The organism is Streptomyces canus 299MFChir4.1 (assembly GCF_000383615.1).
Taxonomy (GTDB): Bacteria; Actinomycetota; Actinomycetes; order Streptomycetales; family Streptomycetaceae; genus Streptomyces; species Streptomyces canus_C.
Genome location: NZ_KB911598.1, coordinates 8,448 through 66,118 on the forward strand (window position 1 = coordinate 8,448; position 57,671 = coordinate 66,118).

The 57,671-nt window shown below is 69.6% G+C and carries 41 protein-coding genes and 5 pseudogenes (1 of these 46 only partly in view); 26 read left to right on the forward strand and 20 right to left on the reverse strand.

What is annotated here, in order from left to right:
• Nucleotides 1-507: 507 nt before the first annotated feature.
• The 3 genes and pseudogenes from H293_RS55260 to H293_RS0129865 form a co-directional block, all read left to right on the forward strand.
• Nucleotides 508-774 carry a hypothetical protein gene (locus H293_RS55260; RefSeq protein ID WP_033415796.1) on the forward strand — a complete coding sequence of 89 codons (267 nt, stop codon included), beginning with the start codon at nucleotides 508-510 and terminating at the stop codon, nucleotides 772-774.
• 344 nt (nucleotides 775-1,118) lie between these two features.
• Nucleotides 1,119-1,691 (forward strand): dihydrofolate reductase family protein, encoded by a 573-nt coding sequence (locus H293_RS0129860; protein ID WP_028808308.1) that lies wholly within the window; start codon nucleotides 1,119-1,121, stop codon nucleotides 1,689-1,691.
• Nucleotides 1,673-2,467 (forward strand): annotated as a pseudogene (locus H293_RS0129865) (LysR family transcriptional regulator); the annotation flags it as partial. The gene H293_RS0129860 and the pseudogene H293_RS0129865, both read left to right, overlap by 19 nt.
• Before the next feature lie 61 nt (nucleotides 2,468-2,528).
• Here the strand turns inward: H293_RS0129865 and H293_RS0129870 are convergent.
• Nucleotides 2,529-4,664, reverse strand: a complete 2,136-nt coding sequence (locus tag H293_RS0129870) for a SpoIIE family protein phosphatase (RefSeq protein ID WP_020121496.1) — start codon at nucleotides 4,662-4,664, stop codon at nucleotides 2,529-2,531.
• A 281-nt stretch (nucleotides 4,665-4,945) separates the two neighbouring features.
• A complete protein-coding gene (locus H293_RS0129875) occupies nucleotides 4,946-5,326 on the reverse strand; it encodes a winged helix-turn-helix transcriptional regulator (RefSeq protein ID WP_028808309.1) in 381 nt (126 codons plus the stop codon).
• Nucleotides 5,327-5,538: 212 nt separating this feature from the next.
• On the opposite strand from H293_RS0129875, the gene H293_RS0129880 reads away from it, so the two are divergent.
• Entirely contained in the window at nucleotides 5,539-5,826 is a 288-nt protein-coding gene (locus H293_RS0129880; protein WP_020121498.1) for a putative quinol monooxygenase, read from the forward strand.
• 162 nt (nucleotides 5,827-5,988) lie between these two features.
• Here the strand turns inward: H293_RS0129880 and H293_RS0129885 are convergent, their stop codons facing one another.
• Nucleotides 5,989-7,701, reverse strand: a complete 1,713-nt coding sequence (locus H293_RS0129885) for a SulP family inorganic anion transporter (protein WP_020121499.1) — start codon at nucleotides 7,699-7,701, stop codon at nucleotides 5,989-5,991.
• Nucleotides 7,702-8,011: 310 nt separating this feature from the next.
• On the opposite strand from H293_RS0129885, the pseudogene H293_RS54315 reads away from it, so the two are divergent.
• From H293_RS54315 to H293_RS0129900, 3 genes and pseudogenes are all read left to right on the forward strand, one after another.
• A pseudogene (locus tag H293_RS54315) lies at nucleotides 8,012-8,516 on the forward strand (universal stress protein); the annotation flags it as partial.
• Nucleotides 8,517-8,539: 23 nt separating this feature from the next.
• A pseudogene (locus H293_RS60325) lies at nucleotides 8,540-8,770 on the forward strand (universal stress protein); the annotation flags it as partial.
• 133 nt (nucleotides 8,771-8,903) lie between these two features.
• Nucleotides 8,904-9,401 (forward strand): flavodoxin domain-containing protein, encoded by a 498-nt coding sequence (locus H293_RS0129900; protein WP_020121501.1) that lies wholly within the window; start codon nucleotides 8,904-8,906, stop codon nucleotides 9,399-9,401.
• A 388-nt stretch (nucleotides 9,402-9,789) separates the two neighbouring features.
• Here the strand turns inward: H293_RS0129900 and H293_RS0129905 are convergent, their stop codons facing one another.
• Both H293_RS0129905 and H293_RS0129910 read right to left on the reverse strand, forming a co-directional pair.
• Nucleotides 9,790-10,623 carry a PIG-L family deacetylase gene (locus H293_RS0129905; protein WP_028808311.1) on the reverse strand — a complete coding sequence of 278 codons (834 nt, stop codon included), beginning with the start codon at nucleotides 10,621-10,623 and terminating at the stop codon, nucleotides 9,790-9,792.
• Between the two features lie 267 nt (nucleotides 10,624-10,890).
• Nucleotides 10,891-12,576: a ribonuclease J gene (locus H293_RS0129910; protein ID WP_020121503.1), complete on the reverse strand. Its 1,686-nt coding sequence runs from the start codon at nucleotides 12,574-12,576 to the stop codon at nucleotides 10,891-10,893.
• An 81-nt stretch (nucleotides 12,577-12,657) separates the two neighbouring features.
• Between H293_RS0129910 and H293_RS0129915 the strand changes: the two genes are divergently transcribed.
• From H293_RS0129915 to H293_RS59285, 4 genes are all read left to right on the forward strand, one after another.
• A complete protein-coding gene (locus H293_RS0129915; RefSeq protein ID WP_020121504.1) occupies nucleotides 12,658-13,146 on the forward strand; it encodes a GNAT family N-acetyltransferase in 489 nt (162 codons plus the stop codon).
• 367 nt (nucleotides 13,147-13,513) lie between these two features.
• Nucleotides 13,514-14,137 (forward strand): RNA polymerase sigma factor, encoded by a 624-nt coding sequence (locus tag H293_RS0129920; protein ID WP_020121505.1) that lies wholly within the window; start codon nucleotides 13,514-13,516, stop codon nucleotides 14,135-14,137.
• Nucleotides 14,134-14,805: a hypothetical protein gene (locus H293_RS0129925; protein WP_020121506.1), complete on the forward strand. Its 672-nt coding sequence runs from the start codon at nucleotides 14,134-14,136 to the stop codon at nucleotides 14,803-14,805. Before H293_RS0129920 ends, H293_RS0129925 begins: the two co-directional genes overlap by 4 nt.
• Before the next feature lie 110 nt (nucleotides 14,806-14,915).
• Nucleotides 14,916-15,089, forward strand: a complete 174-nt coding sequence (locus H293_RS59285; RefSeq protein ID WP_020121507.1) for a hypothetical protein — start codon at nucleotides 14,916-14,918, stop codon at nucleotides 15,087-15,089.
• A 52-nt stretch (nucleotides 15,090-15,141) separates the two neighbouring features.
• Here the strand turns inward: H293_RS59285 and H293_RS0129935 are convergent, their stop codons facing one another.
• Nucleotides 15,142-16,608: an APC family permease gene (locus H293_RS0129935; RefSeq protein ID WP_020121508.1), complete on the reverse strand. Its 1,467-nt coding sequence runs from the start codon at nucleotides 16,606-16,608 to the stop codon at nucleotides 15,142-15,144.
• A 77-nt stretch (nucleotides 16,609-16,685) separates the two neighbouring features.
• Complete coding sequence (locus H293_RS0129940) at nucleotides 16,686-17,420, reverse strand: FadR/GntR family transcriptional regulator (protein ID WP_020121509.1); 735 nt, start codon at nucleotides 17,418-17,420, stop codon at nucleotides 16,686-16,688.
• 720 nt (nucleotides 17,421-18,140) lie between these two features.
• On the opposite strand from H293_RS0129940, the gene H293_RS0129945 reads away from it, so the two are divergent.
• The gene (locus tag H293_RS0129945) at nucleotides 18,141-19,595 is read left to right on the forward strand and encodes an amino acid permease (RefSeq protein ID WP_020121510.1); all 1,455 of its coding nucleotides are present in this window, start codon (nucleotides 18,141-18,143) and stop codon (nucleotides 19,593-19,595) included.
• Nucleotides 19,596-19,853: 258 nt separating this feature from the next.
• On the opposite strand, the gene H293_RS60330 is transcribed toward H293_RS0129945, so the two are convergent.
• The 7 genes and pseudogenes from H293_RS60330 to H293_RS0129975 all read right to left on the reverse strand — a co-directional run bounded on the left by H293_RS60330 (nucleotide 19,854) and on the right by H293_RS0129975 (nucleotide 26,341).
• A complete protein-coding gene (locus H293_RS60330) occupies nucleotides 19,854-20,099 on the reverse strand; it encodes a hypothetical protein (RefSeq protein WP_020121511.1) in 246 nt (81 codons plus the stop codon).
• A gap of 484 nt (nucleotides 20,100-20,583) precedes the next feature.
• Nucleotides 20,584-21,480, reverse strand: coding sequence for an NAD-dependent protein deacetylase (locus H293_RS0129955; RefSeq protein ID WP_020121512.1), 897 nt, complete (start codon nucleotides 21,478-21,480; stop codon nucleotides 20,584-20,586).
• A gap of 48 nt (nucleotides 21,481-21,528) precedes the next feature.
• Entirely contained in the window at nucleotides 21,529-22,176 is a 648-nt protein-coding gene (locus H293_RS0129960; protein WP_020121513.1) for an HAD family hydrolase, read from the reverse strand.
• A 188-nt stretch (nucleotides 22,177-22,364) separates the two neighbouring features.
• Entirely contained in the window at nucleotides 22,365-23,561 is a 1,197-nt protein-coding gene (locus H293_RS0129965; protein ID WP_028808313.1) for an MFS transporter, read from the reverse strand.
• Between the two features lie 408 nt (nucleotides 23,562-23,969).
• Nucleotides 23,970-24,197 (reverse strand): helix-turn-helix domain-containing protein, encoded by a 228-nt coding sequence (locus tag H293_RS60340; RefSeq protein ID WP_310591934.1) that lies wholly within the window; start codon nucleotides 24,195-24,197, stop codon nucleotides 23,970-23,972.
• Nucleotides 24,198-24,600: 403 nt separating this feature from the next.
• A pseudogene (locus H293_RS61470) lies at nucleotides 24,601-24,921 on the reverse strand (DJ-1/PfpI family protein); the annotation flags it as partial.
• Between the two features lie 202 nt (nucleotides 24,922-25,123).
• On the reverse strand, nucleotides 25,124-26,341 hold the full coding sequence (locus tag H293_RS0129975) for a metallophosphoesterase (RefSeq protein WP_020121516.1): 1,218 nt from the start codon (nucleotides 26,339-26,341) through the stop codon (nucleotides 25,124-25,126).
• 269 nt (nucleotides 26,342-26,610) lie between these two features.
• On the opposite strand from H293_RS0129975, the gene H293_RS61715 reads away from it, so the two are divergent.
• On the forward strand, nucleotides 26,611-26,934 hold the full coding sequence (locus H293_RS61715; RefSeq protein WP_158694449.1) for a transposase: 324 nt from the start codon (nucleotides 26,611-26,613) through the stop codon (nucleotides 26,932-26,934).
• A gap of 89 nt (nucleotides 26,935-27,023) precedes the next feature.
• Here the strand turns inward: H293_RS61715 and H293_RS0129980 are convergent, their stop codons facing one another.
• Both H293_RS0129980 and H293_RS0129985 read right to left on the reverse strand, forming a co-directional pair.
• Nucleotides 27,024-27,845 (reverse strand): MerR family transcriptional regulator, encoded by an 822-nt coding sequence (locus tag H293_RS0129980; RefSeq protein WP_020121517.1) that lies wholly within the window; start codon nucleotides 27,843-27,845, stop codon nucleotides 27,024-27,026.
• Between the two features lie 137 nt (nucleotides 27,846-27,982).
• Nucleotides 27,983-28,300: a WapI family immunity protein gene (locus tag H293_RS0129985; protein ID WP_020121518.1), complete on the reverse strand. Its 318-nt coding sequence runs from the start codon at nucleotides 28,298-28,300 to the stop codon at nucleotides 27,983-27,985.
• Nucleotides 28,301-29,399: 1,099 nt separating this feature from the next.
• On the opposite strand from H293_RS0129985, the gene H293_RS0129990 reads away from it, so the two are divergent.
• The 12 genes and pseudogenes from H293_RS0129990 to H293_RS0130045 all read left to right on the forward strand — a co-directional run bounded on the left by H293_RS0129990 (nucleotide 29,400) and on the right by H293_RS0130045 (nucleotide 48,509).
• Nucleotides 29,400-30,797, forward strand: a complete 1,398-nt coding sequence (locus H293_RS0129990) for an arabinofuranosidase catalytic domain-containing protein (RefSeq protein ID WP_033415798.1) — start codon at nucleotides 29,400-29,402, stop codon at nucleotides 30,795-30,797.
• A gap of 187 nt (nucleotides 30,798-30,984) precedes the next feature.
• Nucleotides 30,985-33,435, forward strand: a complete 2,451-nt coding sequence (locus tag H293_RS0129995; protein WP_259294551.1) for an RICIN domain-containing protein — start codon at nucleotides 30,985-30,987, stop codon at nucleotides 33,433-33,435.
• Between the two features lie 84 nt (nucleotides 33,436-33,519).
• Nucleotides 33,520-34,653: an SGNH/GDSL hydrolase family protein gene (locus H293_RS0130000; protein WP_020121521.1), complete on the forward strand. Its 1,134-nt coding sequence runs from the start codon at nucleotides 33,520-33,522 to the stop codon at nucleotides 34,651-34,653.
• 51 nt (nucleotides 34,654-34,704) lie between these two features.
• A pseudogene (locus tag H293_RS0130005) lies at nucleotides 34,705-36,177 on the forward strand (glycoside hydrolase family 10 protein); the annotation flags it as partial.
• A gap of 353 nt (nucleotides 36,178-36,530) precedes the next feature.
• Nucleotides 36,531-37,973: an arabinofuranosidase catalytic domain-containing protein gene (locus tag H293_RS0130010; protein WP_020121523.1), complete on the forward strand. Its 1,443-nt coding sequence runs from the start codon at nucleotides 36,531-36,533 to the stop codon at nucleotides 37,971-37,973.
• A gap of 53 nt (nucleotides 37,974-38,026) precedes the next feature.
• A complete protein-coding gene (locus H293_RS0130015) occupies nucleotides 38,027-39,628 on the forward strand; it encodes a glycoside hydrolase family 27 protein (protein ID WP_020121524.1) in 1,602 nt (533 codons plus the stop codon).
• A gap of 29 nt (nucleotides 39,629-39,657) precedes the next feature.
• Nucleotides 39,658-41,490, forward strand: coding sequence for an RICIN domain-containing protein (locus H293_RS0130020; protein WP_020121525.1), 1,833 nt, complete (start codon nucleotides 39,658-39,660; stop codon nucleotides 41,488-41,490).
• Between the two features lie 63 nt (nucleotides 41,491-41,553).
• The gene (locus H293_RS0130025) at nucleotides 41,554-43,962 is read left to right on the forward strand and encodes a ricin-type beta-trefoil lectin domain protein (RefSeq protein WP_020121526.1); all 2,409 of its coding nucleotides are present in this window, start codon (nucleotides 41,554-41,556) and stop codon (nucleotides 43,960-43,962) included.
• Nucleotides 43,963-44,019: 57 nt separating this feature from the next.
• On the forward strand, nucleotides 44,020-46,002 hold the full coding sequence (locus tag H293_RS0130030) for an alpha-L-fucosidase (protein ID WP_020121527.1): 1,983 nt from the start codon (nucleotides 44,020-44,022) through the stop codon (nucleotides 46,000-46,002).
• A gap of 71 nt (nucleotides 46,003-46,073) precedes the next feature.
• Nucleotides 46,074-47,387 (forward strand): RICIN domain-containing protein, encoded by a 1,314-nt coding sequence (locus tag H293_RS0130035; RefSeq protein ID WP_020121528.1) that lies wholly within the window; start codon nucleotides 46,074-46,076, stop codon nucleotides 47,385-47,387.
• A 63-nt stretch (nucleotides 47,388-47,450) separates the two neighbouring features.
• The gene (locus H293_RS0130040) at nucleotides 47,451-47,855 is read left to right on the forward strand and encodes a PaaI family thioesterase (RefSeq protein ID WP_020121529.1); all 405 of its coding nucleotides are present in this window, start codon (nucleotides 47,451-47,453) and stop codon (nucleotides 47,853-47,855) included.
• Nucleotides 47,856-47,858: 3 nt separating this feature from the next.
• On the forward strand, nucleotides 47,859-48,509 hold the full coding sequence (locus tag H293_RS0130045) for a TetR/AcrR family transcriptional regulator (protein ID WP_028808315.1): 651 nt from the start codon (nucleotides 47,859-47,861) through the stop codon (nucleotides 48,507-48,509).
• 35 nt (nucleotides 48,510-48,544) lie between these two features.
• Here the strand turns inward: H293_RS0130045 and H293_RS0130050 are convergent, their stop codons facing one another.
• The 4 genes from H293_RS0130050 to H293_RS0130065 form a co-directional block, all read right to left on the reverse strand.
• Nucleotides 48,545-50,302, reverse strand: a complete 1,758-nt coding sequence (locus tag H293_RS0130050; protein ID WP_020121531.1) for a cellulase family glycosylhydrolase — start codon at nucleotides 50,300-50,302, stop codon at nucleotides 48,545-48,547.
• 99 nt (nucleotides 50,303-50,401) lie between these two features.
• Nucleotides 50,402-51,910: a glycoside hydrolase family 43 protein gene (locus H293_RS0130055; RefSeq protein ID WP_020121532.1), complete on the reverse strand. Its 1,509-nt coding sequence runs from the start codon at nucleotides 51,908-51,910 to the stop codon at nucleotides 50,402-50,404.
• Nucleotides 51,911-51,928: 18 nt separating this feature from the next.
• Entirely contained in the window at nucleotides 51,929-54,064 is a 2,136-nt protein-coding gene (locus tag H293_RS0130060; protein ID WP_020121533.1) for an alpha-galactosidase, read from the reverse strand.
• Between the two features lie 601 nt (nucleotides 54,065-54,665).
• Nucleotides 54,666-55,202: a cysteine hydrolase family protein gene (locus H293_RS0130065; RefSeq protein WP_020121534.1), complete on the reverse strand. Its 537-nt coding sequence runs from the start codon at nucleotides 55,200-55,202 to the stop codon at nucleotides 54,666-54,668.
• Between the two features lie 434 nt (nucleotides 55,203-55,636).
• On the opposite strand from H293_RS0130065, the gene H293_RS0130070 reads away from it, so the two are divergent.
• Nucleotides 55,637-57,671, forward strand: the 5' portion of a protein-coding gene (locus H293_RS0130070; RefSeq protein ID WP_020121535.1) for a M4 family metallopeptidase. 233 nt of this gene lie beyond the right edge of the window; only the first 2,035 of its 2,268 coding nucleotides appear in the window; the start codon lies at nucleotides 55,637-55,639; the stop codon falls past the right edge of the window.

Genomic DNA, 57,671 nt, shown 5'->3' on the forward strand with positions numbered 1-57,671 from the left:
AGGATCAGACGAAGGCCGCCCCCACGTCCGGTGAATCCCCAGGTGAGCGACCCAGTTCGAGACACCGTTCGAGACCGGAAGAAAAAGAACAAGCTGAGTGAGTGTTCTTGAACTCTGATCGTGAGGGGCGTACGCCTGGATGATCTGGTTCGTGGCGGACGGTGGGACGGCTCGGCGGTACTGCCGGGAGTGCGGTGATCCGCTGCCGGTGACGATGGCCGCAGGGGCTGTGGTCTGCTCGGGTCGGTGCAGGGCACGGCGGTGGCGAAGGCTGCGGCGGACCCGGCGGCGAGTGACCGCGATGCAGCGGGGCGAGCTCGCGGAGTGCCCGGTGTGCGGACGTTCGTGGACGGTGGGGGTGGAACGCTCGGCGTCGGCGGTGTACTGCTCGGATCGCTGGCGGGCCCGAGCCTGTCGGCAACGGCAGGCGTCGCGGAACGGCGTTGCCGGTTGTCGTTCTCGGCCACGTGTGAGCGACCGGGCCGGACCCACAAGGCGGTGACCATCATGACCGACCGGATCGGGAACGTCACCAAGCGGCGTTACGAACAACTCGTCACCCAGGCCAAGGACCTGATCGCGCAAGTCGCCCGCGCCCAGTTCTCCTTGGGCGACATGGCGCTGGAGATCGAGCCCATGGGGGCGGTGGGCGGGTCGATGCCGAACGGCACGCAGGACCTGTTCACCGTGACGGAGTCGCTGCAGATGTTCGCCGACGACATCGGGGTGGAGCGCCGGACGGTGAAGGACTGGGGATACACCTCCAACCGGTGAAGAAACCCGCCCCCGCCCGGGTGAAGAAGCCGAAGCCCGCCGACGCGTCAGGAGGGTCCCCGTTTCACGTCCCATCGACAGCCCCTCACGGGGAACCGACGGGATGCGGCTCGTGGGGTGACGGAATGCACGGGGCGGGTCAGTCGGACGGACGGTCGCCGCGTGTTCGACGGCGCTCGCGCGGGCAGCCGTCTGGATCTCGCCCCGCCTGGACGACGATGGCGACTCAAGAGGCAAGCAGGCTCACGTGAGCTGTTGCCGCTGCGATGCCCGATGAGTAATGCCGTCATGCCGGGTCTACAGCACAGTTGAACCAGGCTGGAGCGAGACCACAGGAGGTCGAAGTGTCCGCATCAGTGCTCGACATGTCGATGTCACTCGACGGATATATCGCCGATCCAAACGATTTTCTGGGCGGCGACGATGGCGAACGACTGCACAAGTGGGCCGGCCCGGAGGACGAGTCCGGCTCGCTGTCCGGGCCGGCCGCGCAATTCCAGGACGAATGGAACAGAGCCGGCGCGGTGCTCGCGGGACGACGCACTGCCGAACTCATGGATCACTGGGGCGGTGATCACGGTGGTCTCCCGATCTTCGTGCCCAGTCACCGCCCGCCCGGCCCCGCCGCCCGTTGGGGCTATCCGTTGGTTACCTACGTGACCGACGGGATCGAAAGCGCGATGGCACAGGCCAAGGCCGCCGCCGGGGACAAGGACGTGCAGGTGCGTGGCGCGTACACGGCGCAACGGGCGCTTGAGGCGGGGGTGCTGGATGAGGTGCAGATCCATCAGATCCCGGTGCTGCTCGGTGGTGGCCGTCGCCTGTTCGACGTCTTGCCGTCGCAGATCGAGTTGGAGATCATCCAGGTGATCGACACGCCGGAGGCCACTCACATCCGCTACCGCGTCCGTCGCTGAGTCGGTCGACCAGCACCTTCTTGGTTGCGATCAGGCAGTTGGAGGCCGAGGTCGGGGCACCGCTGTTCACCCGCTCTCCTGTCGGTGTCACGCTCACACCGGTGGGCACGGTGCTGCTCGACGACGCGCGGGCGTTGCTCGGCCATGCCGACCGCGTCCAGGTGCGCGTGAGGGCCGCGGCCGGCGTCGCGACGCTCACCGTCGGCATCCTGGGGGACGGTACCGACCCGGGAATGACCAGACTGGCCGCCGCCTACCGTCGGCGCCACCCCGGCATCGAGATCCGCGTCCGCGACACCGATCTGACCGACCCGACGTGCGGGCTGAGTGCCGGACTGGTCGACGTCGCCTTGACGCGTGCGCCGTTCGACGAGACCGCCCTGACGGTGCGTGCGCTGCGGACCGATCAGGTCGGCGTGGTTCTGCGCGCCGACGATCCGCTGGCCCGCCACGACCGGCTGCGGCTGGCCGAGTTGGGCGACCGCCCTTGGTTTCAGTTCCCCCGGGGAACGGACCCCCTCTGGCAGTCGTACTGGAACGCCGGCAGGCCACGCGAAGGCCCCGTGGTGCGCGCCGTCCACGAATGTCTGCAGGCGGTGTTGTGGAACGGCACGGTCGGCCTGGCCCCGCTCGGGCACGACCTTCCCGCGGAGCTGGCCGTCGTACCGCTGATCGACATGACGCCGAGCCGAGTGGTGGCGGTGTGGAACGAGGGTGACACCAACCCGTTGATACGGTCTTTCGTCGAGATCGCGACGGCCGCGTACTGCCGCTGAGTACGGCAACCGGGGCGGAGGTCCCGCATTCGTGCCCTGCGTCCGCACCACCAGCCGGTTCTCAGAGCGCTTCACGCGGACCCCGGCGGCGGACCTCTGCGCGGTGGGAAGCGAGGGGTTGGGCGCAGGCGATGAGCAGGGCTACGTCGTCGTGGTCGTCGGAGTGTCTGAGGTCGGCGAGGAGTCGGTCGCAGGTTTCCTCCAGCGGAGACGCGGGTGCGTCGAGGAGACGGAGGAGGGTGTCGAGGCGTTCGTCGATGGAGTGCCGGCGGGTTTCGACCAGTCCGTCGGTGTAGAGGACCAGTTGGTCGCCGGGAGCGAAGGTGAAAGTGGTCGTTTCGAAGGGGACGCCCCCGACGCCGAGGGGCGCGCCGGTGGGCACGTCGAGGAGTTGCGGGTGCCCGCCCCGGCGCAGGAGAGCGGGGGGCAGGTGACCGGCGTTGGCGATACGGCACTCGCGGCGGTGGGGGTCGTAGACCGCGTAGACGCAGGTGGCGATGTACTGCTCAAGGCCGGAGGTGATCGAGTCGAGTTGTTCGAGGACCTGGGCGGGGTCGAGGCTGAGGCCGGCGAAGGCGGTCGTGGCCGTGCGCAGACGTCCCATGGCGGCGGCGGCCTCGATGCCGCTGCCCATGACGTCCCCTACGGCGAGCGCCGTTCTGTCGTCGCTGAGCGGGAGGACGTCGTACCAGTCGCCGCCGATCTCGTAGGCGGCCTGTGCCGGCAGGTAGCGGGATGCGACCTGCAGGCCGGGCAGGTCGGGAGGGGCGGTCGGGAGCAGGCTGCGCTGGAGGGTCTCGGCCGCGTTGCGCATGTGCTGGTGTGCGCGGGCGTTGTCGATGCACACCGCGGCGCGGGAGGCCAGTTCGGCGGCGATGGCGAGGTCGTCCTCGTCGAAGGGGCGTGGGTCCCGGGCGCGGGTCAGCCCCAGGAAGCCGAGGGTGATGCCGCGGGCGATGAGGGGGACGGCCAGGTAGGAGTGCACGCCGGCGCGGGCCAGCAGCACGGCCGCGTGATCGTCGCGAGCGATGTGCGACAGGTCGCTTCCCCCGGTGTGGGGGACCAGGATGGGCCGGCCGGTGCGTACGCACCGGGTGGCCAGGCGGTCGGGGTCGTACGCGGTGATCAGGCCGGGCTGGTCCGCGGCCGTCGCGGCGTCGGTGGTGTAGGCGGCCTTGACGGCGAGGGCGCGGAAGAGGGCGGGGCCGTCGCGGGTGGCGGGGCGGTGTTCGTCGAGGACGGAGTCCAGCACGTCCACGGCGGCCACGTCGGCGAACTCGGGGACGACGACGTCCGCCAGCTCCCGGGCCGTCTGGTCGGCCTCCAGAGTGGTGCCGATGCGGGCGGCCCCGTCAGCGATCAGCGCCAGACGACGCCGCGTCTCCGTGGCCTCCCGCGCCGAGCGATAGCGGTCGGTGACGTCCACCACCAGCTCGGCCACCCCGAGCACATGCCCCCAGGTGTCCTCCAGTCGGTACACCGAGATCGCCCAGGCGTGCTGTTCCGGATCGGCCGGGGTGCGGCCCACGATGGGGGACCGATCGAGCAGCGGCACCCCGGTGTGCAGGACCTGCCGCATCGCGGTCTCGGCCTCCTCGAATTCCGGGGCGCTCATGACCGCACGGTAGTGGCGGCCGAGGTGCTCTTCCTCGGGAATGCCGTGGATGCGCTCGAGAGCGGGGTTGACGGCCACGTACGTGAGGTCGGTGTCGAGGATCGCGATGCCGATGGGGGACTGGGAGACCAGCCGGGTGGACAGCGCGAGGTCCCGCTCCACCTGGCGCAGCCTGGGTGAGTCGGTGCCGAGCCCGAGGGCGTAGAAGTCGCCGTGGTCGTCCATGAGCCGCATGTTGCGCAGTTCCACCAGCCGCGTGCTGCCGTTTTTGCAGCGGATGGGGAACGTGCCGCCCCAGCGCCTTCCACTCTCCATGACCTCGGCGAACGTCTTGATCACCCAGTCCCACTGCCCCGTGTGGACCAGCAGGTGTGCGGCGTACTGACCGAGCGCCTCCTGGGCGGTGTAGCCGTACAGCTCCTCGGCCTGCGGACTCCACAGAACGACCCGCCCCTCGGCGTCCAGCAGCACCGCGGCCACCCCGAGGAGGTCCATCAGCCCGCTGGGCTGCGGCGACTCGTCCTCGGGACGGCGGGCCTCCGCCCGGCCCTGGTCCATGGAGGACCGATCGGCTTCGTCCATCGCCGGCTCTCCTTCCGCCGGCCGACGTCACGGGGGAGTCCGTCGGCCTCGGAACGCGCCTGCCGGCGTCTGCAGGCGCTGCGACTTCCATGGTCCCCCCGACCACCCGACACCACACCCCATCCAGGTGAGTGGTCTTGTGCGGTCCTCTCTTGCCCACCGGCCCGACGAACTGCTCTGCTCATCTGGGCGGCGTCCCGGCGTACGTCGGCTGTCCCCGGCCCGTGCGCCACGCACGTCTGGCTGCCCCGTACGACGACCAGGCGTCCGTCAGCCGCTTGTCAGGTGTCGAAGCGGCGGCGGGCGGCCTCGATGTGACCGAGGTACTGGTGGGTCCACCCGCACATGCCGTCGACCGTGGCTCGCAGCGCTTGGCCCGGTTCGGTGAGGGTGTATTCGACCCGCGGCGGCACGGTGGGGTGCACCTTGCGCTGGACCAGGCCGTAGCGCTCCAGCATGCGCAGGTTCTGGGTGAGCATCTTGTGGCTGACGCCCTCGACCTCGTTGCGCAACTCGCTGAAGCGCAGGGTGCGTTCTCCGAGAGCCTCGATGATCAGGAACGCCCACTTGTTGGCGACGTCCGAGAAGATCTCGCGCGCCAGAGAGTCGGCGCGCCTGAGGTCCGAGTCTTCGGGCGAGCCCGTGCACTGCTTGGTCACCATCTGGTTCCCCAGTCCACCGAAAAGTGCGTTCTTCCAGGTCAACGGTCACTCTCCTACGGTTTGCGAGTATCCACAAGAGAGCGTGCGCGTCTTGGTTGCGCGGAAGTGAACTCGCACGGGTCCTCATGCCAAGTGGTCGGCGCCGATGAGTCCGGCCACGGTCCACGGTCATAAGGGGCGACAGCGCGTTCGGGCCCCACAGGAGGCAGCACATGGTGATCGTCGCAGGACACATCGTTGTCGACCCCGAGCAGCGTGATTCCTACCTCGCCGGCTGTGTGAGCGTCGTCGAACTGGCCCGCCGCACTTCGGGTTGCATCGACTTCGCCATTACCGCGGACCTCGTGGACGCGGGGCGCATCAACGTCTTCGAGCGGTGGGAGTCGCAGGCCGCCGTCGAGGCGTTCCGGGGCGAGGGGGCCAGCGACGAGCAGGGCGCCGCGATGCTCGCCGCAGCCGTGGCCGAGTACGACGTCGTGGAGGTGCGTTCACTGACCTGAGCGGAGCGCGATTCTCTCGCCGCGCGACTGTGACGTGCTGCTCTCCGTCGCCTCGATCTACTGGCAAACACCACCCGGTCCGCCGCAGGGGCGCGCGGCACCGAGACCACCTCCTGCCGATCCTGTCCCGCGCAGCCGTCCTCGGTGAGCGTCGACGGCGCTCTACTGCTCGCGGCACCACCTCCGGTACGCCGCCAGCGCCGTCGGCAGCGTGGGAAAGATCCGCTCGCGGCCGACGGTGTCCGTCAGGCCGTACGCCGTCAGCTCGTCCAGCAAGTCCTGCTTGACGCGGGCGAGGGCGAAAACGATGCCGCGGTGGGTGAGTTCGCGGCGGAGTTCGTCGACCGCGTCGAGAGCGGTGATGTCGACTTCCACGTTGGCCTCGGTGTTGAGGACGAACCAGCGCACCGGTTCGGTCTGTTCGTCGACGGCGGCCAGGGCCCGGTGGCGGAAGTTCTCGGCGTTGGCGAAGAACAGCGGGGAGTCGTAGCGGTAGACGAGCAGGCCGGGGATGGTGCGGGCCTGCGGGTAGTCGTCGACGTCGTGCATGCCGGCCACACCGGGCACCAGGCCCTCGACGGCGTCGTGCGGGCGGGCCACCCGCGTGAGCAGTTCGGCCACGGACAGGCCGACGGCGACCAGCACGCCGTACAGGATGTCCAGGGCGAGGACGCCGGCCAGGCAGCCGAGCGCCAGCAGGAGTTCCCGGCAGCGGAAGAACGCAAGGCGCCGGAATCCCGCCAGGTCGATCATGCGGACGGCCGCGTAGACCACGAGCGCGCCCAGGACCGCGGTGGGGGTGCGCGAGAGCAGTGGGCTCAGGAAGAGCAGGACCGAGAGCACGACTGCGCCCGCCATCAAGGAGTACGTCTGGCTGCGCGCGCCCGCCGAGGAGGCCAGCGCGGTACGGCTGGCGCTGCTGCTGACCGGGAAGCCGTGCAGGGTTCCCGCGCCGAGGTTGGCCGCGCCCAGTGCGAGGAACTCCTGGTTGGCGTCGAGTCCGGTGCCCTCGTCGTCGCGCTTGGCGAAGGCCCGCGCGGTGAGGACGAAGTCCGTGTAGCCGACCAGGAGGACGCCCAGGGCGGGGAGCACCAGGTGTGGCAGCTCGGCCAGATCCGGCAAAGCCACGGCGGGCAGGCCCGACGGGACCTCGCCGATCACCTTGATGCCGTACCGGTCGTCGAGGTCGAAGACGGAGACGGCCGCCGTGCCGAACACCACGACGAGCAGGGGACCGGGGACGGCGGGCAAGAAGTGGGCCACCGTGAAGAGGACCCCGAGCGCCGCCACGGCGAACAACACCGTGGCCACGTGGATCTGCGACAGGTGCCGTACGAAGGACCACAGTTGAGGAAAGAAGGCCGAGCCTGTCGTATGGACACCGGTCAGCTTGGGAAGCTGGTCGGCGATCATGATGAGTGCCACGCCCGCCAGATACCCGATCAGCACCGGCCGGGACAGCAGATCCGCGACGAAGCCGAGCCGCACGGCCCAGGCCACCACGCACAACAGGCCGACCGTGATCGCGAGGGCGGCCGCCAGCGTCGCGTAGTGCGTCGGATCTCCGGCGGCGAGCGGGCCGACCACCGTCGCTGTCATCAGCGCGGTCGTCGACTCGGGGCCGACGGAGAGCAGGCGGGAGGAGCCCAGCAGCGCGTACAGTCCGAGCGCGGGCAGGATCGCCCACAGCCCGGCGACCGGGGGCAGTCCGGCCACGCCCGCGTACGCCATCACCTGCGGTACGAGATACGCGGCCACCGTCACCCCGGCCAGGGCGTCGCCCCTCAGCCACGAGCGCCGATAGCCGAGCAGTGCGTCGAGCCCGGGCAGCAGACGGCGCCACCGCGCAGGAGGGCCGACCGAGCTCTGGGACATCATCCTCCTTGGCGCTGAAGTTCACATGATCCTCCGCGCCCGGGACGATCGCGAGATGCCGAAAGGCCCTGCCGTACATCGTCTGCCGCATCGCGGGTCGCCGCGCTGTGGCTTTCTCCGTTCGCCGATGGGGCCTGTCGGCCCCGGACGGGGGACCTGTGGTCTCTGCACGGTGCCGTTCCCCTGCGACCACTCTGGGATCAGAACGCCGACTGTGGAGGTGGACGCCATGTCCCGCACCGTCGCGGTGGGCCTCGACGGTTCGTCCGAGAGCCGTGCCCCTGCCGAGTGGGCGGCCCGAGAGGCGAAGCTTTTCCTCGCGCGATCGGGCGAGCAGGCCGCCGACGAGCACGAGAAGGACTCCGCGGCCATCGCGTCCGCCGCCACCGCATACCGGCCCGCGGTGCTCGGCCTCGACACCGGCCGCCCCGATGACGACGTGATCGCCTTCGCCTTCGAGGAGGCCGGCCGCCGCAGCACGACGCTGAAGGTCGTGCACGGCTGGAACCTGCCGCCCGTACTACACCTACGGCCTGCTCGGGGATCCCGGGCTCCACGCCGAAGTGGGTCGACAGGAGGCCGCCGAGCCGTCCGAGGTGCTGCGTCCGTGGCGGCAGAAGTACCCGGACGTGGAGGTCGCCGAGGTGTCGCGCTGCGGCAGCCCCGCCGACCAGGTCATCGACGCCTGCCGTGCGGCGTCACTCGTCGTCGGCCGAAGGATCCGACGCAGCCCGATCGGGGCCCACATCGGAGCCGTCACGCATGCGGTGCCGCACCACGCCACCGCACCCGTCGCCGTCGTCGCGCACGGCTGAACGTTCCCGGAGGAGCGGAGATCATGAGCACATCGGTCGATCGAGTCCTCGTCGATCCCGTCGTCGTGGGCGTGGACGGTTCCGAACCGAGCCCGCGCGCCGCCGACTGGGCGACTGACGAGGCCGTGCTGCGCGGGGTGCCCCTGCGGGTGGTGTACGCCTCGCTGTGGGAGCGGTACGAGGGCACCTCGCTCGCCCGGGATGTGGGCGAGCAGTCCGAGCGGGTGCTGGCCGAGGACATGGTCGACGTGTCCGTCGTCGGCGTCGTCGGCGTGGTCGACAGGCTCACGTACCGAGTGGACGACGCGCGCCTGCACACCCAGGAGCAGGCGCTGCACGGCGTGGCCGACGACTGGCTGCGCCGCAGGTGAGAGGAGGTGTCCCGCCATGACCGGCACCGTGTTGGTCACCTACGGAACCACGAACGGATCGACGGCGCGGATCGCCGAGACGATCGCCGACGTCCTGTGCAAGGACGGGCTGACGGCCGAGGCCGTTCCGGCTCAGTCCGTGACGACCCTCGCGTCGTACGACGCAGTGGTCGTCGGCGGCGGCCTGTACGCCGGACGCTGGCAGAAGCACGCCCGCCGGTTCCTCCGTCGGCACAGCCGTGCCCTGGCCGAACGCCCACTATGGCTGTTCAGCAGCGGCCCGCTCGACGCCTCGGCCTCCGAGCGGGACATCCCGCCTGTGCCCGGTGTGAAGAAGGCCATGGCTGAACTCGACGCCAGGGAGCACGTCACCTTTGGGGGCTGCCTGGAGGAGGGCGCGAAGGGATGGGTCGCACGAATGATCCTCCGCAACGGAAAGGGCGGGGATTTCCGTGACTTCACCGCGATCGAGACGTGGGCGGCACATGTCGCCGACGAGCTGACGCGCACGTAGGCGACGGTTACGGGGCGCGAGGCATCCCACCACGGGGACCGGATCACGTCAGTTCCGTCGGCGTCGAGCGTGCCCTTCGGGCAGGAGCCGAACTGCTGATGCCCGGCCCCTGGCATGCCGAGACCGTGCTCGACCTGGTGCTCGACGCGGAAAGCCGCGACCTCATGGACCCCGACGCCAACGAGGATCTGGTGCGCTGGACCCGGCTCGTGCCGGAGGCCGACACCGCCGTCGAGGGCGTGCCTGAGTACCCTTTCGGGCCGCGCAGAAGGGACGCAAGGCTCCCGTACGCGACTTGGCACAGGGCCGTTCAGGAGCGTGGCCTGTGTGGACTTCGCACGGGCCACGCCACCGCCGGTTCGTCGCGGGCCGCGGTCAGCCGGCCGGGTCAGCGCAGGCCGGCGAAGAGATCGTTCTCGGGGACGTCCGCACCGGTGGTGTCCTGGACACGGGCGAAGGTCTCCACGCCCATCAACTCGCCGAACCTCTCCTTGCCCATCTTGAGGAAGAAGATGTTCTCACTCTGACTGGCATGGGCGGCCAACGAGTCGAACTTCTGACCGCTGAACGCGGTGGTGTCCACCCACGTGGTGATCTCCTCGTCGGGGAGGCCGATCTGGGCCACAGCGGCGGCCTCTGCAGGATCCGGCTCCGGCATGTCCGGATGAAACTCGCGCATGATCTCCCCGAACCGCTGCACCCCTGAGCGGGGCATCGTGGTCCAGTACACCTTCGGCGACAGCTCGGTCATCTCCAGCGCCGCCATCGTGATGCGGTGGGCCTGGATGTGGTCGGGGTGGCCGTAGAAGCCGTTCTCGTCGTAGGTGACGACCACATCAGGTCGGTAGTGCCGCATGAGTTCCGCGAGTCGGGCCGCGCCTTCCTCCACGGGGGTCTGCCAGAAGGAACCGGGGGCGTCGTTGCTCGCCCAGCCCGCCATCCCCGAGTCGGCGTAGTCCAGCATCTCCAGATCGCTGATCTTCAGGACCTCACAGCTCGCCTCAAGTTCCTGACGGCGCATCGAGGCGACTGCCGCCGGGTCGTGCCCGGGATCACCTGGCTTGACACCCCCCGGCCCGTCACCGCAACCACCGTCGGTACAGGTCACGAGAACGGTACGAATACCTTCCGCCGCGTACCGCGCGAGGACCCCTCCTGTTCCGGTGGCCTCGTCGTCGGGGTGGGCGTGCACTGCCATGAGCGTCAAGGGCCGGCCAGTCATCTAACAGTCCTCCTGCATGAATATGTCCTGGTCAAGATGTATGGGTCCGAGAACGTGCCCGTGCGGCGCCGGTCCCTTGGTCGATGCAACCGTGCCGGGCGGTCCGGCTGTTCCCGGTGCCGTCGTACGACCTTCCCGGCGCTGGTCGTGCCACGTGCGCAGACAGGCCAGGACACCGCCGTGCGCTGCACACGGTCGGTGTCCTGGAAAACCGGTCTACGGCGACACGCCCACGGACCAGCCCGGCTCGTGCTGCCGGGCCGGGCCTCAGGCGTCGATGATGACCGGGATGATGAGGGGCCTGCGGCGGTGGGTGCGGAACGCCCAGTTCGCCACGGCGCGGGCGAGGAGCTGCTCGAGCTGGCGCGCGTCCCCGACGCCTTCCTCGGCCGCGGTGGCCAGGGTCTTCTCGATGACGGGGACGACCGGCTCGAAGGTGGCGTCGTCGTGGACGAAGCCGCGGGCCAGGAAGTCGGGTGCCTCGGCGAGGGCGCCGGTGTCCGCGTCGACGATCGCCACCACCGTGACCACGCCTTCCTCCGCGAGGGTGAGGCGGTCCTTGAGGGACGCCTCGGTGGCGCCGCCGACCTCCATGCCGTCCACGTAGACGTTGCCGGCGGGGACCTTGCCGGTGATGGACGCGCGGCCGTCGACGAGGTCGACGACGACGCCGTCCTCGGCGATGACGACATGGTCGGGATCGACACCGGTACGGATGGCGAGGTCGGCGTTGGCCCGCAGGTGGCGCCATTCGCCGTGCACGGGCATGACGTTGCGCGGTTTGACGATGTTGTAGCAGTAGACGAGTTCGCCGGCGCTGGCGTGCCCGGAGACGTGCACCTTGGCGTTGCCCTTGTGGACCACGTGGGCGCCCCACCGGGTGAGTCCGTTGATCACCCGGTAGATGGCGTTCTCGTTGCCGGGGATGAGGGAGCTGGCGAGCAGGACCGTGTCGCCCTTGCCGATGCGGATCTGGTGGTCGCGGTTGGCCATCCGTGACAGCGCGGCCATCGGTTCGCCCTGAGAGCCGGTGCACACGAGAGTGATCTTGTGGTCCGGGAGCTTCTCCAGCTCCTTCGTGCTCACGACCAGACCGGACGGGACCTTCAGGTAGCCCAGGTCACGGGCGATGCCCATGTTGCGGACCATCGAGCGGCCGACGAAGGCGACCTTGCGGCCGTGCTGGTGGGCGGCGTCCAGGACCTGCTGGATGCGGTGCACATGGCTGGCGAAGCTGGAGACGATGACCCGGCGTGGCGCGGTGCGCATCACCTGCTCGATCGCCGGGTTCAGCTCACGCTCCGAGGTGGTGAAGCCGGGTACCTCGGCGTTGGTGGAGTCGGTGAGGAAAAGGTCCACGCCCTCCTCGCCGAGCCGGGCGAAGGCGCGCAGGTCGGTGATGCGGTCGTCGAGAGGGAACTGGTCCATCTTGAAGTCGCCGGTGTGCAGCACCATCCCGGCGCCGGTGCGGATCGCGACCGCGAGGCTGTCCGGGATGGAGTGGTTGACCGCGACGAACTCCAGGTCGAAGGGCCCGAAGCCGCGCCGGTCGCCCTCCCGGACCCGTACCGTGCGCGGCCGGATGCCGTGTTCCTTGAGCTTGGCCTCCAGGAAGGCCAGCGTCAGCTTGGAGCCGACGACGGGAATGTCGGACCGCTCACGCAGCAGGTACGGCACACCGCCGATGTGATCCTCGTGGCCGTGGGTCAGTACCACGGCCACGATGTCGTCCAGCCGGTCCCGGATCGAGGTGAAGTCCGGCAGGATCACGTCGACGCCCGGCTGGTTCTCCTCGGGGAACAGCACACCGCAGTCGACGACGAGCAGTTTGCCCGCGTACTCGAAGACGGTCATGTTGCGGCCGATCTCACCCAGGCCGCCCAGGGCGATGACCCGCAGCCCCCCTTCGGGAAGAGGCGGAGCGGCGTTCAGTTCGGGGTGCGGATGACTCATGGCTTGACGGTACCCGGAGAGCGCAACGAGATGATCCATTGCCCCTGTGATCTGACCGCCCCGGTGCGAGATACTGCCCGGATGAGTTCACGCACTTCCGCGGTCAGCCGGCCGGTCACCATACGGAGGGCCGTCGCGCGGGATGCGAAGCGGCTCACGCGGCTCGTGCGTGGCTCAGGCGCCTACCAGGGGAAATACGCGGCCGCGGTGGCGGGCTACCGGGTCGGTCCTGATTACATCGAAGCCCACCGCACGTTCGTAGCCGTGGGCGCCGACGAACATGAAGGCCGGGTGCTCGGGTTCTACTCGCTCGTCCTCGCTCCACCGGAGCTCGATCTGCTGTTCGTCGCCGACGAGGCGCAAGGACGTGGGATCGGGCGGCTGCTCGTTGAGCACATGCGGTCCGAGGCCCGTGCGGCCGGGCTCGATCGTGTCAAGGTCGTGTCGCACCGTCCCGCCGAGGACTTCTACCACCGCGTCGGTGCCGTGCGGACCGGGACCGCGCTCGCGAACCCGCCCGCCGTGCCGTGGGACCGTCCCGAATTCGAGTTTCGCCTTCCTCCCGTGTGACGCGGTGTGCCGGTTCGCGTGGGTGGTGCGGGCGCCGGGTTGATGACGGCGTGCGAGGGGTGGCGGGTGGGGTGTGATGCAGAACACGGTGAGTGTGCGCATGCGTGTTCGGCGCGTACTTCGTGTGGGTTGGGCCTGGTCAGGGCGCTACGGAGGGTGACTAGCGGCGCTTGTTGAAGGCTGCACAGTGCCTGTTCGGGGGCACGTGGGGAGGCTTTTTCAAACGGGCGTGAGTGTTCCGCCGGGCAAATCACTTAGCTAGGTCCCAGGCCCAACGGCCTTTCGGCGCGTGCGAGTTGGCGCCGGGTCCCTGCTTGCCTCGATGGAGAGGATCTTTGCTCATGTCCCCTGCCGACAGGAGCCGGTCGTGAGGTACGACGACGCCCCGGAGGGTGCCTCGCCGGCGGAGCACCGCGCCGGGCTCTCACAGTCCATGTTCGTCGCCCTGGACCTGGAAGTGGACTTCGAGGCCTTCTACCTCGGTCACCACGAGGTCTTCCACGCCTACGCGGAGGTGCACTTCGGCAACCGCGAGACCGCGGAGGAGGTCATCCACGAGGTCTTCCTGGAGATTCACGCCGGCTGGTCGCAGCTGCTGAGCGCGGGCAACCTCGAACAGGGTGCGTGGGCGATCGTGCGGCGCATCGTCCACAACCGCCTCGATGCGGAGGGGCGGGGGCCGGCATTCGTCATCAACGGCCCCATCGCCCAGGCCCTCGACACGGCGCTCGTCACGGCCCGCGACAAGCTCCAGAAGATGGAGTCCGCCACCGGCCTGTACGAGGCGATAGCGGACCTGCCCGACCGGCAGTTCGAGGTGATCGTGCTGCGCTACGTGCTCGGCTACCCGACCGCCAAGGTCGCCTGGTACATCGGCATAGACGACCGGACCGTCGGCCACCACCTGCGCCGCGCCAAGGAACGCCTGCGCCTCAGGCTCGGCCTGCCCGAGACCCCGAAGAAGTCCAAGCACAAGGGAGTGGGAGCGTGAGCACCACCGTCAACGACCTCCTGGAGAGCGCCCGCCTGCCGGTCGCCCCGCGCAGCGGAGCCGACGTCGCCGCGGGGCTGCGCCGGCTGGCCGCCGACGCCTCCCGCCGCACTCCCGCCACCGAGGTCACCCGCGCCGCCCAGGCCGGACAGCGCCTCGCCGTGGTGTGCCGGTGGGTCCTCAACGAGCCCGACGCCGCCGCTCACGTCGCGAAGATCGCCGAAGGCCCGGACCGTGGGCCGCTGACCGAGGAGGAACTCGACGTCGACGGGGCCCTTGTCTACGCCTGCCTGCTGTCGCTGACCGGACACCCCGAATCCGCGCAGTTCTGGTGGCAGCTCGCCGCCGGCGCCGGCAGCCGCGCCGCCGCCTACTGCCTGCACCTGCACCACCTGTGCGTCGGCGAGTCCAGGCGGGCGCGGCACTGGTTCCACCAGCTCACCCACTCCATGGCCGACACCGCCCCGCCGGACGCCGCCTTCCTCGACGGCCTGGAGATCTTCGCCCGGTACGTGCGCGCCAGCGGCTCCGGAGCCCACGCGCCCACCGGCCGCCTGGAGAGCGAGATCGACCGGCTCGCCGCCCGTACTCCCCACTCCTCCGTCATCGTCGCCCGGCCCGACGGCCAACTCGTGGCCCGGCTCCAGGAGTTCAACCAACGACGCTGATCTTCTCCCGGTACGACAACGAGCAGGGGAGTCCGTCACCGGCCACCGGTGCCGGGGGCACGGCCGGGCGGGCTCCCCGCCAGGACGCCATCCAGAAAGGGACGTAAGCCATGGACCCCAGCCTCCCTCCACCTCGCACGGGCCGGGCACGGCTCACTGCCGTCTGGGAGTGGACCGTACGACGGCGGCGGATCGCCCTCGCGCAGCTGCTGCGCGGCGCCTGTTACGGCGCCGGCACCGGAGCCGTAGGTCTGATCTTCGTGTGGGTCGAACACCGCATGTGATCAACCAGCAGCAGGATCCGCGCCCGGGCGGCCGGTGCCGGGTCGGTCGCGGTCAGTCCGCGTCGGCGACGATGGAGCCGACGCGCTCGGCCAGGACCGGATCGCGGCGGACCAGGATGGTCGCGTAGCCGACGGCGACGAGCAAGGCGGCGATCGCCGCGTAGGGGAACCAGCTGTACGGCGCGGGCTGTCCGGGCTTGGCGAGGTAGTACAGCGGAACCAGGATGGCCACCGTGCCGAGCGCGGGCAGGAGGAGGTGCCGGACGACCCGGAACTCCTGCGGGCGGTACCTGCGGTAGTACAGCGGCAGGGCGATGTTGGAGGCGAGGTAGACCAGCAGGATCAGGATGGCGCCGAGCGTCGAGGACTCGGTGAAGAAGACCACCGGGTTCATCGGGCCGCCGTCCGAGCCCAGCAGGTGGCCAAGGCCCCAGCCGCCGATGATCAGCAGGGCGATGGCCGTGAAGGTGACGATCGCGTTGTTCGGAGTACGGCGGACAGGGTGGACGTAACCGAAGAAGGCGGGCAGCAGACCCTCGCGTCCGGCGTTGAACACCAGGCGCGCCTGGGAGTTGATGCCCGCGATCAGCACGCCGAGGGTGGAGGTCAGACCGCCGAGGTAGGCGAGGAACGCCAGCACGCCGAGGGTGTCGTGGGCCACCTCGATGAAGGGGATCCGGGTGGCCCCGAGTCGGGCCACGTCGTAGCCGAAACCCGTCACCGTGGCGTAGGCGAAGAGAATGTAACTCACCGTCATGATCGCGATGGAGGAGAACACGGCACGGCCGACGTTGCGCCGCGGGTTCTCCGTCTCCTCGGCGAGTGCCGCCGAGTTCTCCCATCCGATGAACAGGTACACCGCCAGCGGGAAGCCGGCTGCCAGACCGTTGAAACCGCCGCTGATGTGGCTGGGCAGGAACGGGTCGACGGACAGCCGGCCGTGGTGTTCCACCAGTGCGGCGACCGAGACCACGATCAGTACCAGCATCTCCGCGCCGAAGAAGTAGCCGGCCCACTTGGTGGAGACGACCACCCCGCGCAGCATCAGTACGACGGCCAGCCCGGTGAGCAGTAGCGTCCAGATGATCCACGGCAGGTCGATGCCCGTGTAGTACTGCAGGGTGATCTGCACGAACCCGCCGGAGATCGAGATGACACCGGCCATCGCGATGATGTAGCCCAGTGCCGCCAACAGCGCCGTCGTCACCGCGCTGACCGGTCCGAACGTCTTGCCGACGAAGGTGATGAAGCTGCCCGCCGAGGGGTGTGCCCGGGAGAACTCGGCGAGCGTGTTGCCGAGGAGCGCTACCGCGACACCCGCGGCCGCGATGGTCAGGGGCGAGGCGACGCCCGCGGTGGTGGCCAGGAAGGCGAAACCGAAGAAGAAGCTCATGGCCGGGCCGACGTTGGCCATCGTGGCGGCGGCGATGTCCGCCATGCCGAGGACGCCGCCGCGCAGTCGCTGCGGCGCGCCGACGGGGCCCGGGGGCGACAGCGGATCTGCTCCGGGGTGGGGCATGGCGGCAACTCCTCGTGCGGTGTGGCGGCGTGGTGGGTGCGCGGGCTGTCGAAGGGCGGACGGGAACGGTCCGGGCGTCAGCGGTGCCGGGAGCGCTGGTGTGCCTTCACCGCTTGCACGGCCGGTTCGGTCGCACCTCGCCCGAGCTCGGTGAGCAGTTCGGCGTGGCAGCGGTTCTGCGCCCGTACCGCCTCGGGCAGCGGTGCGGGCAGGAGCAGGCACAGCCGGCCGAGCAGATCGGCGGCGAACTCGCGGATTCCGGCGCCGCCGAGCGCCTCCGCGAGGGCCAGGTGGAAGCGGGTTTCCAGCTCCGCCATGTGTGCTGGGTCGTCGGTTCGGTCCAGGTCTTCGACCAGTGCGCGAAGGTGGTCCAGTCGCTCGGCCGGCACCTCTCCCGAACCGTGCGCCACGAGGCCGCATTCGAGCAGAAGGTGGAAGGCGTCCAGTGAGGCCGCCTCCTCCGCGTCGTGCATCAGGGCGACGACGGTGTCCCAGCCCTGCGCGACGAAGGTTCCGCCCGCCCGGCCGCGTCGGCGGTCGAGCAGGCCGTCCTGGCACATGCCCTCCAGCGCGCGGCGCACGGTGATCTCCCCGATCCCCAGTTCCTCGGCGAGGACACCTGCGTCCGGCAGTCGGTCCCCCGGCCGAACGGACTGCAGGCGTACCCGCAGGGCGATCCGTGACCGGACGAGATCGGATCCGCTCTGGCCGCCCAGAGGCAGCGCGCGGGCGTGGCCCACGCCGATGACCGAGGCCGTGGGAGCTGAGCCCGGCTGGTTGTACGGCCCGAACTTGCCCGCTGCATTCACCACGACGTCACCCTAACGGCCTGCTGATCGCGGTCGTGGCCCCGAACGGGATGTCGTACGGCGGACCGTGGCCGGGAGGGAGGCCTCGACATCACGCGGGTCGACATCACGCGTCGGCATCACGCGGGTCGGTATCCCGCGCCGGCCCTCGGTCGTGCGCCGCGTCCAAGGCGGGCGTACTGAGCGAGGAGGGCGGCAGGCGGTTCCCGCGACGACGTCTCGGGGTGGTGCATGGGAGCTCCCAGGGGGCGGGTCGCGGGAGGAGAGGATCGCGATGGAGGAAAAATTAGAGCAAGGTGAACAGTTAAACAAGACCCCTCCTCGGCCGGTCCGTGGGCACCGTGCGAGGGCCGGGGTGGCAGCCCGCCCGGTACGGCGCTGAGCAGGGGATTCGCGTCTCCGTGGGCTTGTCGGTGAGGACCCGTCGGTGTCGTGCGGCAGAGGGCGTGCGAGGCGTGGGCCGGGAGGGGAAACGCGGCGGGCGGGTCACCGGACCCCTTGTTTTTTTGGATCGCCCTGAACTATTTTCCTGAGCGCCACCGGCGTGACCGGTCCCACAGGACCGGGCTCGGAGGCCGCGGTCCACCATGCCCGCTCCACAACCGTGATCGCCACCCGCCCTGCTGCAGAACCCCCGATGCTCCCTCCTGTGCAAGCCAGGCGGCCACCCCGCCCGACCCCGCAGGCATCGTCCCTCGTCCCCACCTGTCCTTGGATGTCGAGATGACCACACGTCCCCCTGTATCCGCCCCCGAGCCGGTCACCACCACCAAGAGCGACCCCGATGGATCCGGCCTGCAGGCCGGCCTCAAGAACCGTCACCTGTCGATGATCGCGATCGGCGGTGTCATCGGCGCCGGGCTGTTCGTCGGTTCCGGATCCGGCATCGCCGCCGCCGGCCCCGGCATTCTCGTCTCCTACGCCCTCGTCGGCGTTCTCGTCGTCCTCGTCATGCGGATGCTCGGCGAGATGGCCGCGGCCAATCCGACCTCCGGCTCCTTCTCCGCCTACGCCGACCGTGCGCTGGGCCGCTGGGCCGGCTTCACCATCGGCTGGCTGTACTGGTTCTTCTGGGTCGTGGTGCTCGCCGTGGAAGCGACCGCCGGGGCCAAGATCCTGGCCGGATGGATCCCGGCCGTCCCGCAATGGGGCTGGGCCCTCGTCGTCATGGTCGTCCTGACCGCCACCAACCTGGTCTCGGTCAGCTCCTACGGCGAGTTCGAGTTCTGGTTCGCGGGCATCAAGGTCGTCGCCATAGCCGCGTTCATCGTGGTCGGGGCGCTCGCCATCTTCGGCCTGCTGCCGGGCTCGGACCACCCGGCGTCCGGCTTCTCCAACCTGACCGCGCACGGCGGGTTCCTGCCGAACGGCCCCGGAGCGATTCTCACGGGTGTGCTGATGGTGGTCTTCTCCTTCATGGGCAGCGAGATCGTCACCCTGGCGGCCGGTGAGACCGCGAACCCGCGGGCCGCGGTCACCAAGGCCACCAACAGCGTGATCTGGCGGATCGCGGTGTTCTACCTGGGCTCGATCCTGATCGTGGTGTCACTGCTGCGCTGGGACGACCCGGCGATCCTCAAGGACGGCTCGTACGTCGCCGCGCTGAGCTCCGTGGGCATCCCGCACGCCGCCCAGATCATGAACGCCATCGTGCTGACCTCCGTGCTGTCCTGCCTCAACTCCGGCCTGTACACCGCGTCCCGCATGGCCTTCTCGCTGGGCCGCCGCAGTGACGCACCGGCCGCCTTCGGCAGGACGACAGGCCGGGGAGTGCCGCAGTCGGCCATCCTGGCCTCGGTGGTCTTCGGCTTCGTCGCGGTCGCCTTCAACTACCTGTGGCCGGACACGGTCTTCCAGTTCCTGCTCAACTCGTCCGGCGCCATCGCTCTGTTCGTCTGGCTGGTGATCTGCTTCTCGCAGCTGCGGATGCGCAAGATCATCCAGCGTGAGTCGCCGGAGAAGCTGGTCGTCAGGATGTGGCTGTACCCCTACCTGACCTGGGCCACCATCGCCCTGATCACGTTCGTACTGGGCTACATGCTGACCGACACCGCGGACGGCGGTGGCCGTGACCAAGTGGTCCTGTCCACCCTGGTGGCTCTGGCCGTGGTGGCCTTCGCGGTGGCCCGGGGACGGCTGGCACGGAAGGTCCGGCAGGAGGAGGTCATCCCTTCGTAGCAACCCCGGCCGATCCACGGCCGTCTCCCGCCCGCCGGTGACGCGGCTCTCCCGCCGTGTTACCGGCGGGCGGGATGTCCTGCCCGAAACGCGGATCGATCTCCGGGAAGGCGAAGTCCTCGGTGGAACGCCCCGAGGAGACGATCTCCGCGTCCAGGCTGCCACTTTCGGCCCCCTCGCTGCGGAGTACGGGCGCTGCCCGCCCTCAGCGCACCGCAGGCCGAGTCGGCGATCGGAATCCGGTGCTCAGCTTGCCGTTCAAGGCTGGGCGGGCGTCAGTTCGTGCACCAGCCTCATGGCGTCATCCAGAAGAGATGTCTCGCTCTCCCTCATGGACGGGTCGGCTGCCCGCCTCTTCCCGGCTTCCGTGAGATATCCGCAGTCGGTGTTCCCCGCGGCGACCGCGGGGTCGAGGTGGGTGAGCAACGAGGCGAGTACAGCGCGGGCCGGTGCCGCCAGGGCGGTGGTGTCGACGGCGACCTGCGCCAGGATCAGGGACGACATCCCCCAGTCCAGTCCGGGTGTGGGCCGGATCGGTGGAGGCCCGTGCCGGAACGGAGTGCGGGCGGTGCAGCAGGCCGGCGAGCGCCGATCCCGCTTCCTCGGCCGTGATCGTGCCCAGCAGCAACGCCTGCAGCATGGTCGGGCCGTGCAGCCGCTGCATCACCAGGTCGCTTCGCGGTGCCGTGCCCGGCCTGGCGCCCGCAGGGCCCCGGACCCGTGGCACGGGGTACCCGAGCTCCACGAGGTAGGCCAGCACGGCGGCCTCGGCGGTGGCGTCGCCGCCGTCCCGGTAGCGGCGAAGGACCCACTGGTCATCGATGGCGAACACGTCCGCGGTGCGGCCGGAACCCAGCAACTCACCCGTCTGCATGCCCGGACCCTAGTCGTCGGCGAGGCCGCTTTCTCCCCTCTGCCAGGGCTCGCCCCACGTCGTCACGCGTTGTCGTGCGGCGGTCTTTAAAGGAAGGCTGCCGAACCGCCCGGGTCAGAGCGGCATCCCGTCATCGGAAAGGTTCAACGCGTCTGCGACACCGGACAGGGCGGCTCCCAGGGGGAGGCTGACGCGGGTGTGGGCGAGCTGGTCGCCTCGGGTGGGATCCCGGTTGATGATGAGGACCCGCTTGTCCGCCTGAGCCGCCTGGCGGACGAATCTGAGTCCGGACATCACCGTGAGCGAGGAACCCAGAACCAGCAGCGACGTCGCCGTACGGACCAACTGGCGGCAGTGCTCGATGCGCGCCGCGGGCACGGTCTCGCCGAAGAAGACCACGTCGGGCTTGAGGATGCCGCCGCAGTCCGCGCAGGGCAGCACGCGGAAGTCGGCGACCTGTTCGTCGGAGAGGTCGGCGTCACCGTCGGGGTTGATTTCAGCGGCCACCGGCTCGAAGGCGGCGTTGGCCTCCTCCAGTCGTACGGCGAGATCCCGGCGCGAGGTGAGGGCGTCGCAGGCCAGACACCGCACTCTCGCCAGACTCCCGTGCAGTTCCACGACGCCCTCGGCGCCGGCCGCCCGGTGCAGACCGTCGACGTTCTGGGTGATCGCGCCCGAGAGCAGACCGTGCCGGGCGAACGCGGCGACGGCCCGGTGCCCGGCGTTGGGACGGGCGCGGCCGAAGGTACGCCACCCGAGATGGCTGCGTGCCCAGTACCTTCGCCGTGCCTGCGGGCTGGCGGTGAAGTCCTGGTAGGTCATCGGTGTGTGCCGACTCAGGCTTCCGCCCTCGCCTCGGTAGGCGGGGATGCCCGACTCCGTGGAGATGCCCGCCCCGGTCAGCACCAGCACACCACCGGCGCTCAGGGCGTCGACCACCGGCTGGAGGTCGGTGGTGCCCGGCGGCAGGTCCGGGGGAGGGGTCCAGTGAAGTGTGGGACGGGTCCGCATGCGTGCCAGGGTACGAAACCGGCGGCGGGCCGGGTGGGGCCGCCAGGGCTATGCAGAGTCCTGGTCGAGCAGGTAGCCGATGGCTTCGACGACGTCACCGACCGTGTGGCGCGGCGTCACCAGTCCGTCGGGCCAGGGGCGGCCGGTGACCCAGATGGTGCGCAGTCCCGCATCGTGGCCGCCGACGATGTCGGTCTCGGGGTTGTCGCCGGTCATCCAGTCCCCGCGAGTGAGCTGCGTCCCGCATCGCGCGGCGGCGAGTTCGAAGAGTCGCGGGTCGGGTTTGCGGATGTCGACGTCGCCGGACGCGGCGATCCCGTCGATCAGATCGGAGAGACCGGTGGCCTGGATCTTGGCCCGCTGAATGTCGCTGGCGCCGTTCGTGGCGACACCGATGCTCCAGCCGGCCTCCTTGAGACGCTCCAGGCTGTTGAGGACGGCAGGACGGCAGTGCATGGAGGCCGCCATGCGGTCGATGTAGACCCGCCACAGGTGGTCGGCGCTCTCGCTGACGGGGAAGGCGGCGCGCAACCGGTCGAAGTCACCGCGCTCGCCGTGGTCGGCCAGCTCGGTCAGCAGCCACTGCTCGATCTCGGGGCCGTAGCCGTGGTCATGGCTCAGGGAGGTGATGGCATCGGCGAAGGCACCGGTGCGGTCGACCAGGGTGCCGTCCAGATCGAAGATCGCGAGTCTCACGATGACGGACCTTACTTGCCGTGGCGAGTGACCGGTATGGGCCTGTCCCGCTCCGACCGGTGTGCGGTGAGTTGGCCGGGGCCGGCTGGCAAGGGAGCGAACAACTCGTACCGCGGCAGGAGATGACCGCACGGGACATCGGCCCTGGCGCCACCGAGGCCCGGGCCAGGCGCCTCGCCAGGCCGGCGTCAGACGTCCAGCGGAGCGGTGGCGCGGTCGCGGGTGTCGGCGGCGGGGGCGATCAGAACGGCGGAGGCGACGAACACCAGAACCGCGACCATGGCCGTACGCAGCCCGTAGTGATCCCCCAGGAAGCCGAGGGCCGGCGGCCCGACGAGGAAGGCGACGTAGCCGATGATCGCGACCAGGGAGACGCGCGCGGTCTGGTCGGGGCCCGAATCACCGGCCGCCGACAGGGCCACCGGGAAGCCGAGAGAGGCCCCGAGACCCCAGAAGAGAACGGAGGTCGCCGCGACGGCCACGTTGTCGGAGAAGATCACGAGGACAAGTCCGAGGGCACCGGAGAGGGCGCTCGCTCGCAGAACGGTGGCGCGCCCGAAACGGACGAGGAAGAACGTCCCGCAGAAGCGCCCCAGTGTCATCGCGGCGGCGAACCCGACGTAGACGAGTGAGCCGGCCGCGGCGTCCAGGCCGTGGCCGTCCACCATGAGCAGGGGCAGCCAGTCGTTGGCCGCTCCTTCAGCCAGTGCCATGGCCAGCACGATGGCGCCGATGAGGAGCAGTTTGCGGTCCCTCCAGACCTGCGGTCCCGGTTGCTTGGCCGGGCCGGAGGTCCGAAGCCGCGTACTGAGGCCGATGCCGGCCGGCAGGGCGCGCGAGGCGTGGATCAGCATCCCTGTGGCGGCGAGTGTGATCACGGCCAGGTGCCAGGGGACAGGGATCCCGGCGGCCGTGGCGGTCATTCCGGCGAGGCCGCCGACCACCGTGCCCAGGCTGAAACAGCCGTGCAGGGTGGGAAGAACCGGTGCCCCGGTGATGCGCTCGACGTCGGCGCCGTCCACGTTGACCGCTACTTCGCCCGACCCCATGCCCGCGCCGAAGAGGAAGAGCCCGGCTGTCACCAGGGGAGCGGACGAAGCGGCGCTGCCGGCGCCGATGACGATCGTGGCCGAGACGATCAGGGAGGTGCCGAGAACGATCACGGGCCGGGTGCCGAGGCGTTCCACGAAGCGGCCGGAACACAGGATGCCGATCATGGATCCCACGGAGAGGCCGAACAGGATCAGCCCCATCTCCGCGGTGGACACCTCCAGTTGGTCCCGCACGTCGGGGGTGCGCGTGACCCAGGAGGACATGGCGATACCCGGGAGGAAGAAGAACAGGTACAGGGCTTGGCGGCGCCGACGCACGGCGGGGTCTGTCAAGAGGAGGCTCCGCGGGGCTCGGAAGAATGGGCGGGCAGGCGGCGGGCCCCGCATCCATCGGGTATGTACAAATGTACATAATCGCCGGGCCTGGGAGAAGACGAGGAGGCGCCCTCAGACGATCTCAGGACTAACCGTGGCTCTCGACTCCTTGGCGCCCGGGCAACCTCCTCCGCCGCGTTCTCCGGCACCCCCGCAGCGCTGCTGCCGCACGTCGACGCCCGCTGGACCGCTCGGACGCCCGGGGCTCGTCGCGGTACCGGCCAGGCTTCCTCCTCGGTCGGCTGGGGTGCCGCCGGTCCCGGGCGGGCCGAGCAGAGCCGTACCGCTCACGCGGCGGCAGGGCCCGATCCCCCGGCACGCCGACGATTCCGTACACCTACCCACCCCGGAGCTGCCGTGCGGACGCTAGCCGTCCTGCTCGCGGCGGGCGGTGGCGAATCGGCGCTGGTCGGCGCCGGGGCTGATGGACAGCTCCCGCGCGTAGACGCGGCGCAGGCTCTCGTAGCTCGGGAAGCCGGCCATGGATGCCGCCTGCGTGGCGGTGTGCCGCTGGTCGAGGAGTGACTTGGCGATGCCGACGCGGATCGACTCGACGTAGTGGGCGGGGATGGTGCCGAGTTCTTCCCGGAACAGCCTGGTGAGGTGGCGTGTGCTGACGTTGAGTCGTCGGCGAGGGCGGCCAGGGAGTAGTCACCGGCGGGGTCCGCCGTGACCAGGTCGACGAACCCTGCGCAGGGCGGGCGACCGGGGGCGGCGAGCCTTGCGGGGGTGCGGAGAACTGCGACCGGCCGCCCGCTCGCGCAGGTAGACCACCAGGGAGAGCGGGCCACCTCCCGGCTGATGTCGGGGCCGTGGTCGGCTTCGACGAGTGCCAGGGCAAGGTCGATGACCGCGGTGACGCCCGCCGAGGTGTACATCGTGCCGTCGCGCACATGGATGGCGCCGGGCTCGACGCGGGCCTTGGGGCGCGGGTGGCGAGTTCGCCGGCGATCTTCCAGTGCGTGGTCGCTCGTCTGCCGTCCGAAAGGCCCGTCGCGCCCAGGACGAAGGCGCCGGAGCACACGGACGCGACGCGGTCGGCACGGGCTGCCAGGTTCCCGGTCGCTTCGGTCAGGTCGCGTGTGACCGGGGTCCTGGGACAGACGTCCCCGCCAGGCACCGGGAGCGTGTCGGGGTCCGGGTGCGTGGCGGCACTGCCGTCGACGGCGATCCTCATGCCGATCGAGGAGGTGACGTCGCCACCCGTCGTCGGCAGACCCGGCCGAGGTGTTCGGGGAGGCGAACCTGTTCGGCGCCGTCGACCGGATCGCCCTGCCTCATGGGCCCACCCTGGGATGACCGGATTCGAGGGCTTCATGGCCGGACCGAGGCGGCCGCAGCTTGCGCCTCACGGCAGCGTGTCCCCGGGCGGACGATCATTCGTGTCGCTGAGGACTGAGGACTGAGGACTGAGGACTGAGGACTCGTGACGGTGATCTCGACGGCGCTCGCAGGGAGTTGCCCGGCCGGTCGGCGCTCACGGGGACAGGCCATAGTCCACAGAGGCGGACTCGTCCTGGCTACCGAGACCGCTGATGCGGGGAGCGGAGCACGAGCAAGGTGATCTCGCTGGGGGCGAAGACGCGGAACGGCGGGCCCCAGAAGCCGGTGCCGCGGCTGGTGTAGAGGAGGGTGCGGGGGCCATGGTGACTGAGGCCGGCGAGGGCGGGCTGGTCGAGGCGGACGAGGTGGTGGAAGGGCCAGATCTGGCCGCCGTGGGTATGGCCGGAGAGCTGGAGGTCGATACCGGCGGCTGCCGCCCGGTCGACGAACTTGGGCTGGTGTGCCAGGAGAAGGACGGGCAGGTCCGGGTCGGCGCCGCTCATGGCCCCGTCGAGGTGGGCGCGGTGGCCTGCCAGGCCGGAGGACTCGGCCGTGACGTCGTCGACGCCGGCGACCACGAGGGTGTCGCCTCCGCGCTCGAGCAGGAGATGGCGGTTGCGCAGCGGCTCCCAGCCCAGTTCGTCCATCAGGTCGACCCAGCCCTGGGCCTCGCTGTAGTACTCGTGGTTGCCGGTGACGTACACACGGGCCCGAGTTGCCCGCACGGTGCCGAGTGGGGCGGCCTGGGCGCGGCGGCGTTCGGCCGTGCCGTCCGCGATGTCGCCGGTGTGGCAGACCAGGTCGGCTTCCAGGGCGTTCGCCGTCTCGCACACCCGTGCCGACCAGCGGACGCGATCGAGCGGGCCGTAGTGGGTGTCGGTGATGAGGACGACACGGAGACCGTCCAACCCGGCACCCAGTCGCGGGAGCTGCACGTCCAGTCGGCGCACGCGTGGCACGCGGCGGGCCTCAGCGTACCCCCAGACGAGCAGTAGCGCGGCTGCACCGAGGACAGCCCAGGTGACGATGCGGGCCCGGTCCTGACTCTCGCCGACGTCGGCCACGGTCAGGGCGAGCCGCAGGAAGACGCCGAGCAGAACGGACCAGGTGAACAGGACCCAGCTGGTGCCCAGCAGGGTGTCACCGATGATCGCCGCCCGGTCCTGCTGGCGCCGACCGTGGCCGCGCATCATCGCGAGCGGCATGCCGACGAGGCCGAGGGCGAACAGGGCGGTGCCGGCCGGCGTGACGGACAGCGGCCAGTGCTGGCCGCCGTACAGGAGCACCCAGCAGGGCACGGTCCACAGCAGGACGGGGGCGATCAGGGGGAGGTAGCGCAGCAGGCGGTTCAGTCGGCTCTGCCGCGGTGCTCGCGCTTCACCCTCGGCGGGCCGGGTGTTGCTGGTGTCGGTCACGCTTGTCCTCCCTGACCGGGCTGCCGTCTCGCGCACTGTATCCGGTCGTCCTCGGGCCGGCCGGACTGGCGTTCATGGGGGGCGGACCCTTGGCGCGAAGGGCCCTGTGCGGGACGGCAGGACTTCACCGTAGACCCCTTCCTGGACACCTTCCTCGGCGTGAGTCGTCACCAGGGCGCTTTCTGGGGGGCGCGGTGTTCATGCCGGCCCCACATCTACGGGTTGACCAGCGGGTGCGCCTTGCGGCATCCGGCGCCGACGTTCGGCACATGATCCGCAACGCCGCCTCCTTCCGTGCGAAAAGGAGGCTGCACGGGCTGTCTGAGGTGCAGGGCACTCCGCTCGCCGTCGCGGTGGTCCCTGCGAAGGCTCAGGTCGGTTTGACGTTTAAGGCATCGATCCGCGGCATACCCGCCGTCCGTTCCAGGCGAGGACCGCGTCGGCGCCGCCCGCTCAGCCTCCGCGCTGACAAGGGTTACTTCTCCGCCGCGCACCTGGCCTGGCTCCGAGAACGCGGAACGATCCCGCACGACGCTCGCCCCGGAGTTGAAACCAGAGTGTCTGGGCCTTCCCGTCCCTCTGACCTGCGATGAGAAGCGCTCAAGACTGAGGTCGGGCAGCGGGAGACCGTCGTGGTCTCCCGCTGCTCAAGGTGATCAACCGTCGTGCTGGGCGCGATCGATCAGGTCCGGGTCACCGGTGCCTGCAGCTCTGTCACCCAGTCGTCCCGGTTCTCGGGGCACTCCAGGTTGATCTCACGCGGATATCCGGTCGACTGGTAGCCGTTGGCGTCGATCCAGCGGGCCAGGGTCTGGGCCGTAGGGAGCACGGTGTCCATCGAGCCGCGGTGCACGATGGTCGCCGCCTGGTCGAGGGACGGCAGGTCGAGGATGCGGAAGGGGCCGTCCTGGAGAGGGGCACTGACCTGGACGGCGGCGTGCACGCTGATCTTGCCGCCGCCCTCCGGGGCGTCCTCGTAGTAGGCCACACCGGGCCCCGTGGGGGTGACTCCCGCCGAGCCCAAGCGCTGGAACAGTTCGTCGTAGAGCGGCCCGATGACCGGGCCGATGTCCTCGGGCTCGTAACTCGCGGCAGTTGCGGTCAGCTCCGCCACCCTGACGGCGGGGACGGTCTTGATGACAACGTCGTTCGTGGGCATGTGACCCTCGCTCTCGATCGCTCGGAGCCTCGCCTCGACCTGGACCAGCCTTGCGCCTGCGGCGGCCATGGCGCTCTCCAGTTCAGCCCGCCGCAGCCGCAGCATGCCGCGCAGTTCCTCCGCGCTGACCTTCTCCTCCACGATGTCTCGGACCTGCTGGAGGGTGAATCCGAGGTCTTTGAGCGCGATGATCCGGTTGAGGCGGGCGAGCTGGGCGGCGCTGTAGTAGCGGTAGCCACTGGCTGGGTCGACGTGGGCCGGACGCAGCAGGCCGGTCGCGTCGTAGTGACGCAGCATCCGGACTGAGACGCGGCCGTGCCGGGCGAAGTCTCCGATGGTGAACATGATGTCTCCAAGCTGATCGCCTGACACGGTGTGAGGGTCAAGAAGCCACTCGGGTCGCACTACGCGCTGCACGGATGGGTCTGCGGCATGCGGTGGAGCAACTCATGGGGGGTCCAGGCCTGTTGGGCGGCCGTCAGTCAGCGATCAGCTGCGCGAAGCAGCGCGGCTATGCCTACCTGGGCCTCGACGAAGGACTGGTAGATGTCCGCTCCGTTTTCACCCAGCTGCCATGGGGGTGCCGCCTCCATGGACAGATGCATACGAATCGCCGCGCCGTCCTCGCTTCGATCTACGCGGTTGAAGGCCAGGACAAGCCCAGACGAGACGCCCTCTGGGGTCATCACCGAGCCACCTATTACCAGCCAGTTGTCATCGTAGGGGTCGCCGCGGACCGCGGAGAACCGATACCGCAACGGCCAGAGCTCCACACTGCCCGCCTGATCACCCAAGACCATTGCCAGAGGGTGTCACGGACCTTCTCCACGCTGCACAGGCCCTCGCAACACGTCAGCTCGACCCCAGCCTTGACCAGGAGTGCCTGAGCTCGACCGGACCGGGTGGAGGCACCCCGCAGAGTCAACCGCTGCCGCTGCCGCTGCCGCTGCCGCTGCCGCTGCCACCGAGGGGCTTGCCCGGCGGCCCCGCGGACTCGTCACCTTTGCGCCGCAGTGCCGCAGCCCCCTGCTGCCGCACCGAAGCGGCGCCGAAGCCGGACACCCCGAACGCCCGACCGCCACGAGTACGCAAGGGAGCAACACGCCAGGCTGCCGGGCCTGTCACGCCCCCGCGCCTCACATCTCCCGTGGAGGCCGGAATCGAATCGGTTCCGCGCAAGCGCTTCGACGGGATGCTACGACCGGCGGAACATGGGGTCAATGGCGTGCCGCACAGCGAAGGCGGTGCCCACGCACAGGTGAAGGACCAGCGCATCAGCGGATTCGGTGCGCGTTGACCCCTCGTCAGCCGTATTCGACGACCGCGTTCCTGCTCAGTGGCGTTGCAGGGGTGCGCCCGAGTGAGCGGAGCCCGGCCGTCGATCGGACCCCCGCGATCCGCCGCGCCGCCCCGACGGCAGCGAGCACAACCGCTCGTCCGCTCACACGCCGAACCTGCCTGAGCGGCCCGGTGGAAGGCAATCCGGGAAGATCGGCGATCGAACCGATTCCGCGCACGAGTCGGACGGAGGATGTCCGGACCCTTGACAGCCCTACGGAATCGGGAGCACCGTCTCCCCCCGAAACCTCTCTGCAATCCCACTGCAAGAACGGCACCTTCAAGCGCTGCCGCATGTGTCAGCGCTCCCAGCACGGAACCCGACTGGATCCGCCGGCACGGTAGGGAGATCGGATGGGAACGACAGGTACCACAGGGGCCGAACGCCACGTGCTGTTCGGGCGCGGTGGCGTCCAACGACTGCTCGCTGCGATACGGCGCCGCGGAAGGCCGGGAAATGGGCCGGACCAGGCATCTGTCCGCTCGTGGGAGCGCTCCCGCACCTCTCGGCCGAAAACATTCGCCCGGGCGGGGGCCGCGGCTGTGCTCGCCGTCGGCGCGATGGCCGGTGCCACGGCCACGACCGGGACGGCCCGGGCCGCCACCTCCGGACCGTGTGATCTCTACGCGGCCGGCGGAACGCCCTGTGTGGCGGCCCACAGCACGACCCGCGCGCTGTACGCCTCGTACAACGGGCCGCTGTACCAGGTCAGGCGCGCCTCGGACAACACCACCCGCGACGTCGGCGTCCTGAGTGCGGGCGGGTACGCCGACGCCGCCGCGCAGGACTCGTTCTGCTCGGGGACGACCTGCCTGATCTCGATCATCTACGACCAGTCCGGTCGCGGGAACAACCTCACCCAGGCGCCCGGCGGCGGTGCCGCGGGTGGTCCCGACAACCTCGCGAACGCGACGGCCGCGCCCACCACGGTGGGCGGTCACAAGGCCTACGGCGTCTTCGTGGCACCCGGTACGGGATACCGCAACAACCACACCAACGGCATCGCGACCGGGGACAACCCCGAGGGCATGTACGCGATCTTCGACGGCACGCACTACAACGGCGGCTGCTGCTTCGACTACGGCAATGCCGAGACGGACAGCAACGACGACGGCAACGGCACCATGGAGGCCATCTACTTCGGCAACATCAAGGTCTGGGGCTACGGTGCGGGCAACGGCCCCTGGATCATGGCCGACCTGGAGAACGGCCTGTTCTCCGGGGTGAATCAGCACTACAACGCGAACGACCCGACCATCAACTACCGGTACACGACCGCCATCGTCAAAGGCGGCCCGAACCACTGGGCGATCCGCGGTGGCAACGCGCAGTCGGGCAGCCTGTCCACGTTCTACGACGGTCCGCGCCCCAACGTCGCGGGCTACAACCCGATGCGGAAGCAGGGCGCCATCATCCTGGGTATCGGTGGTGACAACAGCAAGGGCGCCCAAGGGACCTTCTACGAGGGCGTGATGACCTCCGGCTACCCGTCGGACGCCACCGAGAACGCGGTTCAGGCCAACATCACCGCCGCCGGATACAGCAATGCGACCGGCGGGACGGGCACCGGCGCGCTGCACGCGGTGGGCGCGGGCAAGTGCCTGGACGTCCCGAATTCGTCCACCACGGCCGGCACGCAGCTGCAGATCTGGGACTGCGGCGGTGGCGCCAACCAGAGCTGGACCCGTACCTCCTCCAACCAGTTGACCGTATACAGCGGCAGCAGCCAGCTGTGCCTGGACGCGTACAACAACCAGACCACCGCCGGCACCAAGGTGGTGACCTGGCCGTGCAACGGCGGCGCCAACCAGCAGTGGCAGCTGAACTCCGACGGCACCGTCACCGGCATCCAGTCCGGACTCTGCCTCGACGTCACCGGGGCCTCCACGGCCAACGGCGCCCTGGCCGAACTGTGGACCTGCAACGGCGGTTCCAACCAGCGATGGAACCTCAGCTGAGGGGAACGGCCGCAGCCCGTGGCCGGGTTCACCGCCGGCCACGGGCCTTCACCGACCCAACGTCCATGACCGGCTCCGCTCGCCCCGCCAGGAGAGCGCAGGTCATGCAGACGGCCCCGGCGGCCCCGGCGGCCGAACAACCACTGGGCCCCACACCAGGCGCCACCGCCCCCACTGGAGGATGACGATGTCCGGAGCCAGAGCGCTCCGCGGCCTCTGGGCCGCCCCCGTAGCTCTGTTCGCCTTACTCGCCGGGAGCCTGCCCATGGCCGGGGCCGCGTTCGCCGCCGTACCGGCCGTGCGCCAGGCAGCGGCCGCCGACCTGTACGTGGCCCCGGACGCGGCTCCCGGCGGGAACGGCACCGCCGAGCAGCCGTTCGCGACGATCGACCAGGCGCGGCAGCCCGCGCACCGGCTCTCGGCCGATTCGGACGTCGTGGTCCACCTGGCCGGTGGCACCTACCGGCAGTCCAAGCCGCTGACCTTCGGCTCCGGCGACGGCGGCCAGAACGGCCACACGATCACCTACCAGGCCATGTCCGGGCAGCAACCGGTCGTGAGCGGTGCCCAGCGGATATCTGGTTGGCAGGTGCATGATCAGAACAGCAACATCTGGTCGGCCCACGTCGGCACCGGCGTGAACACGCGTCAGTTGTACCTGAACGGCAAGCAGGCACCGCGCGCGGCGATCCAGGTGCCCCGCTCCGGCTTCACCTTCACCCAGACCGGCCTGACCGTCACCGACTCCTCCCTCGACTACCTGGCCGGTCTCTCGGACCAGAGCCACATGGAAGTCGAGAGCCTCAACTCCTTCACCGACCGCTACGCGCCGGTCCAGTCGATCAGCGGCAGGACCATCACCATGCAGCAGCCCGCGTGGAACAACAACTCCTGGGGCTACGACACCATCAACGCGCCGTTCGCCGGCGGGACCATGTACCTGGAGAACAACTACGCGTTCCTCAAGCAGGCCGGGCAGTGGTACCTCGACTCGTCCACCGGCGACCTGTACTACCGCGCCCAGCCGGGGCAGAACCCGAACAGCCTCGACGTGGAACTGCCCCGGCTGCAGAGCCTGTTGGGCATCAGCGGCAGCTACGGCTCACCCGCGACCGGCCTGGGATTCACCGGCATCCGGTTCACCGGGACCTCCTGGCTCGGCCCGAGCGGACCCGACGGGTACGCGGACCAGCAGAGCGGCGCGCACATCACCGGCGCCTACGCGATGCCCGCCAACTGGCTGAGCACCTGCAAGTCGGGCTGCACACAGTTCGAGGCCACCCGGAACCACTGGGTGCAGATGCCCGCGGCCGTCCAGGTCTCCGCCGCCACCGGCATCACGTTCTCGGGTGACACGTTCTCCGAACTCGGACAGGCCGGACTGGGCGTGGGCAACGACGGTGTCGCCACGGCCTCCGGCACCGGACTCGGCGCGAACGGTGTGACCATCACCGGCAACACGTTCACCGGCATCGCGGGCAGCGGCATCCAGGTCGGGGGCATCCAGCCGGACGCGCACCACCCCGCCAACCCGCAGATGACCAACCAGAACATCACCATCAGCAACAACAAGGTCAGCGGGGTGGGCACCGACTACAAGGAGACCGCGGGAATCCTGTCCACCTACGTCTCCAACGCGACGATCACCCACAACCAGTGCGACCACCTGCCCTACGACGGGATCGACATCGGCTGGGGGTGGGGGATGAACGACCCGGGCGGCAGCCAGGACTACGCCAACCGGGGCACGTACAACTACCAGCCGGTCTACAGCACTCCCACGACGCTGAAGAACAACACCGTCTCCCACAACCTGGTCTTCGACACCAAGAACGCGATGTTCGACGGCGGCAGCATCTACAGCCTGTCCGCGGCCCCCGGCTCGGTGATCTCCGACAACTACATGTACGACAACAACCGCACCACCGCGCTGTACCTGGACGAGGGCTCCCGGTACCTGAAGGTGTCCACCAACGTGGTGCAGGACGCGGGCAACTGGGCGCTCACCAACGCCAACGCGAACAACCACACCGACGACAGCACGTTCTCCGGCAACTGGTACAACGGCGGCAACACATACGTGGCCACCGGCCCTCCGCACAACAACGTCCTCACCGGCAACGTCCTGGTCAGCGGCACCAACTGGCCTCAGGGCGCCCGAGATGTCATCCAGCAGGCGGGCGTCCAGTCCTCGGGCGGAGGCGGCTTCCCCACGGGCTTCCACCAGTTGGTGATCGGCAGCAACAGCCTGTGCCTGGACGTGTACGGCAACTCCACCAGCGCGGGCGCCGCGATCGACCAGTGGACCTGCAACGGGCAGGGCAACCAGCAGTTCGAGTTCGTGCCGGTCTCGGGCGGCTACGGGCAACTGCGCGCGCAGAGCTCCGGACAGGTCGTGGCGGTGGCGGGCGGCTCCACCACCGCCGGTACGCCGAACATCGTTCAGCAGGCCGCGGGTGGAGCGTCCAGCGCTCTGTGGCTGCCGGTACAGCAGTCCGACGGCTCGTATTCCTTCAAGAACCAGAACAGCGGCCTCTGCCTGGACGTCCACGGCGGCGGCAGCAACCTGGGCCAGCAACTGGACCAGTGGCAGTGCAAGAACGCACCCGGCACCAACCAGGACTTCACCCCCCGCTGACCTGCTCGCGCCTCCGGAGCGCCTGCACGGACCGGCGGTTCGTTCACCCCCCACCCACTGTCCCGCACCCAGTGAGGATCGCTGATGAAGAAGTACTGGGCACCTTTGGCCGCGGCCCTGGCGGCCACCCTCGGAATGGGCGCCGCATGGCCTGCCGCGGCAACCGCCGCCGAGGCGCCGACCTCCGTCACGCGGGCCGCCGCGCCCACACCCCTGCGGCTGATGCCGTTGGGCGACTCGATCACCTGGGGCGTCGGCAGCCCCTCCGGGAACAGCTACCGGAGCTTTCTGGCGAACAAGCTGACGGCCGCGGGGCACACCCTGGACTTCGTCGGCTCGGGGCGCAACGGCACCATGTCCGACCCGGACAACGAAGGCCACTCCGGCTGGCGGATCGACCAGATCGCCGGCATCGCGGACTCCGTGCTGGCCCGCTACCGCCCCAACGTGGTCACCCTGGAGATCGGCACCAACGACCTCAACGGCAACTACCAGATCCCGACCGCGGCCGACCGGCTCCACGCGCTCATCGACCAGATCACCAGGGCCGCACCCGACGCGACCGTGCTCGTCGGCACCGTGATCATCTCCACCAGCGGCACCGAGGAGGCCAACCGGCCCGCGTTCAACGCCAAGTTGCCCGGGATCGTCCAGGCCGAGCAGGCTGCCGGCAAGCACGTACGTCTCGTGGACATGAGCGCCCTGACCGCCGCGGACCTGTCCGACGCCCTGCACCCCAACGACAGCGGCTTCGGCAAGATGGCGGACGCCTTCAACGCGGGGATCCAGGCCGCGGACGCGGCAGGCTGGATCAAGCCGCCGGATTCCGCGGCCGGGCAGGTGCGCTCCGGGATCGCGGGGAAGTGCCTGGGGGTCAACGGCGGCAACAGCGCCAACGGGACCGCCGCGGAGATCCGGTCCTGTGACGGCTCCGCCGCGCAAACATGGTCCGCGCGCTCCGACGGCACCCTGAGGGCGCTCGGGAAGTGCCTGGACGCCACCGGTCGTGGTACGGCCAACGGCACCAAGATCGAGATCTGGGACTGCAACGGCGGCACCAACCAGCAATGGCAGACGTACAACGGCGGCTACCGCAACCCGGTCTCCGGCCGTTGCCTCGACGACCCCAACGCGTCCACCACCGACGGTACGCAACTGGTCCTGTGGGACTGCAACGGCGGAGCCCACCAGCAGTGGACCGCTCTGCCCGTGTCCTGACCCACCTCGTGACCCCACTCTCACGCACCCGCACAAGGAGGTTGATCCTTCATGTCCTGGCTCAACGACGAGCCTCTGCTCCGCAGGGCCCTGGTCTCGGCCACCGGCCTTCTGGCCGGCACGGCACTGGCCCTGACCGGACCGGCGAGCCTCACCGCGCACGCGGCTTCCGGCACGCTGGGCGCGGCGGCGGCAGACAGCGGCCGCTATTTCGGTACGGCCGTGGCTGCCGGAAAACTCGGCAACTCGACGTACTCCACGATTCTCGACCGGGAATTCAACATGATCACCCCGGAGAACGAGATGAAGTGGGACACCACCGAACCGTCCCGCGGCAACTTCAACTTCGGCCCGGCCGACCAGATCGTCAGCCATGCCACCGCGCACGGGCAGCGGATGCGCGGCCACACCCTGGTGTGGCACTCGCAGCTGCCCGGCTGGGTCGGCTCCATCGGTGACGCAGGCACCCTGCGCAGCGTGATGAACAACCACATCACCACCGAGATGAACCATTTCAAGGGCAAGATCTACGCCTGGGACGTGGTCAACGAGGCGTTCGCCGACGGCGGCAGCGGCCAGCACCGCAGCTCGGTCTTCCAGAACGTGCTCGGCAACGGCTTCATCGAGGAGGCCTTCCGCACCGCCCGGGCCGCCGACCCCTCGGCCAAGCTCTGCTACAACGACTACAACATCGAGAACTGGACCGACGCCAAGACGCAGGGCGTCTACAACATGGTCCGGGACTTCAAGGCGCGCGGTGTGCCCATCGACTGCGTCGGCCTCCAGAGCCACTTCGGCGCAGGCGGCCCGCCGTCGAGCTTCCAGACCACCCTGTCCAACTTCGCCGCCCTCGGCGTCGACGTCCAGATCACCGAACTCGACATCGCCCAGGCCTCGGCGACCGCGTACGGGAACACGGTCCGGGCGTGCATGAACGTCGCCCGCTGCACCGGCATCACGGTGTGGGGGATCAGGGACAGCGACTCGTGGCGGACGGGGGAGAACCCGCTGCTGTTCGACAACAACGGCAACAAGAAGCCTGCCTACGACGCGGCCCTTTCCGCGCTCGGCGGAGGTACGGGGAATCCAGGCGGAGGCATCGTCTCGGGCCAGGTGTACTCGTTGACCGACGTGGCCGCGGGCCGGGTGCTGGACGTGCCGTCCGGACAGACGGCGAACGGCACGCCCGTGCAAGTCTGGGACGCCAACGGCAGTGCCGCGAACCAGCAGTGGCGGGCGAGTCAGAACGGCGACGGCTCCTACACGCTGACGAACATCGCCAGCGGGCGGGTCCTGGACGAACCCGGCGGCCAGACGGGCAACGGCACCCGGATGACGATCTGGGACGCCAACGGCGGTGCGAACCAGCACTGGCGGGCGAGCGTCAACGGCGACGGTTCGTACACCCTGATCAACGTCGCCTCGGGCCGGGCGCTGGAGATCCCCAGCGGGCAGACCGGCAACGGGGCCCCGGTCCAGATCTGGGACTCCAACGGCGGCGCCAACCAGCACTGGAACTTCAGGTGAGGTGACCCGGAACGAACACCCCGCGTCCGGTACGGCGGCCGTCGCCGGACGCGGCTTCCGGCATGCCCTCACAACGGTCTGACCAGGGGCGATACATGGGATGGATCAGAATTCGATGGGGAGTGCCGAGCGTATTGACTCGTTCGGGGACCTGTGGAATCACTAGGACATGGGATGTCTGAGTGGTTCCTGTGGGTGCTCTCGACTGCCCTCGCCACCATCCCGTTCGGCCAAGCACCTCGTCACCTTCCCCCACATCCCCGAGGAACAGAATGCGGCCTTCATCCTTTTCCCGTCGGAGTCCTACGGCTCGCAGACCACGCTTACTCGCGTTCGTCGCCGTAGGTGTGATGGCGCTGCTGGCCATGGTGTCGGCGACCGCGCAGACGTGGTCGGCGCCGGCACCCGATCCGGCATCGACGCCGGCGCCCTTGGTGAGTTCGGCGTCCGGGCGGTGTCTGGACGTCAAGGGCAATGTCGACACGCCGGGGACGGCGCTGGACATCCAGGACTGCGACAACCAGGCGAACCAGGCGTTCGAGTTCACCTCGGCGGGCGAGCTGCGGACGATGAGCGGCACCCGCTGTGTGGACGCCTACGACAACCGGACCGCGCCGGGAACCCCGGTAATCATCTGGTCGTGCAACGGGCAGCCGAACCAGGCGTGGCGACAGAACTCCGACGGGTCCGTCACCGGCGTCCAGTCCGGCCTGTGCCTGGACGTCAACGGGGCGGGCACGGCCAACGGCACCGCGGTCATCCTGTGGACCTGCAACGGCCAGAGCAACCAGAAGTGGACCACGTCGACACCTCCGCCCGCCCCCGGCGGGTCGGGCCCGTGCGACCTCTACTCCGCGGGCGGCACGCCGTGCGTGGCCGCGCACAGCACCGTGCGGGCGCTCTACGGGTCGTACGGCGGCAGCCTGTACCAGGTCAGGCGTGCATCGGACAACGCGACCAGGAACATCGGTGTGCGGGCGGCCGGCGGCTTCGCCGACGCGGCGGCGCAGGACTCGTTCTGCGGGGGCACCTCCTGTGTGATCACGGTCGTCTACGACCAGTCCGGACGCGGCAACGACCTCTGGTACCAGGGATCGGCCCAGGTTCCGGGATCGAGTCAGAGCAGCCCCGCGAAGGCGACCTCGGAGTCACTGACCGCCGGGGGCACCAAGGCGTACTCGCTGTACATCAATCCCGGCAACAGCTACTGGCGGGACGGTCACCTGACCGGCGTGCCGACCGGTGCCGCACCCGAAGGGGCGTACATGGTCACCAGCGGCACCCACGTCAACAGCGGCTGCTGCTTCGACTACGGCAACAGCGAGACGACCCGGAAGGCCGACGCGGCCGGGGCGATGGACGCGATCAACTTCGGCACCCAGTGCTGGTTCGGCGGCTGCTCGGGAAGCGGTCCCTGGGTCCAGGCCGACCTGGAATGGGGCCTGTACTCCGGGGGCAGCCAGTCCTGGAACGGCAACCAGCGAGCCTTCCCCGTCAAGTTCGTCACCGCGATGCTGAAGAACAACGGGACGTCGAGGTTCGCCCTCAAGGGCGGCAACGCGCAGTCCGGCAGCCTGACCACCCTGTGGGACGGCGGACTTCCCGGCGGATACAGCCCGATGAAGAAGCAGGGCGCCATCGTCCTCGGCAGCGGCGGTGACTGCTGCAAGCCCGGTGGCGGCGCCAACCTGAGCGCCGGCACCTTCTACGAGGGGGCCATCGTCGCCGGCTACCCCTCCGACGCGACCGACAACGCGGTGCAGGCCAACATCACCGCGGCCGGATACCGCTGAGTCCTTCTGTCCCACGGCGTGTTCCGCCGCAACCCGGCCCAGGAGTCAATGACATGCACATGATTACCCGGACGTTGGCGTTCGCCTTCTCCGTCGCGCTGTTCTGTGTGGGCGTTCCCCTCGTCTCCCTCGGTACGGCGCAGCCGGCCGCCGCGCTGGGCAACGGGCTGGCACTGACCCCGCAGATGGGCTTCAACGACTGGAACGCGTACGGCTGCAACGTCTCCGAGTCACTGATCAAGTCCACCGCGCAGGCGATGCACACCAACGGCATGCAGGCAGCGGGCTACTCCTACGTCAACATCGACGACTGCTGGATGACCCACAACCGCGATTCCGGCGGCCGTCTGGTGCCGGACCCGGCCAAGTTCCCCGACGGCATCAAGGGCACCGCCGACTACGTGCACTCGCTGGGGCTGAAGCTGGGGATCTACGAGGACGCGGGCACCGCCACCTGTGCCGGGTATCCGGGCAGCCTGGGGCACGAGAGCACGGACGCCCAGTCGTTCGCGTCATGGGGCGTGGACTACCTGAAGTACGACAACTGCAACAACAACGGGGTGTCCGCGCAGAGCCGGTACACCGCGATGCGGGACGCGCTGGCGGCCACGGGCAGGCCGATCCTGTACAGCCTGTGCAACTGGGGCCAGGACAACGTGTGGACCTGGGGCGCGGGCGTGGGCAACAGCTGGCGCACCACCGGGGACATCAGCGCCAACTTCGCCAGCATGCTGACCATCTTCCACAGCAACGTGGGACTCGCCTCCTACGCGGGCCCCGGCCACTGGAACGACCCGGACATGCTGGAGGTCGGCAACGGCTCGATGACGGCCACCGAGAGCCGCAGCGAGTTCAGCCTGTGGGCCGAGATGGCCGCACCGCTGATCGCGGGCACCAACATCCCCTCGGCCAGTGCGGAGACCCTGTCCACACTGACCAACTCCCGGGTGATCGCGGTCGACCAGGACCCCCTCGGCAAGCAGGGCACCATGGTCTCCTCCTCGGGCGGCCGGGACGTGCTGGCCAAGCCGCTGGCGAACGGGGACGTGTCGGTGGCGCTGTTCAACGAGACGGGCTCGACGGCGACCATCTCCACGACCGCGGCAGCGATCGGCAAGACCGGAGCGTCCGCCTACACCCTGACCGACCTGTGGTCGGGGGCGTCCTCCACCACCTCGGGCACGATCAGCGCCTCGGTTCCGGCGCACGGCACCGTGATGTACCGGGTCGCGGGCGGCACCAGTGGCGGTGGCACCAGCGTGACCGGCGCGGTGCACGCGGTGGGATCCGGCAAGTGCCTGGACGTACCCAACGCGACCACGACCGCCGGGACCCAGGTGGAGATCTGGAGCTGCAACGGTGGCGCCAACCAGACATGGACGCACTCCGCGTCCAACCAGTTCACCGTCTACTCCGGCAGCGACCAGATGTGCCTGGACGCCTACAACAACCAGACCACTCCGGGCACGAAGGTGGAGATCTGGTCGTGCAACGGCCAGAGCAATCAGCAGTGGACGCTGAATGCGAACGGCACGATCACCGGTGTCCAGTCGGGTCTGTGCCTGGACGTCGCCGGAGGGGCCACCGCCGACGGAACCCTCGCCGAACTGCGGACTTGCAACGGCGGATCCACCCAGCAGTGGTCACTGAACTGACCCCGTGACACCTGACGCAGGAGGACCGAATGAGGACGAGAGCGACACCGGGCCGTCTCATACTGGCCGTCGGCATCGTCTTGGCGTTCGTGCTGCAGCTGTCGGCGACGGCCGAGAGCCGGGCCGTCTCGGGCGAGGCGCTGAGCGTGAACCTGGCCTCGACGCGGGGCCCGTCGACCGGTGTGGGTGAGGGGTTCCTCTACGGTTTCACGCAGGACGGCAGTCAGCCGGCCGACCAGTTCATCAAGCCGCTGGGGATCAACGCGTTCCGCGGCGGCGGATGGTTCTCCGGCGGCTGGATCAGGGACAACTACCAGTACGGATCGGCCACTCGGGCCGACCTCGACTCGATCGTCGCGCAGGCGAAACGCCTCACCCAGCCGCCGTACCACGCGCAGTACCAGGTACTGGTCAGCGACATCTACGGCGCCAACGGCGGCCAGCCGTCCAACACGAGGTACCCGTGCGACAACGGCGACTGCTCCAACTGGATCAGCTTCATCGACTCCACGGTGGGAGCACTGCAGGCATCGGGACTGAAGTTCGCCTACGACATCTGGAACGAGCCGGACATCTCCGCCTTCTGGACCCGGGGTGTGAACAGCGCCCAGTACTTCCAGATGTGGGACACCGCCTACCGGGAGATCCGGCGCCTCGCCCCCTCGGCGCAGATCGTGGGACCGTCGCTCGCCTTCACCCCGCAGAGCAACCCGGGTGAATGGCGGACCTGGCTCGCGCACGTGAAGGCGGCCGGGACGGTACCCGACATGATCACCAACCATGACGAAGGGGATGTCGACGACCCGGTCACCGTCTCCCAGTCCCTCAACAGTGCCCTGACGACGGCGGGCATCGGCCCGCTGCCGCTGTCCGCGAACGAGTACCAGCCCGCCGACCGGCAGACCGCCGGGGTGACGGCCTGGTACCTGGCGCGGTTCGCGCAGTCCGGATACACCAACGCGATGCGCGGCAACTGGGTCTGCTGCGTCACCCCCAACCTGACGGGAGTCCTCACCCAGAGCGGCGGCAGCTGGCAGCCGACCGGCAACTGGTGGGCGCTGCGCGACTACGCCGACATGACCGGCACCCTCGTCGACACCTCCGGCCAGGTCGGCTCGACCGCGATCTCGGCCTCCGAGGACCCCGCCAACAAGCGCGCGGTGGCGATCATCGGCGACGCGAACGGCAACTCCGGCACCGCGTCGGTCACTTTCAACGGACTGTCGTCCGTACCCTGGCTGACCAACGCCGGCAGCGTGCACGTCACCGTGCACCGCATCCCGGACCAGGCACCGCTCGCCGCGCCGCAGACCGTCTACGACCAGAACCTGAGCGCCTCGGGCGGCTCGATCACCGTGCCCTTGACATTCCAGGCCTCGCACGACGCGTTCGCCGTCTATCTCACCCCGGCCTCCTCCGGCGGCGAGAGCTTCCCGGCCGGCTACCACCAACTCGTCGTCGCCAACAACAACTTGTGCCTCGACGTGTACGGCGCTTCAAGCAGTGCGGGCGCCGCGATCGACCAGTGGACCTGCAACGGGCAGAGCAACCAGCAGTTCCAGTTCGTGCCGGCCTCGGGCGGCTACGGCGAACTGCGCGCCCAGAACTCCGGCCAGGATGTGGCGGTCGCCGGCAGTTCCACGACGGCAGGCACCCCGGACATCGTCCAACAGCCCCCCGGCACAGCGGCCAACGGCCTCTGGCTGCCCGTCCGCCAGTCCGACGGCTCCTACGCCTTCCAGAACCGCAACAGCGGTCTGTGCCTGGACGTCTACGGCGCCGGCAGCACCGCGGGCCAGCAACTCGACCAGTGGCAGTGCAAGAACGCACCCGGCACCAACCAGGACTTCTTCGTCCGCTGAACCGTCCGCCGACCGCACCGGCCGTGGACACCCCCCACCCCCCACCTGCGAAAGGAACCCACCGTGTCAGCAATCGCACGGCTGTTACGGCGCCTGCGTGTCCCGACGGCCGTGGTCGCGGGCCTCGTCCTGGCCGCGGGCGGCGTTGTGGGCACAGCCGCCGCTCCGGCCCGGGCCGCCACCTCCATCACTCTCAACGGGGCGTCCGGCGGACGGACCTTCGACGGCGTCGGCGCGATCAGCGGCGGAGGCGGCAACAGCAGACTCCTGATCGACTACCCCGAGCCGCAACGCGGCCAGGTCCTCGACTACCTCTTCCGGCCCGGTTACGGCGCCTCCCTGCAGATGCTCAAGGCCGAGATCGGCGGGGACACCAACTCCACCTCGGGAGCCGAGCCCAGCCACCAGCACACCCGCTCCGACCTGAACTGCGATCGGGGCTACGAATGGTGGCTGATGGAGCAGGCCAAAGCCCGCAACCCCAACATCAAGCTGTACGGACTCGCCTGGGGCGCCCCGGGCTGGATCGGCAACGGGAACTTCTGGTCCACCGACATGGTCAACTACCTGGTCTCGTGGCTGGGCTGCGCCAAGCAGCACGGGCTGAGCATCGACTACCTCGGCGGATGGAACGAGCGGGGCTACAACGTCTCCTGGTACCAGCAGCTGCGCAGCGCGCTCAACAGCAACGGCTACGGCAGCGTCAAGATCGTCGCGGCGGACTCGGACTGGTCCGTGGCGAACGACGTCAACTCCAACCCGGCGTTCGCCTCCTCGGTGAGCGCCATCGGCACGCACTACCCCTGCGGCTACCGGTCGTCCCAGTCCACCTGCTCGGTGCCGGCTGCCGCCATGTCGTCCGGCAAGCCGCTGTGGGCGAGTGAGAACGGCTCGGACGACTACAACGGGGGAGCGCAGGCCATGGCCCGCGGCATCAACCGCGGATACATCGACGGACGGATGACCGCGTACCTCAACTGGCCCGTGGTCGCCGCGCTCACCCCCAACCTGCCGTACCCCACCATGGGTATGGCCCTGGCCGCGCAGCCGTGGTCCGGCTCGTACTCGATCGGCAAGAACACCTGGGTGATGGCGCACACCAGCCAGTTCACCGCCCCCGGATGGCACTACCTCGACGCCTCCAGCGGCTACATCGGCGGCAACCGCGCCAATGGAAGCTATGTCTCGCTCAAGTCCACGAACAACTCCGACTACTCCACGGTCATCGAGACCGTGGACGCAGGCAGCGCGCAGACCCTGAACTTCAATGTCACCGGGGGACTGTCCGCCGGCACCGTCCACGTCTGGTCCACGAACGTCGGGTCCGCCAACCCGGCCGACCACTTCGTGCACAGCGCGGACATCACCCCGTCCGGCGGCGGATTCAGCCTGACCGTCCAGCCCGGCCACCTGTACACCCTGACCACCACGACCGGACAGGGCAAGGGCACCGCCACCGGTCCCGCCCGGAGCACCCTGAAGCTGCCGTACAGCGACTCCTTCGACGGCTACACCACCGGCACCGAGGCGAAGTACCTCATGGACTGGCAGGGCGCCTTCGAGGCGGTGGGCTGCGGCGGCGGCCGCTCCGGAAAGTGCGTGCGCCAGATGAGCCCGCAGAAGCCGATCACCTGGGACTCACTGACCGATCCGCACGCCCTGCTCGGTGACGTGGGCTGGGGCAACTACACCCTCACGTCGGACGTGCTGCTGGAACAGTCCGGATACGCCGAGCTGATCGGCCGTGCGGGCGGGCACGACTACGACCGCACCGGCGGTCAGAACGCCTACCGCCTGCGGGTGAGCGACACCGGGGCCTGGTCGATCCTCAACTCGAACACCAACGGCACCGTCTCCACCCTGGCCCGCGGCACGACCGCGGCGCTCGGCACCAACCGGTGGCACAGCCTGGCGCTCACCTTCTCCGGCACCACCATCACCGCTGTCATCGACGGCGCCACGGTCGGTTCCGCGAACGACGGCACCTGGGCCGCCGGGCAGATCGGCTACGGGACCAGCCAGGGCGAGACGGCACAGTTCGACAACCTGTCCATCACGCCCGGCAGCGGCGGGAACGACGGCGGCACGACCGGCGCGATCGTCGGGGTCGGCTCCGGCCGGTGCGTGGACGTACCGAACCAGTCGCAGACGGCCGGCACCCAGGTGGCGCTGTGGGACTGCAACGGCGGCAGCAACCAGCAGTGGGCGAACACCTCCGCCGGTGAGCTGCGGGTCTACGGCAGCGACTGCCTGGACGCCGCGGGCCAGGGCACCAGCCCCGGCACCAAGGTGGACATCTGGGGCTGCACCGGCGGCGGCAACCAGAAGTGGACGATCCACGCCGACGGCACCATCACCGGTGACCAGTCCGGCCTGTGCCTGGACGCCACCGGCGCCGGAACGGCCAACGGCACCCTGCTCCAGCTGTGGACCTGCAACGGCAGCGGCAACCAGAAGTGGACGCGCGACTGATCCCGTGACCGGCGGCCGGACTTCCTCAGCCTCCCCGATCCCTCCGAAAGGCCCCACATGACTTCCTCGTCCCTGCCGATCAGCCGGCGCCGACTGCTGGCGGCGGCCGGCGCGTCGACGGCCGTCGGTCTGCTGCGGTTCGCCCCCGAGGCCGCCGCGACCGACGGCCCCGGAAGCTACACCGCGAGCTGGTCCTCCGTGGACCAGCACCCCCCGGCCCCGGCCTGGTTCCAGGACGCCAAGTTCGGCATCTACTACCACTGGGGCGTCTTCAGCGTCCCCGCGTTCGGCAACGAGTGGTATCCGCGCAACATGTACATCGGCGGCTCGTCCGAGAACAACCACCACAAGGCCACCTACGGCGACCCCTCGGCCTGGCCGTACAACAACTTCATCGACGGTGCCCGTGACAAGGCGGGCAACTTCGTTCAGTTCGCCCCGAAACTGGTCTCCCAGGGCGGCAAGTTCGATCCGGACGCCTGGGCCCGGCTGTTCAAGGCCGCGGGCGCCAGGTTCGCAGGCCCGGTCGCCGAACACCACGACGGCTTCTCCATGTGGAACAGCCGCGCCAACCCGTGGAACTCGGTCCAGCGCGGCCCCAGACTGGACCTGGTGGGTCTGCACGCGCAGGCCATCCGCGGCCAGGGGCTGAAGTTCATGGCCTCGCTGCACCACGCCTACCACTTCAACGGCTTCTACGACCACGTGCCGAACCAGTCGGACCCGACACTGCGCATCCTCTACGGCCAGCAGGGCTCGACCGCGGAGAACAAGCTCTGGTACGACAAGCTGGTCGAGGTCATCGACGGCTACCAACCGGACCTGGTCTGGCAGGACTTCGACCTGAACCTCGTCCAGGAGTCCTACCGGCTCCAGTTCCTCGCGCACTACTACAACCAGGCCGTCGCCTGGAACAAGGACGTGGTCGCGACCTACAAGGACGGCCTCAACAACAAGGGCGAGGTCTTCGACTTCGAGCGCGGCGGCCCGGCGGGTCTGCTCACCCCCTACTGGCTGACCGACGACAGCATCTCCTCCTCCAGTTGGTGCTACACGGTGGGCATCGGCTACTACTCGACGCAGGCCATGCTCCACTCGCTGATCGACCGGGTCAGCAAGGGCGGCAACATGCTGCTCAACATCGCCCCGATGGCCGACGGCACCATCCCCTCCGGGCAGCAGTCCATCCTGCTCGCCATGGGCGACTGGCTCGGCCGCTTCGGAGAGGCGGTCTACTCCACCCGCTCCTGGTCCAGTTACGGCGAGGGCCCCACCAAGATGGGCGGAGGCTCGTTCAGCGGACCGGTGGCCGGCAAACCGCAGGACGTCCGCTTCACCCGCAGCCGGGACAACAAGGTCCTGTACGCCACAGCCCTGGGCTGGCAGGGCGGCACCATGACGATCACGACGCTGAACTCCAACCAGATCAACCTCAGCAGCCTGACCGGCGCCCAACTGCTCGGCAACTCCGCCGGCACCTACATCAACCTGCCCGCACCGACCCAGGACGCGTCCGGCCTGCACCTCACCATGCCCTCGTCCAACCCGCCGTTCAGCGCGCTGGCGTACACGGTCAAGCTCACCTTCTCCGGCGAGATCCCCGCCCTGGGTGCGCCGGGCGGCTCCACGACCTGGGTCAGGATCGCCAACGCGACCAGCGGACTGGTGCTCGACAGCGGGGGCAACGTCGCCGCCGGCTCCAACCTCAAGCAGTGGAACTACGACGGCAGCACCAATCTGCAATGGCAGCTGATCGACCTGGGCAACGGCTACTACCGCATCATGAACCGCACCAACGGCATGGCCGCCGACAGCTGGGGCAACGCCGCCAACGGCGCTCCCGCCCGCCAGGAAGCGTGGAACGGCGGCAACAACCAGCAGTGGTCGCTCAACAGCCTCGGCGACAACCGCTACCAGATCGTCAACCGGGGCACCGGCACCGCCCTCGACGGCAGCGGCAGCACCACGGCCGGCTCCACCACGGTGCTGTGGACCCCGAACTCCAGCACCAACAACGCGTGGACCATCACCGGGGTGTGAACCGGCGCTCCCCGTAGGACAGCAGAACTCGACCACGGAAGAAGGAGAGCATGGAACGTAAACCGCTCTTAATGTCCATCGCGGCCGCACTGCTCCTCATCCTGACCACCGCGGGTACCTCGTTCAGCAGCGCCCTCGGCGCACCTGGGCCGGCCACTGAGTCCGTTGCCGCGGCGAGCGCCGGCTGCGGCAAGGCCCCGACGCTGACCAGCGGCAACCACACGATTCAGAGCGGCGGCCAGAACCGCAGTTACATCCTGCGGGTCCCGGCCGGCTACGACAGCAACCACCCCTACCGGCTGGTCTTCGGCTTCCACTGGCGGGGCGGCACGGCGAACGACGTCGACTCGGGCGGCACGGACGGGTACAACTGGTCCTACTACGGCCTCCGGCGCCTTGCGGACAACGCGAACAACAGCACGATCTTCGTCGCCCCCCAGGGCAACGGCAACGGCTGGGCCAACCCCGGCGGCCAGGACGTGGCCTTCGTCGACGCCATGGTCAACCAGATCGAATCGGGCCTGTGCGTCGACACCACCCAGCTGTTCTCCGCAGGCTTCAGCTACGGCGGCGCGATGTCGTACGCCCTCGCCTGCTCCCGGGCGACGGTCTTCCGCGCGGTCGCGGTCTACTCCGGCGCGAACCTCAGCGGGTGCAACGGCGGCAACCAGCCCATCGCCTACATGGGACTGCACGGCCTCAGGGACAACGTGCTGCCCATCCAGTCGGGACGAGACCTGCGCGACACCTTTGTCCGGACGAACGGCTGCACCCCGCAGAACCCGCCCGAGCCGGCCAACGGCAGCCTGACGCACATCATCACCACCTACTCCGGATGCCGGTCCGGATACCCCGTCGTCTGGGCCGCGTTCGACGGAGCGGGCCACGACCCCGGCCCCATCGACGGCTCCACCGGTGACGGCTGGCGCACCTGGACGTCGGCGGCGGTGTGGCAGTTCTTCACCCAGTTCGGCTCGAACCAGCCGCCACCGCAGTCCGGCAACCAGCAGATCGTCGGCCAGCAGTCGGGGCGCTGCCTCGACATCAACAACTCGACCACGGCCAACGGCACGCAGGCACAGCTGTGGGACTGCAACGGCGGCTCCAACCAGCGGTGGACCTACTCCGCCGGAAAGCAGCTGGTCGTCTACGGCAACAAGTGCCTGGGTGTCGGCCAGGGCGCGGGCAACGGCGCCCCGGCGGCGATCTGGGACTGCAGCGGACAGCCGGACCAGCAATGGAACGTCAACCCCGACGGCACGATCACAGCAGCCCAGTCGGGTCTCTGCCTGGACGCCAGTGGCCAGGCGACCGCCAACGGGACGAAAGTCCAGCTGTGGAGTTGCTCGGGCGGCGCCAACCAGCATTGGCGCCTGCAGAACTGAACGATTGACGTCCTGAGTTAACGACGATAACTTATCGTCGTTAACTCAGGACGGGAGTAGCTCGTGGTCACACTTGAAGCCGAAGAGGTCTACGCGCTCGCGCCGTATGCCAAGACGCTCGGGGTCGAGTTCGAGGAGATCGCGGCGGCCGGCGTCCGGGCCAGGCTGGCGCACGATCTCTCCCTTTCCACGGTGGGCGGCGGCCTCCACGGAGGGGCGTTGATGGGGCTCGCCGATGTGTGTGCCGCCGTGTGCGCCGCCCTCAACGGACCAGTGGGCGCCGCACCCGCCACCGTGGAGTCGAGCACGCACTTTCTGCGGCCCGCACGCACGAGCGTCGTCGCGACAGCCCGTCCCCTGCGGCTGGGGCGCAACACCGTCATCGAGGTCGACGTGCACGACGAGAAGGGCGAACTGTGCGCCCGGGTGACCCAAGTGGTCACCGCCGTCGTGCCGAAGGCACCCTGATTCATGTCTGCGACCGGTTCCCGGGTGCGCGCCGCCAAGGGCCAGGGCGGCCTGCTCCGAGACCAGCTCCTCGACATCGCCGATCAGCTGCTGGAGGACGGGGGCGCCGAGGCGCTGACGATTCGTGCCGTGGCGACAAGTGCGGGAGTCAGCCCGCCGGCCGTCTACCTCCACTTCGCCTCGAAGCGGGAGCTCGTCCATGCGACGTGCCTGCGGGTATGGAGCTCCCTGTTCGGGGAGTTGGAAGCCGTGTCGCGGGACATCCCGGATCCCGTGACGGCGCTGTACGAGATCTGCGTCGCCTACATCGCGTTCGGACTTCGTCATCCTTCCCAGTACCGGCTCGTGATGACGGGGGAGGCCACCGAGGCCAGCCGCCGGAACGAGGACGAATGCTTCCGCTATTTCCGGGACAGGGTCGCGGCGTGTGCTGATGCCGGGGTTCCGGTGACGAGCAGGACCGAGACCGCCAGGGTGTTGTGTGCCGGCGTGCACGGGGCGGTTTCCCTGCTCATCCACCAAGACCGTGACGCCTGGCCTCCGGACCGCGACCGCTACGTCGGACGGGCGGCGTCCTCTGCCGTCCACGGCGCGCTTCGCACCGCATCCCGCACGTCCGGACCCTCGATGGTCGACGTGACGCGGCCGGGCTGACCCCGGGTGCCTGGACGGCACCCGGGGCGGTTGGATCAGACGACGGTACCGGTCACCGAACCGGCGTTCTTGGATACGTGGTAGGTCACGGCGGCGCCGCTCCAGAAGTGGAAGACGAGCGTGGCCTGCGTGTTGTCCCGGAGCGCGTTGAGGAAGTCGGAGGTCAGCAGGAGCCCGTCGCCGGAGTAGTCCGGGCTGAAGGACACGTTGAACTCCTGGTAGGGACTCCAGTTGACGGGCCCGGCGTTGGAGCCGTCGGCGTAGGTGGCCTCCATGGTCGCCAGCTGGTCACCCCGGTACTGGGTGGGGATGGTGAGACCGCTGGTGGAGCCGGTCGCGTCGGACAGCACCGGCCTGTCGTACGTGGTCACGTAGATCTGCCAGGGCAGTCCGCCGGAGTACCGGGCCTCGATGGTCGCGTGGGTCCCGTAGGCGCGGTTGCCCGCGAGTCTGGTGAGGGCGGCGGCCGTGAGCGTGAGCTGGTTGCCGGAGACGGTGTAGTCCTTGCCTTGGGTGAGTCGGGTGCTGCCCTGCCAAAGCCCCTGGAAGGTGCGTCCGTTGGGGTTGAGGGTGAGGATCCGGGCGGTGATGGCGCTCGACTTCGCCAGGAAGATCCGGTCCGAGGAAGCGGTTCCCGAACGCGCGGTCCAGCTGGACCTGATCGCGGCGAACAGCGCCGGGTCGGTCCACCGCAGGGTCGTGCGGTTCAGGTAGGCGAAGGTTCCGGGGTCCCACAGGGCCGTGGTGACGCGGGCGGTGCGGGCCTCGTAGCCGAACCGCTCGAAGAACTTCAGCGCCTCGCCCCGCTCGACCCGGGAGGGGTGGTTGGAGTCGGGGTAGGCCAGCAGCCCGTACTCACCGTTGTAGACGGGGATGCCCTTGGAGGTGAAGGTGGCGCGGATCCGGGCGAAGTGGTCGGTCATGTCCTTCTGCGAGGTGGCGTCGAACTGCGTGCCGCCGGCGACGTTCACGCTGAACGGGTAGTAGCCGTAGTAGTGCACGGTGACCACGAGGTTGCTGTCGTTGAACGACTTCATGTTCGCGGCCAGGGCGTCCAGGAAGGCCTGGCCGGAGTTCGTGTGCAGCGTGGGCAGGACGAGCAGCCGGGTCGAGTTGTTGCCGCCGGACTGGCGTACGACGCTGTGGAACGCGGTGTTGAGCTCGTCGTTGTACTGGATGCCCTGGGCGTCGGTGGTGTTGTTGAACTGCGGCTCGTTGTTGCTCTCCAGGAGCAGGGAGCGCGGGGAGTCCTTGAACGTGGCGGCGATCTGGGTCCAGGTGGCCTTGAAGCGGGCCAGGACGCCGTCATGGTCGGTGGGCATGGTGGCGATCCACTGCCACGAGTCGTGGTGGACGTTGAGCACGACGTACAGGCCGTCGGCCAGCGCCCAGTCGACGACCTGCTTGACGCGGTTCATCCAGGTCGCGTCGATCGTGTACGGAGCCGAGGACGACTGGTGGTCGGTCCAGGTGACGGGGATGCGGACGCTGCGGAAGCCCTGGCTCTTGATGGTGTCGAACAGGGCCTTGGTGGCCGCCGGGTTGCCCCAGGACGTCTCGTCGGGGATGGCGTCCAGGGTGTTGCCCATGTTCCAGCTGGGCTGCATCGCCGCCACGGTGTCCATGGGGCTCGCGGCGAGCGAAAGCCGTGCCGGGAGCGAGCCCTGGTGGGCGGGTGCGGCGAGGGCCGCGGTGCTGGTCACCCCGATCATGGTGACCAGCGCCAGCAGGAGGCCCAGCACGCGGCCGGGACCACGGCTGCGGCGGCCGGTGGGGTGGTGCGTTCCCTTCATCTCTGACCCTTCTGTGTCGGCCGAGCGGAGATTCCGCCCGTGGGGGGAGGTGCGTGCAGGTGGTCGAGGGAGGCGCGCCGGAGGGTGGGGGCTGGTCGGTCAGGGGCCGAGGGGGGCGTAGTGGCACCAGTCGAAGTGCACGGTGCCGGCCGAGGCGTACATGCCGATGACCCGGCCGGTGAAGCCGCCGGCCACCTCGGTCGACAGGTAACGGCCGTCGAGGGATCCCAGTTCGGCGAACATGCCGTCCGGCTCCTCGATGCCGAAGGTGAGGGTGTCCGGCCCGGTGCGGGGGCCCCGGGGCGGAGCGGGGGAGACCCGGACGCCGAGCACCACGGGGCCGGAGGGTACCGGCCGGGAGGCCAGGACGGTGCGCAGGGGCCCGATACGGGCGTGCACCCGCACCTCTCCCTCGAACACCTCGATCTCGTAGTGGTGCTCCTCATCCAGGCGGACGGCGAGCCCGCCGCGCCCCTGGTCCGCGTCGACCCTGGTGCGTGCCTCGCAGGCCAGGTGCTGCTGCCGGCGGCCGACGAACACGACGTCCGGTTGGTCCAGGGAGTCGCCGCGGGCCCGCAGGGTCAGCCAGCCGGAGCGTTCCTTCGTCGTGCAGTGCTCCGGGGAGCGGTCACGCGGGGAGATCCACTGCGGGCGCAGTTCGCCGAGGTCGAAGTCGTCCCGCGCGGGCTCGGCCGGTCCGGGGACCAACGGCCAGGCAGGCGGGGGCAGTTCGAGCGGCACCTCGCCCACGACCGGCCAGTCGTCCACCCACTGCACCGGCACCAGGAAGCTCTCGCGGCCCAGCACGTGCCAGCCCGGTGTGCCACCCCCCGGCCGCACGGCCAGCAGCATCATCCACCACGAGCCGTCGGGAGCCTGGACCAGATCAGCGTGCCCGGTGTTCTGGACGGGCCGGTTGGTGCCCCGGTGGGTGAGGACCGGGTTGTGCGGGCAGGGCTCGAACGGTCCTGAGGGGGACGGCCCGCGGGCGATCGAGACGGCGTGGCCGCGCTCGGTACCGCCCTCGGCGATGAGCAGGTACCAGTAGGCGCCGATGCGGTACAGATGCGGTGCCTCCGGAGCCATCGCATCGGGGCCACCGGACCACACCTTGTGCGGCTCTCCGAGCGTCCTGCCGGTGTACGGGTCCAGGCGGACCTGGGAGACTCCGGCGACCGTGCACCAGGCGGTGCCGTCCTCGTCCCAGGCGAGGTCCGGGTCGATGCCGGGCACCCCTGGCAGCCGTACCGGATCGGACCAGGGACCCGCGGGGTCGGTCGCCGTGAAGAGCATGTTGCCGTCACTGCTGACGTTGGTGACGATCAGCCAGAAGCGGCCGTCGTGATGGCGCAGGGTCGGCGCGTAGATGCCTCCCGAGGAGGGCGAGTCCAGCGGCAGCCGCAGCTGGCCCGGCCGGTCCAGGGCGTTGCCGATCTGCGTCCAGTGCACCAGGTCGCGGCTGTGGAAGACGGGAATGCCGGGGAAGTACTCGAAGCTGGAGCACACGGCGTAGTAGTCCTCGCCCACCCGGCAGACGCTGGGGTCGGGGTGGAAGCCGGGGATCACGGGATTGGACACGGTGGCTTCCGCCCCCTGCTCGTCTGTCACCTGGTCAAAACCTTTCATTTATCGGGTAGTTGGCGTGTGTTCTAGGCGGAGCAGCACCGCGGACGGGGCCGTGGGCAGCGTCAGCGTGAGGTCGGCGGTGTCGGGGTTCCAGTCGATGCCGGCCCGGCTCACGGTGGGGTGGAGCACCTCGACGCGGTCCGCGCGGCCGCGGAGGTGGGGCAGGGGCAGCGAGCTCGTGGGCTCGGTGCCGGGGCGGCGCCAGACGGTGAGGTAGGTGGTGTCGGGGGTGTGCAGGGCCAGGGCGATCCAGGGGTCGTCCCAGGCCGGAAGGCCGAGGGGCCAGGACGGGACGGCGCGCGCGAGGTCGGCGCGGATGAGCTTGTACGTGGCGACGGCCTCGTGGACCAGGGCCAGGGCTTCCGGGCGCAGATCCGGCAGCCGACCGGAGAGATGGATCCGGCCCAGGAGGGCGTTGGCCAGGGTGAAGGCGACCTCGTCGAGCGAGTCCTCCGGCTGGGGGTAGGCCCAGACGGCTCCCTGTTCGGGGGTGACGGCGGTGGGCGCCGACGCCGCGATGGGTGCGTACAGCTGAAGGTTCTGCTGGTCGCTGGTGGACTGGAGCTGGAGCCGGGACAGCAGCGCGTGGTCCCAGCGCATCCCGCCGGAGGAGCAGTTCTCCACGACCAGGTGCGGGTAGCGGTCGAGGATGCCGTCGAGCCAGTCGAGGTGGGCGCGGTTGTGGCCGAGCAGGCCCGCGCCCGGGGTCTCGCCCGGGTGGGCGCTGGTGCCGGAGCCGGGGTCGATGTTGTGGTCGAGTTTGAGGTAGCCGACCCCCCACTCGCCGACCAGGCGGTCCACGACCCGGTCCAGGTGGGTTCGGGCGGCGGGGTGGCGCAGGTCCAGGTGGTGGCGGCCGGTCTCCGTGACGCGGACCCCGTCGCGGCGGAAGAACGCCTCGTCGGGCAGGGACTTGGCCATGGGGCTGCGGACGCCGATCACCTCCGGCTCCAGCCACAGGCCGGGCACCATGCCACGCTCGCGGATGCGGTCGAGGACCTCGTGGATTCCGCGCTCCCCGGGGAAGCGCGAGGCCGCCGGCTCCCAGGCGCCCACACTGTCCCACCAGCCGCCGTTCTCGCCGTCGTACCAGCCGGCGTCGATGACGAAGTACTCCGCGCCCGCCTCGGCCGCCGCGTCGATCAGCGGCAGCAGCTTCTCCGTGGTGGGGTCGCCCATCAGGCAGTTCATGTAGTCGTTGAAGATGACGGGCAACCGCTCGTGGTCGGCGTGCGGACGGCGGGCGGCACGGCGATAGCGAGTGAGCGCGGCGAACGCCTCGTCGGGGCCGCCCTCGTCGCCGAAGGCGAGGGCCACGGGCACGGTGGTGAACCGTGCGCCTGCCTCCAGGGGATGCCGCCAGCCGTGGTGGGTGTCGTTCGGGCCGAACAGGGCCAGGTACGCGAGCGTGTCCCGTTCGCCGCACTCCCAGTGCCAGCCGCCGCCGTTGTGCTCGATCTGCCACACCCAGGTACGGCCGAGACGACGGTCCGTCAGGCCGCCCATGGGCAGCCGGCCGCAGCTGGACCACACGCCCCGACCGGTCTGGGTGAACTCACCCTTGCCGTTGTCGAAGACGACACGATCGGCGAGGACCGGAGAGGTCACGCGCATCGGCCGGCGCTGCCAGCGGCACTCGGCGACCCAGTCGTTCTCGGCCCACAACAGATCGGCGGCGGCGATGGCCTGCGGGCCGTCGGCGAGACAGCCCACGACGAGGGAGGAGACCGACTCCAGGTACAGGGTCGCCTCACCGTCGTTGCGCAGGGCCACCTCGGCACGCAGCACGGGCACGCCGTCCGGTGAGCGGTAGGTGACCTCGGCGACGAGACCGGTCTCGGGGTCGTGGAGCTCGACGTGCAGCACGTGCCAGTCACCGTCGCGGCCGATGCGGTGGGCGCGGTAGCGCAGCCGTCCGCCGAGGGACGTGTCGATCAGGCGTCCGCCCGACCAGGCGCGGCCGTGGCCCGCGGCCGTCACCTCCACCAGCGGCAGCGGGGGCCAGTTCCGCCGCTCGGGCCGCGGCCCGCCGGGCAGGCCGATCCGGGTGAGCCGGGGAGTGCCGTCCTCGTCGACGCCGATTTCGACCTCAAGGGCCTGATGGCCCCACCGGAGGGTCTGCGGTGCGCTGGTCATGGGTGCCTTTCCGGGGAGGTGGGGGAGGTCAGGCGACGCGAAGCACGGCGCGGCCGAGCACGGGCGGAGCACCGGTTCGGCAATGTGCCTGATCAGGAAGCGCCATCGGCCGTCGCCCGGGGCGTGCCGGGCGACGGACTCGGCCCGCGCGGGTGGACGAGGGCTGTGCGGTGCCACTCGTAGGTCATGGCGGCGGCCCTTCCCTTCACCGTGTCGAAGCGCTTCGCCTGGCCGGGAACGTTAATGGCACATTTCCCGGGCAACAAGGGGTTGGCGGCGCCAAGAAACTTTCTTTTACCGGCGTCATCGACCGAGCTGTGGCCCCGATGGGAGAGTCGAAGCGCTTCAACAATGTGCCAGAAAGCACCGCCAGGCGGCGGACATCTGGCAGGCGACGGCGGCACCAGCACTCGGCGGGGGTGTCGAACGGCGTGCGACAGGTGGCAGTGCGGGTGCGCAACCGGAGCCGCAGGGTGAGCCGGAGGAGGGCAGGCAGCCCGTCAGAAACGCGACGGGACGGTTCCCTCTGCGGCACGGCCCGACGCCCCGCCGGCAGGCCGCGAGCAGCCGACGCCCCGTCCGAAGGGCAACGGCACGCGGCTCAGTCCCACAGTTCACCGCTGTCGCACACCCGCGCACCCATGTTGCGCTCCATCATGTGCAGTGCCGCGTCCGCGAGGTCGGAGTGGATGTGGGCGACCGCGTCGCGCGGCACCACGACCTCGAAGTGGCGGATGTGGGCGTCGAGGGCGGAGTAGAGCACACACTGCTCCGTCACCTGGCCGCACAGCACCAGCCGTTCGATGTCCTGCTGGCGCAGCAGGTAGGACAGCGGCGTCTCGAAGAACACCGAGTGTCGTGCTTTGAGCACGAACAGCGACGAGCGGTCCGGTTTCACCGGTTCCACCAGGTCGGCGTGCGGCCCCGCGAGAGCCTGCTGCAGCAGCTCACCGTGATGAGAGCGCCACTCACCGAAGTTGTCATTGACGTAGATCACCGTGATGTCCTTCGACCGAGCTGTCCTCAGCAGGTCGGAGAGGACCGGAACCACCTTGCGAGCCGAGGGAAGCAGCAGTTCGGCGTCCTGGTGGTCGTAGGTGTTGATCATGTCGATGACGATCAGCGCGGTCTTGCTCATGACCCCCGGGTTCCCAGTGCAAGGGGTGTCAACAGGGACTACGGCACTGTCCTTGGCCGGGCCGGGGGAGCGCGCCATGCTGCGGGTGCTGACCGGCCCCTCGACTCCCGGCTCGGCGATGACATCGACGCGGGGGACCGATGCTCCCTCGACGGCTGAAAACCGGCGCCCCATGTGCCGATTTGCCGGGTGCGCATGGTCAGTTCAAGCCGTTGTCTTGATGCTCACATGACAACGTTGGGCACGCAGTGCCACTCTTCTCCGAGAAATCACAGTTCCCTCACAGGTGCAACGCGCGAGACCAGTCGCGTTTCCGTCACCCCCCACCTCCTTCCACCCGCATGCCGTGCAGCGCTCCGGACCGGCGTACCCCGCCGATCCGCCTCGTCCACGGCCCCCACCACGGGCCGGCTCTCGTACCGAAGGAGAACCCGTTGTCCCTGACCCACCGCGCCCTCGTCCGACGCAGACGCGCAAGTGCCCTTGCCCTCACCGCCGTTGGCTCCCTGCTCGTGGTGGCCGCCCCCGGCCTGGCCGGTGCGGCCCCGGCGGACCCGGGGCGTGCGAAGATCACTGCCACCCCCCGGGCCGGCGCGACCCAGACCTCCCTGACGCCCGCCCGCCGCACCGCCCTGGTCAAGAGCGCCCGGTCCGCGGCGGCCGAGACGGCGCGGCGCATCGGTCTCGGCGCCAAGGAGAAGCTCGTCGTCAAGGACGTCATCGCCGATGCCGACGGCACCACGCACACCCGCTACGAGCGCACCTTCGCCGGCCTGCCCGTCCTGGGCGGCGACCTCGTCGTCCATGACAGCAGCGGCCGTACGACCGTCACCAAGGCGAACGCGGCACGCCTCTCGGTGTCCACTCTCAGCCCGAAGATCACGGCTGCCGGGGCCACCGACAAGGCTCTCGCGGCCTCGAAGAAGGATCACGTCAAGCGCGCCGAGGTGGAGAACTCCTCCCGGCGGGTCATCTGGGCCGGCACCGGCAAGCCCGTCCTCGCCTGGGAGACCCTGGTGAAGGGCGTCCAGCGGGACGGCACGCCCAGCGAGCTCCAGGTCGTCACCGATGCCGCCACCGGCAAGGAACTCCTGGCCGCCGAGAAGGTGCACACCGGCGAGGGCACCGGCCAGTACGTCGGCACGGTCCCGCTCGGCACCACCCCCTCCGGATCGGCGTACCAACTCGTCGACCCCGACCGCGCCGGACACAAGACGTACGACCTGAACCAGGGCACCTCGGGCACCGGCACCCTGTTCACGGACGACAACGATGTCTGGGGCACCGGCCTGCCGTCCAACCGCCAGACCGCGGGCGTCGACGTGGCCTTCGGGGCCGCGGCCACCTGGGACTTCTACAAGGAGGCCTACGGTCGCAACGGCATCCGCAACGACGGTGTCGCCGCCTACAGCCGCGCCCACTACGGCAGCAACTACGTCAACGCCTTCTGGCAGGACTCCTGCTTCTGCATGACCTACGGCGACGGCTCGGGCAACACCCACCCGCTCACCGCGCTCGACGTGGCCGCCCACGAGATGAGCCACGGTGTCACCGCCGCCACCGCGGGCCTGGTCTACTCGGGCGAGTCCGGCGGCCTGAACGAGGCGACCTCCGACATCTTCGCCGCCGCCGTCGAGTTCCACGAGAACCTCGCGGCCGACCCCGGCGACTACTTCGTCGGCGAGAAGATCGACATCAACGGCGACGGCACGCCGCTGCGTTACATGGACAAGCCCTCCAAGGACGGTGACTCCAGGGACAGTTGGAGCTCCGACCTGGGCGGCATCGACGTCCACTACTCGTCCGGCCCCGCGAACCACTTCTTCTACCTGCTCTCCGAGGGCAGCGGCGCCAAGACGGTCAACGGTGTCTCCTACGACAGCCCGACCTACGACGGCCGTCCCGTCACCGGCATCGGCATCGAGAACGCCGCCGCGATCTGGTACCGCGCGCTGACGACGTACATGACCTCGACGACCAACTACGCCGGCGCCCGCACCGCCACCCTGTCCGCCGCCGCCGACCTGTTCGGCGCCTACAGTCCGACCTACCTCGCCGTCGCCGACTCCTGGGCCGCGATCAACGTCGGCAACCGCATCGCCCTGGGCGTCAACCTCGCCCCGGTCGCCGACCAGACCAGCGGCCTCAACCAGGCGGTCAGCCTCCAGCTGGACGCCTACACCACCAACACCGACGCCACCCTGACCTACGAGGCCAGCGGCCTGCCCGACGGCCTGACCATCAGCCCGACCGGTCTGATCAGCGGCAGCCCGACCACCCTCGGCACCGGCGACGTCACCGTCAAGGTGACCGACAGCACCGGCGCGAGCGCCTCGGAGACCTTCAGCTGGCACATCGCCTACGTCTACGCCAACGCCACCCGGGTGGACATTCCCGACAACGGGGCCGCAGTGGAGTCCCCGGTGACCATCTCCGGCCGCGACGGCAACGCCTCCGCGACCACCACGG

Coding starts and splice junctions, on each gene's coding strand:
- H293_RS55260 (WP_033415796.1), top strand. CDS start 508: ATGACCGACCGGATCGGGAACGTCACCAAGCGGCGTTACGAACAACTC.
- H293_RS0129870 (WP_020121496.1), bottom strand. CDS start 4,664: ATGGACGAAGCCGATCGGTCCTCCATGGACCAGGGCCGGGCGGAGGCC.
- H293_RS0129875 (WP_028808309.1), bottom strand. CDS start 5,326: ATGGTGACCAAGCAGTGCACGGGCTCGCCCGAAGACTCGGACCTCAGG.
- H293_RS0129880 (WP_020121498.1), top strand. CDS start 5,539: ATGGTGATCGTCGCAGGACACATCGTTGTCGACCCCGAGCAGCGTGAT.
- H293_RS0129885 (WP_020121499.1), bottom strand. CDS start 7,701: ATGTCCCAGAGCTCGGTCGGCCCTCCTGCGCGGTGGCGCCGTCTGCTG.
- H293_RS0129900 (WP_020121501.1), top strand. CDS start 8,904: ATGACCGGCACCGTGTTGGTCACCTACGGAACCACGAACGGATCGACG.
- H293_RS0129905 (WP_028808311.1), bottom strand. CDS start 10,623: ATGACTGGCCGGCCCTTGACGCTCATGGCAGTGCACGCCCACCCCGAC.
- H293_RS0129910 (WP_020121503.1), bottom strand. CDS start 12,576: ATGAGTCATCCGCACCCCGAACTGAACGCCGCTCCGCCTCTTCCCGAA.
- H293_RS0129915 (WP_020121504.1), top strand. CDS start 12,658: ATGAGTTCACGCACTTCCGCGGTCAGCCGGCCGGTCACCATACGGAGG.
- H293_RS59285 (WP_020121507.1), top strand. CDS start 14,916: ATGGACCCCAGCCTCCCTCCACCTCGCACGGGCCGGGCACGGCTCACT.
- H293_RS0129935 (WP_020121508.1), bottom strand. CDS start 16,608: ATGCCCCACCCCGGAGCAGATCCGCTGTCGCCCCCGGGCCCCGTCGGC.
- H293_RS0129945 (WP_020121510.1), top strand. CDS start 18,141: ATGACCACACGTCCCCCTGTATCCGCCCCCGAGCCGGTCACCACCACC.
- H293_RS60330 (WP_020121511.1), bottom strand. CDS start 20,099: ATGTCGTCCCTGATCCTGGCGCAGGTCGCCGTCGACACCACCGCCCTG.
- H293_RS0129955 (WP_020121512.1), bottom strand. CDS start 21,480: ATGCGGACCCGTCCCACACTTCACTGGACCCCTCCCCCGGACCTGCCG.
- H293_RS61715 (WP_158694449.1), top strand. CDS start 26,611: ATGATCCGCAACGCCGCCTCCTTCCGTGCGAAAAGGAGGCTGCACGGG.
- H293_RS0129980 (WP_020121517.1), bottom strand. CDS start 27,845: ATGTTCACCATCGGAGACTTCGCCCGGCACGGCCGCGTCTCAGTCCGG.
- H293_RS0129985 (WP_020121518.1), bottom strand. CDS start 28,300: ATGGTCTTGGGTGATCAGGCGGGCAGTGTGGAGCTCTGGCCGTTGCGG.
- H293_RS0129990 (WP_033415798.1), top strand. CDS start 29,400: ATGGCCGGTGCCACGGCCACGACCGGGACGGCCCGGGCCGCCACCTCC.
- H293_RS0129995 (WP_259294551.1), top strand. CDS start 30,985: ATGTCCGGAGCCAGAGCGCTCCGCGGCCTCTGGGCCGCCCCCGTAGCT.
- H293_RS0130000 (WP_020121521.1), top strand. CDS start 33,520: ATGAAGAAGTACTGGGCACCTTTGGCCGCGGCCCTGGCGGCCACCCTC.
- H293_RS0130010 (WP_020121523.1), top strand. CDS start 36,531: ATGGCGCTGCTGGCCATGGTGTCGGCGACCGCGCAGACGTGGTCGGCG.
- H293_RS0130015 (WP_020121524.1), top strand. CDS start 38,027: ATGCACATGATTACCCGGACGTTGGCGTTCGCCTTCTCCGTCGCGCTG.
- H293_RS0130020 (WP_020121525.1), top strand. CDS start 39,658: ATGAGGACGAGAGCGACACCGGGCCGTCTCATACTGGCCGTCGGCATC.
- H293_RS0130030 (WP_020121527.1), top strand. CDS start 44,020: ATGACTTCCTCGTCCCTGCCGATCAGCCGGCGCCGACTGCTGGCGGCG.
- H293_RS0130035 (WP_020121528.1), top strand. CDS start 46,074: ATGTCCATCGCGGCCGCACTGCTCCTCATCCTGACCACCGCGGGTACC.
- H293_RS0130045 (WP_028808315.1), top strand. CDS start 47,859: ATGTCTGCGACCGGTTCCCGGGTGCGCGCCGCCAAGGGCCAGGGCGGC.
- H293_RS0130050 (WP_020121531.1), bottom strand. CDS start 50,302: ATGAAGGGAACGCACCACCCCACCGGCCGCCGCAGCCGTGGTCCCGGC.
- H293_RS0130060 (WP_020121533.1), bottom strand. CDS start 54,064: ATGACCAGCGCACCGCAGACCCTCCGGTGGGGCCATCAGGCCCTTGAG.
- H293_RS0130065 (WP_020121534.1), bottom strand. CDS start 55,202: ATGAGCAAGACCGCGCTGATCGTCATCGACATGATCAACACCTACGAC.